The 57,671-nt window shown below is 46.4% G+C and carries 56 protein-coding genes (2 of these 56 cut by a window edge); 22 read left to right on the top strand and 34 right to left on the bottom strand.

The genetic code is table 11. The features are described from left to right. Nucleotides 1-628 carry the 5' portion of a 2-dehydropantoate 2-reductase gene (locus ICN39_RS01210; protein ID WP_216232312.1) on the bottom strand. 392 nt of this gene lie to the left of the window's left edge, so the window shows 628 of its 1,020 coding nt (coding positions 1-628); its start codon is at nt 626-628; the stop codon falls past the left edge of the window. 105 nt (nt 629-733) lie between these two features. Next, nucleotides 734-2,149 carry a sodium:solute symporter family protein gene (locus tag ICN39_RS01205; protein ID WP_216232311.1) on the bottom strand — a complete coding sequence of 472 codons (1,416 nt, stop codon included), beginning with the start codon at nt 2,147-2,149 and terminating at the stop codon, nt 734-736. A gap of 118 nt (nt 2,150-2,267) precedes the next feature. Between ICN39_RS01205 and ICN39_RS01200 the strand changes: the two genes are divergently transcribed. After that, complete coding sequence (locus tag ICN39_RS01200) at nt 2,268-3,242, top strand: squalene/phytoene synthase family protein (RefSeq protein WP_216232310.1); 975 nt, start codon at nt 2,268-2,270, stop codon at nt 3,240-3,242. 6 nt (nt 3,243-3,248) lie between these two features. Here ICN39_RS01200 and ICN39_RS01195 read toward each other — a convergent pair whose 3' ends face one another. Beyond that, nucleotides 3,249-3,761, bottom strand: a complete 513-nt coding sequence (locus tag ICN39_RS01195) for a methylated-DNA--[protein]-cysteine S-methyltransferase (RefSeq protein WP_216232309.1) — start codon at nt 3,759-3,761, stop codon at nt 3,249-3,251. Nucleotides 3,762-3,879: 118 nt separating this feature from the next. Between ICN39_RS01195 and ICN39_RS01190 the strand changes: the two genes are divergently transcribed. The 6 genes from ICN39_RS01190 to zapD are packed head-to-tail and all read left to right on the top strand — an operon-like array spanning nt 3,880 to nt 9,184. After that, nucleotides 3,880-5,172, top strand: coding sequence for an HlyC/CorC family transporter (locus ICN39_RS01190; protein WP_216232308.1), 1,293 nt, complete (start codon nt 3,880-3,882; stop codon nt 5,170-5,172). Next, nucleotides 5,169-6,242: a GspE/PulE family protein gene (locus tag ICN39_RS01185; RefSeq protein ID WP_216232307.1), complete on the top strand. Its 1,074-nt coding sequence runs from the start codon at nt 5,169-5,171 to the stop codon at nt 6,240-6,242. The genes ICN39_RS01190 and ICN39_RS01185 overlap by 4 nt, the downstream gene beginning before the upstream one ends. Then, nucleotides 6,233-7,279, top strand: coding sequence for a type II secretion system F family protein (locus ICN39_RS01180; RefSeq protein ID WP_216232306.1), 1,047 nt, complete (start codon nt 6,233-6,235; stop codon nt 7,277-7,279). Before ICN39_RS01185 ends, ICN39_RS01180 begins: the two co-directional genes overlap by 10 nt. Then, nucleotides 7,279-7,779, top strand: coding sequence for an A24 family peptidase (locus tag ICN39_RS01175; protein WP_216232305.1), 501 nt, complete (start codon nt 7,279-7,281; stop codon nt 7,777-7,779). Before ICN39_RS01180 ends, ICN39_RS01175 begins: the two co-directional genes overlap by 1 nt. Further along, nucleotides 7,734-8,420: a dephospho-CoA kinase gene (coaE, locus tag ICN39_RS01170; protein WP_216232304.1), complete on the top strand. Its 687-nt coding sequence runs from the start codon at nt 7,734-7,736 to the stop codon at nt 8,418-8,420. Before ICN39_RS01175 ends, coaE begins: the two co-directional genes overlap by 46 nt. Nucleotides 8,421-8,431: 11 nt before the next feature. Next, nucleotides 8,432-9,184: a cell division protein ZapD gene (zapD, locus tag ICN39_RS01165; RefSeq protein ID WP_216232303.1), complete on the top strand. Its 753-nt coding sequence runs from the start codon at nt 8,432-8,434 to the stop codon at nt 9,182-9,184. Here the strand turns inward: zapD and ICN39_RS01160 are convergent. The 6 genes from ICN39_RS01160 to secA all read right to left on the bottom strand — a co-directional run bounded on the left by ICN39_RS01160 (nt 9,181) and on the right by secA (nt 17,334). Continuing rightward, the gene (locus ICN39_RS01160) at nt 9,181-9,597 is read right to left on the bottom strand and encodes an NUDIX domain-containing protein (protein ID WP_216232302.1); all 417 of its coding nucleotides are present in this window, start codon (nt 9,595-9,597) and stop codon (nt 9,181-9,183) included. The genes zapD and ICN39_RS01160 overlap by 4 nt on opposite strands. Before the next feature lie 10 nt (nt 9,598-9,607). Next, on the bottom strand, nt 9,608-10,465 hold the full coding sequence (locus tag ICN39_RS01155; RefSeq protein ID WP_216232301.1) for an ATP-binding protein: 858 nt from the start codon (nt 10,463-10,465) through the stop codon (nt 9,608-9,610). Between the two features lie 15 nt (nt 10,466-10,480). Next, nucleotides 10,481-11,716, bottom strand: coding sequence for a bifunctional glutamate N-acetyltransferase/amino-acid acetyltransferase ArgJ (gene argJ / locus ICN39_RS01150; RefSeq protein WP_216232300.1), 1,236 nt, complete (start codon nt 11,714-11,716; stop codon nt 10,481-10,483). Nucleotides 11,717-11,797: 81 nt separating this feature from the next. Beyond that, entirely contained in the window at nt 11,798-13,921 is a 2,124-nt protein-coding gene (locus ICN39_RS01145; protein ID WP_216232299.1) for a molybdopterin cofactor-binding domain-containing protein, read from the bottom strand. Nucleotides 13,922-13,935: 14 nt separating this feature from the next. Beyond that, nucleotides 13,936-14,394 carry a (2Fe-2S)-binding protein gene (locus tag ICN39_RS01140; protein ID WP_216232298.1) on the bottom strand — a complete coding sequence of 153 codons (459 nt, stop codon included), beginning with the start codon at nt 14,392-14,394 and terminating at the stop codon, nt 13,936-13,938. A gap of 174 nt (nt 14,395-14,568) precedes the next feature. Continuing rightward, nucleotides 14,569-17,334, bottom strand: coding sequence for a preprotein translocase subunit SecA (secA, locus tag ICN39_RS01135; protein WP_216232297.1), 2,766 nt, complete (start codon nt 17,332-17,334; stop codon nt 14,569-14,571). Nucleotides 17,335-17,388: 54 nt separating this feature from the next. On the opposite strand from secA, the gene ICN39_RS01130 reads away from it, so the two are divergent. After that, entirely contained in the window at nt 17,389-17,886 is a 498-nt protein-coding gene (locus ICN39_RS01130; protein ID WP_216232296.1) for a hypothetical protein, read from the top strand. Between the two features lie 21 nt (nt 17,887-17,907). Here ICN39_RS01130 and lpxC read toward each other — a convergent pair whose 3' ends face one another. From lpxC to bioB, 19 genes are all read right to left on the bottom strand, one after another. Continuing rightward, nucleotides 17,908-18,822, bottom strand: coding sequence for a UDP-3-O-acyl-N-acetylglucosamine deacetylase (lpxC, locus tag ICN39_RS01125; RefSeq protein ID WP_216232295.1), 915 nt, complete (start codon nt 18,820-18,822; stop codon nt 17,908-17,910). 47 nt (nt 18,823-18,869) lie between these two features. Next, the gene (locus tag ICN39_RS01120; RefSeq protein WP_215321366.1) at nt 18,870-19,370 is read right to left on the bottom strand and encodes a peroxiredoxin; all 501 of its coding nucleotides are present in this window, start codon (nt 19,368-19,370) and stop codon (nt 18,870-18,872) included. A gap of 112 nt (nt 19,371-19,482) precedes the next feature. After that, complete coding sequence (gene ftsZ / locus ICN39_RS01115) at nt 19,483-20,823, bottom strand: cell division protein FtsZ (protein ID WP_216232294.1); 1,341 nt, start codon at nt 20,821-20,823, stop codon at nt 19,483-19,485. A gap of 48 nt (nt 20,824-20,871) precedes the next feature. Continuing rightward, complete coding sequence (gene ftsA / locus ICN39_RS01110) at nt 20,872-22,101, bottom strand: cell division protein FtsA (RefSeq protein ID WP_216232293.1); 1,230 nt, start codon at nt 22,099-22,101, stop codon at nt 20,872-20,874. Nucleotides 22,102-22,110: 9 nt separating this feature from the next. Beyond that, complete coding sequence (locus ICN39_RS01105) at nt 22,111-22,968, bottom strand: cell division protein FtsQ/DivIB (protein ID WP_216232292.1); 858 nt, start codon at nt 22,966-22,968, stop codon at nt 22,111-22,113. After that, a complete protein-coding gene (locus ICN39_RS01100) occupies nt 22,965-23,978 on the bottom strand; it encodes a D-alanine--D-alanine ligase (RefSeq protein ID WP_216232291.1) in 1,014 nt (337 codons plus the stop codon). The genes ICN39_RS01105 and ICN39_RS01100 overlap by 4 nt, the downstream gene beginning before the upstream one ends. Beyond that, nucleotides 23,971-25,407, bottom strand: a complete 1,437-nt coding sequence (gene murC, locus ICN39_RS01095) for a UDP-N-acetylmuramate--L-alanine ligase (protein ID WP_216232290.1) — start codon at nt 25,405-25,407, stop codon at nt 23,971-23,973. Before murC ends, ICN39_RS01100 begins: the two co-directional genes overlap by 8 nt. Further along, complete coding sequence (gene murG, locus ICN39_RS01090) at nt 25,404-26,477, bottom strand: undecaprenyldiphospho-muramoylpentapeptide beta-N-acetylglucosaminyltransferase (protein ID WP_216232289.1); 1,074 nt, start codon at nt 26,475-26,477, stop codon at nt 25,404-25,406. Before murG ends, murC begins: the two co-directional genes overlap by 4 nt. After that, entirely contained in the window at nt 26,474-27,745 is a 1,272-nt protein-coding gene (gene ftsW, locus ICN39_RS01085; protein WP_216232288.1) for a putative lipid II flippase FtsW, read from the bottom strand. Before ftsW ends, murG begins: the two co-directional genes overlap by 4 nt. After that, nucleotides 27,742-29,325, bottom strand: coding sequence for a UDP-N-acetylmuramoyl-L-alanine--D-glutamate ligase (gene murD / locus ICN39_RS01080; RefSeq protein WP_216232408.1), 1,584 nt, complete (start codon nt 29,323-29,325; stop codon nt 27,742-27,744). Before murD ends, ftsW begins: the two co-directional genes overlap by 4 nt. Nucleotides 29,326-29,377: 52 nt before the next feature. Further along, nucleotides 29,378-30,547 carry a phospho-N-acetylmuramoyl-pentapeptide-transferase gene (mraY, locus tag ICN39_RS01075; protein ID WP_216232287.1) on the bottom strand — a complete coding sequence of 390 codons (1,170 nt, stop codon included), beginning with the start codon at nt 30,545-30,547 and terminating at the stop codon, nt 29,378-29,380. Next, the gene (gene murF, locus ICN39_RS01070) at nt 30,538-31,986 is read right to left on the bottom strand and encodes a UDP-N-acetylmuramoyl-tripeptide--D-alanyl-D-alanine ligase (protein ID WP_216232286.1); all 1,449 of its coding nucleotides are present in this window, start codon (nt 31,984-31,986) and stop codon (nt 30,538-30,540) included. Before murF ends, mraY begins: the two co-directional genes overlap by 10 nt. Beyond that, the gene (locus tag ICN39_RS01065) at nt 31,986-33,536 is read right to left on the bottom strand and encodes a UDP-N-acetylmuramoyl-L-alanyl-D-glutamate--2,6-diaminopimelate ligase (RefSeq protein ID WP_216232285.1); all 1,551 of its coding nucleotides are present in this window, start codon (nt 33,534-33,536) and stop codon (nt 31,986-31,988) included. Before ICN39_RS01065 ends, murF begins: the two co-directional genes overlap by 1 nt. Continuing rightward, nucleotides 33,533-35,305 (bottom strand): penicillin-binding protein 2, encoded by a 1,773-nt coding sequence (locus tag ICN39_RS01060; protein WP_216232284.1) that lies wholly within the window; start codon nt 35,303-35,305, stop codon nt 33,533-33,535. The genes ICN39_RS01065 and ICN39_RS01060 overlap by 4 nt, the downstream gene beginning before the upstream one ends. Beyond that, nucleotides 35,302-35,568, bottom strand: coding sequence for a cell division protein FtsL (ftsL, locus tag ICN39_RS01055; RefSeq protein WP_216121536.1), 267 nt, complete (start codon nt 35,566-35,568; stop codon nt 35,302-35,304). Before ftsL ends, ICN39_RS01060 begins: the two co-directional genes overlap by 4 nt. Next, the gene (rsmH, locus tag ICN39_RS01050) at nt 35,565-36,515 is read right to left on the bottom strand and encodes a 16S rRNA (cytosine(1402)-N(4))-methyltransferase RsmH (protein WP_216232283.1); all 951 of its coding nucleotides are present in this window, start codon (nt 36,513-36,515) and stop codon (nt 35,565-35,567) included. Before rsmH ends, ftsL begins: the two co-directional genes overlap by 4 nt. A gap of 12 nt (nt 36,516-36,527) precedes the next feature. Continuing rightward, complete coding sequence (mraZ, locus tag ICN39_RS01045) at nt 36,528-36,956, bottom strand: division/cell wall cluster transcriptional repressor MraZ (RefSeq protein ID WP_216121756.1); 429 nt, start codon at nt 36,954-36,956, stop codon at nt 36,528-36,530. Nucleotides 36,957-37,259: 303 nt separating this feature from the next. Continuing rightward, complete coding sequence (gene coq7, locus ICN39_RS01040; RefSeq protein WP_216232282.1) at nt 37,260-37,889, bottom strand: 2-polyprenyl-3-methyl-6-methoxy-1,4-benzoquinone monooxygenase; 630 nt, start codon at nt 37,887-37,889, stop codon at nt 37,260-37,262. Between the two features lie 12 nt (nt 37,890-37,901). Continuing rightward, complete coding sequence (gene bioB / locus ICN39_RS01035) at nt 37,902-38,951, bottom strand: biotin synthase BioB (protein ID WP_216232281.1); 1,050 nt, start codon at nt 38,949-38,951, stop codon at nt 37,902-37,904. 89 nt (nt 38,952-39,040) lie between these two features. Here bioB and bioA point away from each other — a divergent pair, with 89 nt between their 5' ends. From bioA to ICN39_RS01015, 4 genes are read left to right on the top strand one after another with little or no spacing between them, the layout of a single operon-like run. Further along, nucleotides 39,041-40,387 (top strand): adenosylmethionine--8-amino-7-oxononanoate transaminase, encoded by a 1,347-nt coding sequence (gene bioA / locus ICN39_RS01030; protein ID WP_216232280.1) that lies wholly within the window; start codon nt 39,041-39,043, stop codon nt 40,385-40,387. Further along, nucleotides 40,384-41,622 (top strand): 8-amino-7-oxononanoate synthase, encoded by a 1,239-nt coding sequence (bioF, locus tag ICN39_RS01025; RefSeq protein WP_216232279.1) that lies wholly within the window; start codon nt 40,384-40,386, stop codon nt 41,620-41,622. Before bioA ends, bioF begins: the two co-directional genes overlap by 4 nt. Next, nucleotides 41,615-42,334 carry a dethiobiotin synthase gene (bioD, locus tag ICN39_RS01020; protein WP_216232278.1) on the top strand — a complete coding sequence of 240 codons (720 nt, stop codon included), beginning with the start codon at nt 41,615-41,617 and terminating at the stop codon, nt 42,332-42,334. The genes bioF and bioD overlap by 8 nt, the downstream gene beginning before the upstream one ends. A 56-nt stretch (nt 42,335-42,390) precedes the next feature. Then, nucleotides 42,391-43,587 (top strand): M20 aminoacylase family protein, encoded by a 1,197-nt coding sequence (locus ICN39_RS01015; RefSeq protein ID WP_216232277.1) that lies wholly within the window; start codon nt 42,391-42,393, stop codon nt 43,585-43,587. Nucleotides 43,588-43,618: 31 nt separating this feature from the next. On the opposite strand, the gene ICN39_RS01010 is transcribed toward ICN39_RS01015, so the two are convergent. The 3 genes from ICN39_RS01010 to apaG form a co-directional block, all read right to left on the bottom strand. Further along, on the bottom strand, nt 43,619-44,395 hold the full coding sequence (locus ICN39_RS01010) for an enoyl-CoA hydratase (RefSeq protein WP_216232276.1): 777 nt from the start codon (nt 44,393-44,395) through the stop codon (nt 43,619-43,621). Between the two features lie 26 nt (nt 44,396-44,421). Next, nucleotides 44,422-45,552: a murein transglycosylase A gene (locus ICN39_RS01005; RefSeq protein WP_216232275.1), complete on the bottom strand. Its 1,131-nt coding sequence runs from the start codon at nt 45,550-45,552 to the stop codon at nt 44,422-44,424. Nucleotides 45,553-45,683: 131 nt separating this feature from the next. After that, nucleotides 45,684-46,058 carry a Co2+/Mg2+ efflux protein ApaG gene (gene apaG / locus ICN39_RS01000; protein ID WP_216232274.1) on the bottom strand — a complete coding sequence of 125 codons (375 nt, stop codon included), beginning with the start codon at nt 46,056-46,058 and terminating at the stop codon, nt 45,684-45,686. Nucleotides 46,059-46,107: 49 nt separating this feature from the next. Here apaG and rpe point away from each other — a divergent pair, with 49 nt between their 5' ends. Genes rpe through trpC form a run of 5 tightly spaced genes read left to right on the top strand, consistent with a single transcriptional unit; the run spans nt 46,108 to nt 50,747 of the window. Continuing rightward, the gene (rpe, locus tag ICN39_RS00995; protein ID WP_216232273.1) at nt 46,108-46,833 is read left to right on the top strand and encodes a ribulose-phosphate 3-epimerase; all 726 of its coding nucleotides are present in this window, start codon (nt 46,108-46,110) and stop codon (nt 46,831-46,833) included. Further along, nucleotides 46,833-48,338, top strand: a complete 1,506-nt coding sequence (gene trpE, locus ICN39_RS00990) for an anthranilate synthase component I (RefSeq protein ID WP_216232272.1) — start codon at nt 46,833-46,835, stop codon at nt 48,336-48,338. The genes rpe and trpE overlap by 1 nt, the downstream gene beginning before the upstream one ends. Continuing rightward, on the top strand, nt 48,322-48,888 hold the full coding sequence (locus ICN39_RS00985; RefSeq protein WP_216232271.1) for an aminodeoxychorismate/anthranilate synthase component II: 567 nt from the start codon (nt 48,322-48,324) through the stop codon (nt 48,886-48,888). The genes trpE and ICN39_RS00985 overlap by 17 nt, the downstream gene beginning before the upstream one ends. 19 nt (nt 48,889-48,907) lie before the next feature. Beyond that, nucleotides 48,908-49,933, top strand: a complete 1,026-nt coding sequence (gene trpD, locus ICN39_RS00980; protein WP_216232270.1) for an anthranilate phosphoribosyltransferase — start codon at nt 48,908-48,910, stop codon at nt 49,931-49,933. 10 nt (nt 49,934-49,943) lie between these two features. Then, nucleotides 49,944-50,747 (top strand): indole-3-glycerol phosphate synthase TrpC, encoded by an 804-nt coding sequence (gene trpC / locus ICN39_RS00975; RefSeq protein WP_216232269.1) that lies wholly within the window; start codon nt 49,944-49,946, stop codon nt 50,745-50,747. Here the strand turns inward: trpC and ICN39_RS00970 are convergent. Further along, on the bottom strand, nt 50,728-51,297 hold the full coding sequence (locus ICN39_RS00970; protein ID WP_216232268.1) for a hypothetical protein: 570 nt from the start codon (nt 51,295-51,297) through the stop codon (nt 50,728-50,730). The genes trpC and ICN39_RS00970 overlap by 20 nt on opposite strands. Nucleotides 51,298-51,403: 106 nt before the next feature. On the opposite strand from ICN39_RS00970, the gene ICN39_RS00965 reads away from it, so the two are divergent. Then, nucleotides 51,404-51,754 (top strand): hypothetical protein, encoded by a 351-nt coding sequence (locus ICN39_RS00965; protein ID WP_216232267.1) that lies wholly within the window; start codon nt 51,404-51,406, stop codon nt 51,752-51,754. Between the two features lie 70 nt (nt 51,755-51,824). Here ICN39_RS00965 and ychF read toward each other — a convergent pair whose 3' ends face one another. Further along, entirely contained in the window at nt 51,825-52,919 is a 1,095-nt protein-coding gene (gene ychF / locus ICN39_RS00960) for a redox-regulated ATPase YchF (protein WP_072583416.1), read from the bottom strand. A gap of 40 nt (nt 52,920-52,959) precedes the next feature. On the opposite strand from ychF, the gene ICN39_RS00955 reads away from it, so the two are divergent. From ICN39_RS00955 to ICN39_RS00940, 4 genes are read left to right on the top strand one after another with little or no spacing between them, the layout of a single operon-like run. Continuing rightward, a complete protein-coding gene (locus ICN39_RS00955; protein ID WP_216232266.1) occupies nt 52,960-54,234 on the top strand; it encodes an FAD-dependent monooxygenase in 1,275 nt (424 codons plus the stop codon). Further along, nucleotides 54,227-54,943 carry a DsbC family protein gene (locus ICN39_RS00950; RefSeq protein ID WP_216232265.1) on the top strand — a complete coding sequence of 239 codons (717 nt, stop codon included), beginning with the start codon at nt 54,227-54,229 and terminating at the stop codon, nt 54,941-54,943. Before ICN39_RS00955 ends, ICN39_RS00950 begins: the two co-directional genes overlap by 8 nt. 5 nt (nt 54,944-54,948) lie before the next feature. After that, nucleotides 54,949-56,730: a M61 family metallopeptidase gene (locus ICN39_RS00945; RefSeq protein ID WP_216232264.1), complete on the top strand. Its 1,782-nt coding sequence runs from the start codon at nt 54,949-54,951 to the stop codon at nt 56,728-56,730. Nucleotides 56,731-56,736: 6 nt separating this feature from the next. Further along, on the top strand, nt 56,737-57,486 hold the full coding sequence (locus ICN39_RS00940) for a uracil-DNA glycosylase (protein ID WP_216232263.1): 750 nt from the start codon (nt 56,737-56,739) through the stop codon (nt 57,484-57,486). On the opposite strand, the gene ICN39_RS00935 is transcribed toward ICN39_RS00940, so the two are convergent. After that, nucleotides 57,475-57,671 carry the 3' portion of a hypothetical protein gene (locus ICN39_RS00935; RefSeq protein WP_255532233.1) on the bottom strand. Its footprint extends 100 nt past the window's final position, so 197 of the gene's 297 nt are visible here — the last part of the coding sequence; its start codon lies beyond the right edge, outside the window; it ends in the stop codon at nt 57,475-57,477. The genes ICN39_RS00940 and ICN39_RS00935 overlap by 12 nt on opposite strands.

Raw genomic sequence — 57,671 nt, 5'->3', positions numbered from 1 at the left:
CCCAAAGCTTGAGCCAAATTTCAGAACGGATGTCATCCAAAATGGGGGACTTAAATCCAGCAGCGCCCATCATCTCCGACATCTTCTGAATGCGCTCAGTAGTCTTGCCATCCAATTCACCTAATGGAAAGCGATTACCTTCAACGTGACGAATCACGCCAGGAGCTTGAGTGAAGGTTGCTGGATAGACAACGCAACCAATAATGTTGTCTGGGTTAATGGCGTTCTTAGCGACACCACCAGCATCTACTGTTTCTACTGAGTGATCTTGATACTCACCGCTCAACTTCTGGAAATACCACCAAGGAATTCCATTCTGCATTGGGATCAAAATGGTTTCGGGACCCATGATGGCTGCCAAATCATCGATGATCGGCTCCACTTGATGAGCCTTCACTGCAACAATCACAACGTCAGGAGTCTCAGCATCGCGAATTTTTTCTACTGCTTTAACTTGCGCAACCAAAGGCTCTGGTTGGTCATCCATAATTAAAGCTAGGCCACGCTCTTTAATTGCGGCCAATGTAGCACCACGCGCAACAACCGTTACCTCATTGCCCGCTCGCGCCAACATGACAGCTAAGTAGCCGCCAATAGCGCCACCCCCGCCGATCACACAGATTTTCATAACAACTCCATAAGAATAAAAAATTTTGTATTACTGTCATATTAGATGAGATCATTTTGCGGTGCAATATTTTCTTAGTTGCGTCATTTTTAATCAAAGCGCGCCCTAAACCGCTTTTAATGAGTCTTTTGGTACCAGGCTACCTAAAATCATGCCGGCAATGCTGGCAAATAGACCAGCTAGTTGGGGCGGCATAATGGCATTCGGAGCCAAAATCTCGCAACTAATCCAGATCGTCAAGCCTCCAACTACAGCCAATAATCCCCCTAGGGAGTTTGCTCTAGGCCAATAGACCCCAAACGCCAGCGGCACAAATGCGGCAACCAGTGTCACTTTATAAGCGCTCTCCACCATCTTAAAAATAGAAAGCTCCGAATTCACCGCAAAGAAGGTGACCACTACAGCAAAACACAAAACCGTAATCCGCATGACCTTCAATAAATCCTGATCAGATAAATGCTTGAAAAAACCTCGCACAATATTTTCAGCAAACGTTACTGATGGCGCCAATAAGGTAGCACTGGCACAACTCTTAATGGCCGAAAGGAGAGCGCCAAAAAACATCACCTGAGCAATAAGCGGTGCGTGGTTGAGGATGAGTTTGGGCAAAATCATCTGCGGATCAGTGGAAAGATATTCCTTTACCAAATCCGGGCTAATCAAAGTTGCTGAATAAGCCAAATACATGGGCACAAAAGCAAAAATAAAATAGAGCACACCACCTAGCAAAGCTGCTTGGACGGCAATATTGACATTCTTAGATGAAGTAATCCGCTGAAAGACATCTTGCTGCGGAATAGATCCCAGCATCATGGTGCACAAGGCGGCAACGAAGCCCAAGATTGAGGCTAAATTCATATCAGGCCAGAAGTTGCTAAATTGGCCAGCAGCGGCTGCATGCTCAATCACTACACCAATACCACCAGTCTGTGAGGTCATCTCACCGCCGATGTAGAGCATGCCGATCACGATGATGATCATCTGAATGAAGTCTGTAATGGCCACCGACCACATCCCGCCAAATAGGGTGTATATCAATACGCTAGCAGCGCCAATCATCATGCCACCTGTTTGAGAAATACTTCCTTCGGAGACAACATTAAATACCAGACCCAGGGCTTTAATTTGCGCAGCAACCCAACCCAAATAAGAAACAACAATGCACAGGGTTACCAAAACCTCAACCGTACGGCCATACTTCTCGCGAAAAAAATCACCGATAGTCAGCATGCGGCGGTTATAAAGATGGCGAGCAAAAAAGAGTCCCACCAAGATTAAACACAGAGAGGAGCCAAATGGATCTGCAACTACGCCCCCCAAGCCCTCTTTTAGAAAGGTGGCCGGAATTCCTAAAACAGTTTCAGAACCAAACCAAGTAGCAAATACAGTAGCGGTCACGATTGGCAGAGGAAGGCTATGACCAGCCGCAGCAAAGTCAGCAGTATTTTTGACTCTTAGGGCTGCCCATAAGCCAATGCCCACTGAGATGACCCAGTAAATAATGACAAACCAAATTAGCACGCCTGAATACTCCTTGTGAAATTTGGTGAAATTATATGGCTATGTCACTTTTGATAGTTAGTAAAAAGCACGCATTTGAATCACTCCAAATCGAGCATTGGTCTGACATAATTCAAGAGTGAGAACACCAGAACAAACCCCAATATTGAATCCAACCAACGATCTGACCTACCAAAAGGCCATTCTGGGATCCGTCTCACGTACTTTTGCCCTCACCATCCCACTGCTACCCCCAAGCATCGAGAAGGTGGTAGGCAATACCTATTTGCTGTGTCGCATTATTGACACCATCGAGGATGCCGCAGATTTAAGCGCACAAAGCAAACAATCTCTTTCAGCACTATTTTTGGATGCGGTACTTGAAAAGGCACCTGTTGAGGCATTTGTTACGCCCTGCCTGAATGCATTAAAAAATTACAGCAATCAAGATGAGTTGGATTTAATTTCACATACACCGACTGTTCTGCGAATTTTGCATACCTGCTCTACCCACGATCAAGCAGCAGTCAGTCGTTGTGTTTCCATCATGTCTGAGGGCATGTCTTTTTTCCATGAAAGACAAAACCAAGCGGGCCTTCAAGATCTTGCTGAGTTTGAACACTATTGCTATGTCGTGGCTGGCGTAGTTGGCGAACTACTAACAACCATCTTTAGCAATCATTCCCAGGCCTTTAAAGAAAAAATGGCAGGTCATGATGATTTGGCAATCGCATTTGGTCAGGCGCTGCAAATGACCAATATCCTCAAAGACTCCCCGGAGGATAAGGCCCGCGGCGTCTCCTGGAAGCCGATCAATGTTAGTCATGAAGCGCTTCTCAAACTTGCCTATCAAAAGCTCCAAGATTCACTGAATTACATTCAATTGATTCCGAAACAGGAACAGGGCATGAGACGTTTTTGCTTTTTGGCTTTTGGTTTAGCGGTCATGACTCTGTCGAAGATTGCAGATCGGAAAGAATTCGATAGCAAAGATGAAGTAAAGCTTTCCAGAAGCACCGTCATGAGTTTCTACGGCTTTACAAAATGGGCCGTTAAAAGCGACATGGTGATGAAGACTTTTTTCAGTCTTAGTAGCAGATCACTCGCTAAATAAGTAAACCTATACAGCGCCCTCATGCCGTAAAAGCCAGAGCTTAATTTGGCGATATAAACCTGGGGAGTTTTCTTTCATAAAACCACCAATACCTTGGGCTGATACTACTCGGTGGCAAGGTGCGATTAAGGGGTAGGGATTGGCGCCATACGCAGTACCCACTGCACGCGCCCCACTCTGAATCTTCTTCGCCAATTCACCATAGGTTCTTGTTTGTCCGGCGGGTATATCTTGAATGCTAGCCCACACTTTTCTTTGATGTTCAGTACCCGCAGGTTTTGTGGGTAAGTCAAATTGCCAATGGGAATCCTGGAAGTACGCCTTGCACTGTCGCGCAACCTCTTTGGCTAACTGATTCTGTGGGACGATTAAAGCGGCATTAGCGGGCAAATAATCAATTCTAGAAAGCATCAGACTGCCCTCAACCATTTCCGTAAAAATGCCCAAACACCCAAAAGGGGCCGCAATAACGCAGTAGTTAGCGCTATTTGAGCTCAAAGCGGTTGATGAGGAAGCCATATAAAGCGATTCTCACATAAATAAACAAGAGGGATGACAGTCCTTTATTCCATGGCTATAGCTTGAGAAATGCCACTTTGCTATATTGACTCATCCTTACTTTTTTCAGGCAGACCTCATGGACACCTTTTTTGACGATTGGCCGTTTTATAGCCAAGTTGCTCTAGTCCTATTTTTACTTGCGCTTTCTGGCTTTTTCTCGATGGCAGAAACCAGCATGCTGTCCTCAAATCGTCACCGCCTGCGTGCAATGGCCAATGGCGGCAACGCAGGTGCAGCACTAGCTGAGAGACTCTTAAAGCGCATTGACTCATTGCTATCGGTGCTGCTGATTTCGAATAACCTGATTAACACCGTTCTACCTATTTTGGTAACAGGCATTGCCCTGCACATTTTTGGTGACAGCGGTCTCGTGCTCTCAATCGCCACCCTGGTGGTTGCTTTACTCATCATCGTCTTTAGCGAGATTACTCCCAAGGTCATTGGTGCCGCTTTCCCTGAAAAGATTGCCTCTCATGTTGGCTGGTTTATTTTGCCCCTCACTTTTGTATTGAAACCTTTGCTTTGGTTTATCAATAGCTTTGTTTCTAGTCTTATGAAAGTATCTGGTCTGCAATCCTCTTCTGATAGCAGGGCCATGAGTAAAGAAGAATTACGCAGCCTAGTGTTGGAGTCAAGCCGCTTTGTCTCCAATCATCATCGCAATATCCTTCTCAACCTATTCAATTTAGAAAATATTACCGTTGATGATGTGATGACGCCTAGATCCAAGATTGAGGTTTTGGATCTCTCAAGACCCATTGATGAAGTGGTCCAACAATTAGAGACTTGCTATCACAACAAATTACCAGTTTGCGATGGTGACTCTGAGCGTATTGTCGGAATCCTTTCAGTCAAGAAAGCTTTGTCCCTACTAGGCGATACCGACCTAAAACATAAAGACTTTAAGGCGTTATTGAATGAGCCCTACTTCATCCCTAGTAGCACTCCCGTATTGCAGCAAATGCAATTTTTCCAAGATAACCAACAACGCTTAAGTTTGGTGGTGAATGAGTATGGTGAAGTTCTAGGGCTGGTAACTTTTGAAGATATTGTGGAAGAACTCATTGGTGAGTTCACGACCTCCTTCTCCAACCTCTCAACCGATCCACGCTGGCTCCCGAATGGAACCTATTTGGCTACAGGTGGTGCCTCACTACGAGATCTGAATCGCCTACTTAACCTCAACCTCCCCTTAGATGGCCCACGCACCTTAAACGGGCTCATTCTCGAAAAACTCGAGGCCATCCCCGATCACGATGTGAGCATTCGCATTGCTGGCATCGTGATGGAGATCGTTCAATTTGATGAGCATGGTGTAAAAACAGTGAAGCTTTATCGTCCTGCCAATCGGACTCAAGAGCAAGATTGAGCGTTGCCACTGATGACTCACTAATTATTCGCACTTGGTATGAAATTGCTACACATGCCTTAGATGCTAGAGCGAGTGATATTCATATAGAGGCTGGGATCCAAGCCACGCTCGTTCGCATTCGGGTCGATGGCCTGCTACAAATACAGTCGCATTACCCAATTGAATTTCACGACCGCCTCATCACACGCATCAAAGTTCTGGCACGTTTAGATATTGCAGAAAAACGCCTGCCGCAAGATGGGCGTCTTTGTATTGGTCATAACTTTTCAAAACCCAACATTGATTGCCGGGTCTCCATTTTGCCGACTCTTCATGGAGAAAAAGCAGTCGTTCGTATATTGCCAAGTTGCGTTGAAGAGCTTGATCTGCAAGAAATTGGCCTCCTCTCAGAACAGCTCGAGATATTCCAACAAGCCCTTTCTCAAGCTAATGGGCTGATCTTAGTGACGGGGCCTACCGGGAGCGGTAAGACTCGAACGCTTTACAGCTGCCTGCGTCAGCTCAATCAAAATCATCGCAACCTTTGCTCCATAGAGGACCCCATTGAAATTCGTCTTGCTGGAGTCAATCAAGTGGCCTATCACCCACGGGCAGGTTTGGATTTTCCAACAATCATTCGCGCCCTTCTTCGGCAAGATCCCGATGTCATCATGATCGGAGAAATCCGCGATGCCGCTACAGCTCAGCTTGCCATCCAGGCGGCGCAGACTGGGCATCTCGTTCTCAGCACGCTACATACCCGCAATGCTTGTGGGGCAGTTCCTAGACTCAGTCATCTAGGGGTCGATCAACAAGCTCTTGAGTCCTGCCTATTAAGCGTCAGCTCACAGCGCCTCGTACGTAAAACTTGCTCGCAATGTCTTGGCGACAATAGTCGAACCCAGTGCCCAAAATGCAAGGGAAGTGGTTACCTGGGGCGCATTGGAGTTCATGAGGTATTAAGCAAAACCCATCTATTTAACTCATCCGTCTCATACGTCAGTATGCGAGATGCTGGATTCATCCATATGCAAGCAGGCCTTATTAATCAAGTAGCCCTAGATGCAGAAGTAGGCTCATGGCATTAAGCAAGCAGGATCAACTCCACTTTGCCGAACAACTTCTAACCTTATTAGAGGCAGGCCTACCACTCCTTAATGCGATTGAACTCATTTATTCAACCGCCTCAAAGGTTTGGCTTCCCTGGGTGAATAGCATTTATACGCAACTCAAAAAGGGGGAAAGTTTTTCTCAATGTTTGCGCGCCCAAGAAAATCTATTTTCTATGGAGTTTATTAATCTCATTCGCGTTAGTGAGCGCACTGGCGACTTTAATCTAGCGCTAAGAACAATCTGTCAGCAGCTTGAAGCCCAAATTGAATTGCGTCGAAAAATTCAACAGGCGATGAGTTATCCAGCCATCACCCTAATTAGCTCTTGCCTTTTAGTAATTGTGATGATGATTTGGGTTGTACCCGTCTTTAAGGATGTTTTTTCTCATTTTCAAGCGGAGTTACCAGCCCCGACTAAAGTGTTAATTCAGGTATCGTCATGGTTTGAAAAGTTTTATCTTGAAATCGTGATAGCCCTCATTAGCTTTGCTGCGCTCTTTAGCCTTGCATGGTCTAGGGCCCCTAGAATACAAAAGCATTGCGATCGACTGAGCTTCTGTATACCCATGATTGGGCAGCTCCTCAGATTAGCCACCCTGACCTACTGGTGCCGGACACTAGGCCATCTCCTAAAGTCGGGACTACCCCTTCCAGATGCGCTGAGGGTTACAGCACAATCCTCTAATCACTGGCTCAGCCATGATTTCAGCGCAGACATCTTCAAACACCTAACCCGCGGCTGGTCGCTCGGAGATGCCATAGCAAAAGCAGACCCTAAGCACTTACTATTTGATTTAGAAACATTACAGCTCTTACGAATAGGATCTGAAAGTGGTGCGCTCGCTGAAATGCTGCAAAAGCGCGCATCAATATTAAGCTCTCAATTAAGCAATCGCTTAAATACCTTAAGCCAAAGCTTAGAGCCCTTATTGATCATTTTCGTTGGACTCATTATTGGAAGTCTGGTCATAATCCTATATCTCCCCATCTTTAACCTAGGACAGATTGTTTAATGGGTAATTTTGTTTTTTTCGACTGGATCCGAATCTTCCTGATAGTGGTCTTGGTGTACTTAGCGTACTACGATTTGCGTACCTTTCGCTTGCCTGATGTCATCACCTTACCGCTCATCATGCTGGGTCTATTGTTTAATGGCCTTTCAAAACAAAGCTACATTTCTTTTCAAGACGCGATCATTGGAGCGATCCTAGGCTACACCTGTCTTTGGCTCCTCAATCTTCTTTATCGGATAGTCAAAAAGCAAGATGGCATTGGAATGGGTGATGCCAAGTTATTGGCGGCTTTGGGCGCTTGGCTTGGCTGGTTCGCATTACCCAGTATTTTGCTAATCGCATCCCTGACCGGATTGATTGGCGGCATTATCTGGCTGCAATGGAATAAACAAAATCACCGCTCAGCCTTTCCGTTTGGCCCTTTTCTGGCCATTGCTGGCATCATTGAGTTGTTATGGCCACAAACCCTACAAACCCTTCTTCTGAGCAAGCTAGTCTAGACACCCTAAAAGGGCATACCCTCTTTGTAGGCCTTACTGGTGGCATTGGCTCAGGGAAGACCGCTGTGAGCGATCAGCTCGCTCAAGTGGGTGCAGGCATTGTCGACACCGATCTCATTGCCCATCAGATCACCGCCCCAAATGGAGCAGCAATCCCCTTCATTCAAAAGGAGTTCGGCCCAGAGTTTATTGATTCAAAGGGAGCGCTTGATAGAGGCAAGATGCGCAGTCTAGTATTTTCCGACCCCTTATCCAGACAGTCTTTAGAAGCAATTACTCACCCCCTCATACGGGAAGAAACCATTCGGCAAGCCAAACAACTCATACACAATAAGGCTCCTTACCTTGTTTTTGTCGTGCCTCTGTTAATTGAATCTGGGACCTGGGCAACCCTACTGGATTACCTAGTGGTGGTGGACTGCCCAGAGGAGACTCAAATTGAACGAGTGATGCACCGCAGCAAATTACCCCGAATCGAGGTAGAAAGAATTCTGAAGGCTCAAGCGAGCAGACAAGAACGTCTTGCCAGCGCAGATATGGTCATTGAGAACCAAGGCTCTCTAGAGAACTTAAAAACTGAAGTTTTGAAGTTGCACGAAAAAATCTTACAGATTCAGAAAGATCGCACCAGTTCGTCATAGAATATGGGCTTGTGATCGTCTACGAATATCCCTTTAACGAATTAGTTCGAAGCATGCTTCGACTGGAGTATTTGTTCGCCCGCTTCAACCACTTTGTTCGCTCTGATGACCCAGAGCTGCACCACAATGCCATCTCTGTTTTGTTTGATCTTGGTGACATCGGTGCACGTGGTGATATCAAGTCTTTGCTGCTCAAAGAATTTGAGCGTCAAAAATATGCACTCAATGGATTGAAGTCCTCACAAAAGGTTGATCAAGAGGCGCTGACACAAACTCTCTCAGAAATTGATTCGGTTGCTGGCAGCATTAATCAATCCACGGGTAGACCAAACTCTGCGATTACTGATAGCGAGTGGTTAAATGCGATTCGCACTAGATTAAATATTCCGGGCGGTACTAGTCCAATTGATTTGCCTAGCTATCATGCTTGGAAAAATAGTCCGTCACCTGAACGACGTGAGTTGCTTGAAAAATATATCGGCCCACTCTTGCCATGGCACGAGGCATGCCAGTTATTTTTACGACTTTTACGCCAATCGGGTGAAGCTAAAGATGTCGTTGCGCACAATGGATCCTTTCAGCAAGCTCCTTCCGGCAAGGTCTACCAGTTGATGCGCATTGCTGTAGAAGATGACACATTATTTTCTGAGATAAGTGCAAATAAATATTTACTCTCAGTGCGCTTCTTAAAGTCCGAGCGCGATAAAAAAGCACAGTTGGTGAATGCTGATGTGTCATTCAAACTCACCCTCTGTCAGCTCTAAGTCAAAAGGGCTCTTAGCCTTTCCAGCATGGGCCAGGCGGCCGGCAATAAAGGCTCAACACTAGGCTTTTCCGCAGCCAGAAGCTCCCACGATAGGGCTTGATTCTCACAGCCTTTAGGAACCCCTCTCCAATCGCAAATGATGCTTACATGCAAACGAACATAGGCATGCGGGTAATCATGCTCTAGAACGGTGAGCTCCTCACTGGATTGAATGTCAATGCCAAGCTCTTCTTGAAGTTCGCGCTTAAGGGCCTCGAAAACAGTTTCCCCTTTTTCGATTTTTCCACCGGGAACTTCCCAGTAACCAGCGTAGGGTTTGCCTTCAGGTCTCTGCCCTAAAAGATAGCGGCCCTCAGCATCCAGCAAGATTCCTGCAGCCACTTCAGTAACTGGACGTTTAATTTCACTCATCAAAAAGATCTTAAGCTTTTGAACCAGCCCAATGCTTGGCAAATTGCCAAGCAACGCGACCTGAGCGTGAACCACGCTCCAATGCCCAGACCAAAGCTTCTGAACGCGCCGCTTCAATTTGCGCAGCACTTAAACCAAAATGTTGCAACCAATGTGTCACGATCGCCAAATATTCATCTTGTTTTGGTGGATAAAAAGATAACCAAAGACCAAAGCGCTCTGATAAAGAGATCTTTTCTTCAACTACTTCACCAGGATGAATTTCACCATCATCGTTATGAACGTATGTCTCGTTATCCTTCATATACTCAGGCAATAAATGACGGCGATTAGAGGTGGCATAAATCAAAATATTGTCGACTTGCGCAGAAACAGAGCCGTCTAAGGCTGATTTCATCGCCTTATAGCCAGATTCACCCTCCTCAAAAGAGAGGTCGTCACAGAAAATGATGAAACGCTCTGGGCGATCAGCCAAGAGCTCTGTAATATCAGCCAAATCAGCTAGATGCTCTTTCTCAACCTCAACCAGACGCAATCCTTGGCTGGCAAACTCATGCAAGCTCGCTTTGATCAGTGAAGACTTTCCAGTTCCCCTGGCACCAGTCAACAAAATATTGTTGGCAGGTTTTTTCTGAATAAAGTTTTTGGTGTTATCGCGTATGGCATCACGCTGACGATCGATATTCTGCAAATCCTCAAAAGTAATATCTGCAACGTGCTTTACAGGCTGCAAAAATCCAATGCTGCCAAAGATACTATCGCGCCGACGCCATCTATATGCAGTAGAAGATTTCCACTGCTCATCAGTTAAAGGCTTTGGTAAAAAAGTATCGAGATGGTCTAAAAGACGGTCTAATTTTTCATTCATATTTCGGAGGGTCTTTTATGAGCGGTAATCTGCATTAATAGATACATAGTCATGCGATAAATCGCAAGTCCACATAGTTTGTGTAGCGTTGCCGCGACCTAAGTCAATCTTGACGGTGATTTCTGGAGCTTGCATGACTCTCTGACCATCAGCCTCTTTGTAATCGGGATTGCGGCCGCCATCTTTAGCAACCCAAACATCGCCCAGCCACATTTGTACGCGATTCACATCTAAATCAGTAATGCCTGCGTAGCCAATCGCTGCCAGGATGCGACCTAAATTAGGATCGCTTGCGAAGAATGCGGTTTTTACTAAGGGTGAATGCGCAACCGCCTTGGCGACTAAGCGACACTCTTCCGCAGTCTTTCCGCCAAGCACTTCGATCGTTATAAATTTAGTTGCACCTTCGCCATCGCGCACAATCATTTGCGCCAACTTTCTAGCTAATGCAATTAAGGCATCTCGCAAGATGGCATAACTAGGATCGTTCGCTGATTGAATTTGCGCTGAAGACTGACCCGTCGCCATAATGATGAAAGAGTCATTAGTGGATGTATCACCATCAATAGTGATCGCATTAAATGAAAGGTCCGCTATCTCACGGGTAAGGTCACCCAAAAGACCAGGTGCAAATCCAGCATCAGTAGCAATGAATCCCAACATGGTTGCCATATTGGGGTGAATCATGCCAGCACCTTTACAGATACCAGTGATGGTCACTAACCCTGCAGGCGTTTGTACGGTCGCTGAAGTAGCCTTAGGCTGAGTGTCAGTGGTCATGATGGCTTCAGCCGCATCAAACCAATTGTCCTCACCTAGGTTTGCTACAGCCTTTGGCAAAGCGCTAATAATTTTCTCAATAGGGAGCGGTTCAAGAATGACCCCAGTTGAAAAAGGCAGAATCTGCTCTGGCTGGATCTTCAGATCTTTGGCCAAAGCTGCGCAGGTTTCTAGGGCGTGTTTCATACCAGATTCACCAGTGCCGGCGTTAGCATTGCCAGTATTCACTACCAAGGCTCGAATTTCGCCATTACGACCTTCTTGTGCCAAATGCTCGCGACAAACTTGCACTGGAGCAGCGCAGAAGCGATTTAAAGTAAACACGCCAGCTACCTGAGAACCGGGAGCCAAAGTCATCACCAATAAATCCTTACGATTTGCCTTCTTAATACCAGCTTCGGCGATGCCCATCTCAAAACCTTTAATAGGTTTCAGTTCGGCTTTTAGGGGGAGGGGTAAGTTAACGGTCATAGTCTGATAATTGTAGATGAGGCTCAAAAATAAAGCGCACCTACTGGGCACGCTTTATTTGCTTACTCCCTGCTACAAATGCTATACCTTGATTGGCAACTCCCGAATCCGCTTGCCAGTTGCTGCAGCAATGGCGTTTACCAAAGCAGGGGCCACTAAAGGCACCCCAACCTCACCCAAGCCACCCGGCTTCTCCTGACTTGGCACCAGATGTACCTCAACCACAGGCACTTGATTTTGTCGCAAACTAGGATAGTTATTGAAGTTATTCTGCTGAACCCGGCCATTCTCAATTGTGATTTCATTGCTTAAGGCTGCGCTCAGGCCGTAAATCACACCGCCAGTAAGCTGCGCTCTCGCCTGGTCAGGATGCACCGTAATTCCGCAGTCAGAAACGAAAGTAATTTTCTTAACTTTGGTCTCTTTAGCCGCAGGATCCAATTCAAGGATGCAAGCAGAATAGGTGTCATAACACTCCATCTGCGCAACACCAAAACGCTTACTACCGGGCACGTATCCAGACTTTTTCACTGCTAACTCAAGGACAGCTTTTGCTCGAGGGTGTTTGCTTAAAGCCGCCATCCGATAGGCCACGGGATCTTTACCAGCAGCCTTAGCGGCCTCATCCACAAAACTCTCAATCGCGAATGCATTCAGCGCATTACTGACTGAGCGCCAATAACCCACTCGAAGTCCGGTATCCGTAATCACGTTAGTGATTTCTAGATTAGGTATTTCATAAGTAATATTGTTGGAACCTTCAACCATGAATGGATCAAACCCATCCTTTACAAAACCAGGAAAGGCTCGCGCAGTCACTGACTGAGAAACCATTTTGGCTTTCAAAGAAGCTAACTGACCGTTGGTACCCAAGATTCCATCTACCTTATGAATACTCATAGGGCGATAGAAGTCATGAGTAATGTCATCTTCCTTGGTCCAGAGCATCTTGACTGGCATGCCAGCTGCTTTAGAAATTTCAGCAGCCTGACGAATAAAATCCAACTCTAATTTACGGCCAAATCCACCGCCCAGAAAGGTGGTTTCAATCGTGACATCTTCTGGCTTAACCCCAGCCGCCGCCGCAGCTACTGCTTGACCTCCCTGCTGAAACTGAATTGGCCCAATAATTCTGCACTTGCCATTAGATACATCGGCAGAACAGTTCACAGGCTCCATGGTGGAGTGGGCCAAGTATGGCAAAAAGTATTGGGCACTAAGCGGCTTACCGTTTGCAACGGTAGCACTGGCATCACCCACCGTTTTAATCACAGCACCTTTTTTAGACAAGCCCTCTTCTAGTGACTTACGAACAACAGCATTGCTCAGATTCGCATTAGAGCCTTCGTTCCAGGTAATTTTCAGCAGATCCCTAGCCTTGCGAGCTGTATAAAAATCCTTAGCCAATACTGCAACACCATCAGAAATCTGAACAACTTTAGTTACTCCAGATACTCTCATTGCAGCGGAAGCATCAAAGGATGTAGGAGTACCCCCAATAACCGGGCACTGCGCTAGAGATGCAATTGCCATGCCCGGAATCTTGACGTCAATTCCATAAACTGCTTTGCCGGCAACTTTGCTTGGTGTATCCAAGCGACGCATTGTTTCTTTGCCAATCACCATAAAATTTGCGGGCGACTTTAGGGCTGGCTTTTCTGGAAGGGGTAACTTAGCAGCGTCAGCAGCTAACTCACCATACGTGGCTGACTTACCACTCGCATGCGTTACCTTGCCATTCATTGCCTTACAGTCGGCAGCGGAAACATTCCAACGTTGAGCAGCGGCCTGGATTAAGACGGTGCGAGTTGCGGCTCCAGCTGTCCTTAACTTATCAAAGGCTTCACGTACTGAAGTTGAGCCACCGGTAATTTGACCACCCAACATCGCATTGATATAAACAGGAGCTACTCCAGCAATCTCAACCCGAATCATTGAGAGAGGCAAATTTAACTCCTCAGCCAGCAAAGCAGGTAAAGAGGTATATACATCCTGACCCATCTCTGAGCGAGCACAAATGAGCGTAATTTGATTATTCGGGGTAATTTGTACCCAAGCGTTTGCTAAGACAGGCTTTGCAGCATCCCCTACAGCGGCTTGACTTGTCAACGGCAGATGTATGCCGATAACAAAGGCACCGCCAAGAGCGGCACTTTGCTGAATAAATTGACGACGGCCGTTACTTTTTAAAGATTGATTTTTCATGTGATCTTTACCCTTTATGCCAATTTATCTGCAGCACGTTTGACTGCTTTTTCGATACGGGAATAGGTACCGCAGCGGCAAATATTTCCGCTCATGGCATTTTTAATGTCATCACTGCTGGGCTGTTTTTTCTTTGCCAATAAGTCCGCTGCAGACATCATTTGTCCAGTCTGACAATATCCACACTGAGGCACATCGAACTCGATCCAAGCATCTTGAAGCGCTTTTCCAACTTTTGCAGCCAAGCCCTCAAGGGTAGTAACTGACTTACCACCCGCAGCAGATACAGGAGTAGAGCAAGAACGAATCGCAGCACCCTCTAAGTGAACTGTACAGGCACCACAAAGTCCTGCACCGCAGCCATACTTGGGGCTGGTTACATCTAAATGGTCTCGTAAGACCCAGAGAATCGGCGTTTCAGGATCCCCATCGAAATTAACAGCTTTACCGTTGAGAGTAAAAGACACGGCCATAACGCCCCCTTTAGTTTAATTTGAGATATAAAAGACAAAGCAAGTATTTTTGCACTTACAAATCATGACAGATCTACAGAATCTGAGGGGAATCTTATAACTAGGGATTTCACCAAGAAAAATGGCTCAGATTAATCTGAGCCATTTAAGCGCTATCAACTGAGGTTAGCCTATCTAAGCCAACGCGCCGCAGCAATTCTTATATTTCTTGCCGCTGCCACAGGTGCAAGGATCATTACGACCTACCTTTGGCCCGGTGCGAAGCGGTGCAGGCTGAATATCCACTGCAGCGCCGTGATCACCCGTGGAGCCGGCCACTTCCATATCGGCATCAGCATGTTGATACTGAACATCTGAAAGCTTTGCAAGATCTTCATTCATAGATTCCGAAGCCTGATCTAACTCGCTTGAGCTCCGAATCTGCACAGTCATGATGTTTTTCACAACATCATTCTTAATGACATTGAGCAATTCACCATACAGCTCAAATGCTTCACGACGGTACTCTTGCTTAGGATCTTTCTGCGCATAACCGCGCAAATGAATACCCTGCCGCAAATGATCCAAGGCAGCCAAATGCTCACGCCAGTGACTATCCAAGCTATACAGGAGTACAGAGCGCTCAAAGCCTGCAAAAGATGCACGTCCAGAGAGTTCAACCTTTGCATCGTAAGCCTCTTTAGCGGCTTGCAATACACGCTCAACAATTTCTGTATCGTCCACAGTTTCAGCGCTCTCGACCCAAGTCTTGAGATCAATAGCAAGACCCCACTCACTGGCCAAAACATTCTCGAGTCCAGTCAAGTCCCACTGCTCTTCCATAGACTCTAACGGAACATAAACCGAGCAAACAGAACGCAAAACATCTTCTCGCAAATTGGCGATTAACTCGCCAATATCAGCACTCTCAAGCACTTCATTTCTGAGGCGGTATGTTTCCTTACGCTGATCATTCGCAACGTTGTCATATTCCAGCAACTGCTTACGAATATCAAAGTTACGACCCTCAACCTTGCGCTGAGCAGACTCAATAGAACGAGTCACCATGCCCGCTTCAATTGGCTCACCATCAGGCATCTTGAGACGCTCCATGACAGCTCGCAAACGATCACCCGCAAAGATACGTAGAAGCGGATCATCCAATGACAGGTAGAAACGGGAAGAGCCAGGATCACCCTGACGGCCTGAACGACCTCTTAATTGATTATCAATACGACGGCTCTCGTGACGCTCGGTACCGATGATATGTAAACCACCTGCCGTGAGAACTTGATCATGAATGCTTTGCCACTCTTCCTGCAATTGCTTAATTTTGGCTGCTTTATCAGCATCAGCTAGCGAGCTGTCAGCCTCAATCAAAGAAGACTGCTTGCCGACATTGCCGCCAAGTACGATGTCAGTACCACGACCTGCCATATTAGTAGCAATCGTGATCATTTTTGGCCGGCCGGCTTGAGCAATAATTTCAGCCTCGCGAGCATGCTGTTTTGCATTTAAAACTTGGTGCGGTAATTTGCGTTGATCTAATAGATTCGCAATCAACTCAGAGTTTTCAATCGAAGTGGTGCCCACCAATACTGGCTGGCTGCGCTCATAGCAATCTTCGATATCTTTAATCACCGCGTCATAGCGTTCACGAGATGACTTGTAAATCTGATCCTGCTTATCTTTTCTTTGGCTAATACGATTTGGAGGAATCACCACTGTTTCTAAGTTGTAGATTTCTTTAAATTCATATGCCTCAGTATCGGCAGTACCTGTCATACCGGCTAACTTGCCATACATGCGGAAATAATTTTGGAAAGTAATCGTCGCTAAGGTTTGATTCTCATTCTGAATCTGCACACCTTCTTTAGCTTCGACAGCTTGATGCAATCCATCAGACCAACGACGACCTTGCATCAAACGACCTGTAAATTCATCCACGATGATGACTTCACCATTCTGAACAACGTATTGTTGATCGCGGTGATAGAGAGTGTGTGCGCGCAGAGCGGCGTACACGTGATGCATCAAAGTAATATTTTGTGGTGCATAGAGAGAGTCACCATCATTGAGTGCGCCCAATTGAACCAATACAGACTCGGCCTTGTCATGACCCTGTTCAGTCAAATAAACTTGCTGAGACTTCTCGTCTACCCAGTAGTCGCCAGGCTTCTCAACGCCTGTACCATCCGCCTTCTCTTCGCCAATTTGACGTTCTAAATGAGATGGCAAAGCATTAATCTTGATATAGAGATCCGTGTGATCTTCAGCCTGACCTGAAATGATTAATGGCGTACGAGCCTCATCAATCAGAATGGAGTCGACTTCGTCAACAATCGCATAAGCTAAACCACGTTGTACGCGCTGATCCAAATCTTGAACCATGTTGTCGCGCAAGTAATCGAAGCCAAATTCATTATTGGTGCCGTAAGTAATATCAGCGGCATAAGCTTCTTGCTTAGTGGTGTGATCCATTTGAGATAGATTCACACCTACCTTCATACCCAAGAAGTTATACAACTTGGACATCCATTCGGCATCACGCTGTGCCAAATAATCATTCACCGTGACAACGTGCACACCTTTACCAGTCAAAGCATTTAAGTAGACTGGAAGAGTCGCTGTTAAGGTTTTTCCTTCGCCTGTACCCATCTCGGCAATCTTGCCTTGATGCAAGGCTAAACCACCCAGAATCTGCGCATCAAAGTGGCGCATCTTCATAACGCGCGCACTAGCCTCACGGACTACCGCAAAAGCTTCTGCAGCAATATCATCCAAGGACTCTCCGGAAGCGAGGCGTGACTTGAATTCTGCTGTTTTTGCAGTAAGCGCAGCATCATCCAAAGATTGCAGGCTCGCTTCAAAAGCGCCGACCTTGGCAACGACTTTGCGATACTGTTTTAAGAGGCGGTCGTTACGACTGCCGACCAGGGTTTTAAGAAGACCGATTACCATGGGATATTGAAGAAAATTAAGTCCTTGAGTTTATCACCCGCAACCCCATTTTTTATGAACTTTAGCCCCAAACCATCCCGCAAGCACACAGCTCATGACTGGATGGATTACCTACGTGAATCCGATGGTCTTGGGGGAATTTTGGCTAAAACCGAAGATCTGGCCAAACTCAAGACAATCATTCACTCAGCCCTAACAAAGCTTGATTTAGCGCATTTGAGCCCAAAAATTGAGGCTGGCTGGCGTTTTGGCTCACAAGATGAGCTATTTTTACTGGTCAGCAGCGCCAGCATTGCTAGTCGCTTGCAACAAATATTACCCAGTCTAATCAATGAGTTAGGTAAATCTGGGCTACCTTGTAAGGCAATAAAGGTGCGGGTAAAGCCGGCTCCGCCCGCTTGGGAGGTCAAGCCTCGCCAAGATCAGCGTGAAAAACCAAAAGGGCTAAATGAGGTTGCCAAAAAATCCTGGGAGTCACTATTGGAGAAGCTAGGGCCAGACTCTGGATTACGCTCCTCCATTGAGAAGCTATTGAGAAATAAACCGAAGTAAGTCCAAACTTCTTCGGGCACCTTAGAAAAAGAGGGGCTGACTTTCCTGGGAATAAGCGCCTGGAGCCTTATTTTCAGGAAAGGAGCTGATTTCATAAGAACTTGGATCTTCCAAAAGCTTGCGTAAAAGAGCGTTATTTAGGGCGTGACCTGATTTCTCAGCAACATAAGCTCCCACAATAGGATGTCCAATGAGATACAGATCGCCAATCGCATCTAATATTTTGTGACGCACAAATTCATCTTCATAACGAAGTTCTTCGTTGTTCAAAATTCGGTGCTCATCTAAAACAATTGCGTTATCCAAACTACCACCGCGCGCTAATCCCATTTCGCGCAACGCCTCTACTTCATGCGCAAATCCAAAAGTGCGCGCACGACCAATTTCACTACGGTAAGCTTGTTCTGCAAAATCAACAACAAAACGTTGACCAGTCTTATCTACCGCCGGATGCTTGAAGTCAATCGTGAAATCTAACTTAAATCCAAAGAAAGGCTCTAAGCGAGCAAGCTTGTCGCCTTCGCGAACCTCTACTGGTTTTTTAATCACCAAAAATTGACGTGGCGCATCTTGTTCTGCAATACCTGCAGATTCGATTAAGAATAAGAAAGAAGCAGCGCTACCATCCATGATGGGCACTTCTTCACCATCAAGCTCAATCAACAAATTATCAAGCCCAAGACCAGCACAGGCTGAAAGCAAATGTTCAACGGTGGAAACACGCACACCATCCTTCTGAATAACAGAGGCCAATCTTGTGTCACATACAGCTAAAGCGGTTGCCGGCACAACTGACTGCTCAGGCGTATCTACCCGAACAAACTGAACCCCTGAATTTACTGGTGCAGGCTTGATAGAAATCGTCACCTTACGACCAGAGTGCAAGCCAATCCCCACGGTCTTAACCGGAGTGGCGATGGTGCGTTGCTTCATCATATTTGGATATTTAAATTCAGGGGGTATTAGTTATACAAGAGTTTGAATTACAGCTTTTTCAAAATGGAAGCGGCATCACTTACTTCAAACTTACCAGGAGCTTCGCGGTCTAGTGACTTTACAACACCATCTTCAATAATCATGGCGTAACGATCTGAGCGAACACCAAAACCACGAGCAGTTAAGTCCAACTCCAAACCAAGCTTTTTGGTGAACTCAGCACTGCCGTCGCCCAACATGCGAATCTTTTTGCCAACTTTTTGATCGCGTCCCCATGCACCCATCACAAACGGGTCATTTACTGAAACACACCAAATCTCGTCAACACCTTTAGCTTTAATCGCATCATAGTGCTCAACATAACCAGGCACATGCTTTGCAGAGCAAGTTGGTGTAAACGCGCCAGGCAATGCAAACAACACAATCTTTTTTCCAGCTACTAGCTTTTCAACTTCAAAAGCATTTGGCCCTAAGGAGCAGCCTTCGGTCTCTTCATTCATAAATTCATAAAGAGTAGCGTTCGGTAATTTTTGTCCAACAGCAATCATGACATCTCCAATAAATAATTGTTAGTAAGCATGCCAACGCAAGCGCGGGATTCGTCGTCCGGAGGGGCGCCGCGCTGGCATTTCGCAATTACCTATTGTATTAAGCAGTTAATTAATCTGCTTGTTTACGTAAAAAGGCTGGAATTTCATAGTAATCAGCCCCTTTGTCCAACATGGATTTAGCCTGAGGAGAGCTATCTGCGCCTAATGTAGGCGCAGGAGTCGCTTCACGAGAGCTACGAAAAACCCGTGGCAAGTCGTATTGGCTATAGTCAACGCCAGTACTTGCTGGTTGAGCGGCCATTGCTGGAGTACTACCAGTTCCAGTGAGAGCCAAACCTGCGCTAGTACTTAAAGCAGAATCCACACTTACCTTGCTCATTGCTGCTGATGCGCTAGCAGGAGCAAAGCTATTGAGGTCTGCCATCGTTGGCATTGCATCATGAGTACCAGTAGCTTGTCTCCAAACTACTTCAGGTTGGTTATTTTTACGAGCTTGAGGATTATTCAAACCAGTAGCAACAACAGTTACGCGTAAAGCATCGCCTAAGCTCTCGTCATAAACAGTACCAAAGATTACAGTTGCATCATCAGCGGCATAACCACGAATTGCTGCCATAACTTCGCGAGTCTCAGACAACTTCAATGAACGGCTAGCAGTAATATTTACCAATACGCCGCGTGCTCCTGACAAATCTACGCCTTCTAACAATGGTGATGCCACTGCAGCTTCGGCTGCTAAGCGCGCACGATCCATACCGGAAACAGTTGCAGTTCCCATCATAGCTTTACCTTGCTCACCCATCACTGTTTTCACGTCTTCAAAGTCAACGTTGATCAAACCTTGAACATTGATGATTTCTGCGATACCAGATACTGCGTTATGTAACACATCATCAGCACATGCAAATGCCTTATCAAACTCAGCATCTTCACCCATGACTTCAAAGAGTTTTTCATTGAGCACAACAATCAATGAATCTACATATGACTCAAGTTCTGCGGCACCATTCTCAGCAACCTTCAAGCGCTTCACGCCCTCAAAGTCAAATGGCTTGCTAATGACGCCAACAGTCAAAATACCCATTTCCTTAGCTACTTGCGCAACGATAGGCGCTGCACCAGTTCCTGTGCCACCACCCATACCAGCAGTGATAAACACCATGTGTGCGCCTTGCAATGAATCTGCAATGCGAGCACGCGCCTCTTCTGCTGAAGCTGCGCCGATTTCTGGCTTAGCTCCTGCACCCAATCCGCTAGAACCCAATTGCAAATTCACAGATGCCTCAGAACGCTGTAAAGCGCCTGCATCGGTGTTCATGCAAATGAACTCTACGCCGTTAACACCGCGGCGGATCATATGCTGGACAGCATTGCCACCAGCGCCACCGACTCCAACCACTTTAATGATGGTCTTGCCAGCTGTTTCTTGATCTAACATTTCAAATTCCATATACCCTCCTAGGTAAATACGTACTACATTGACGACGACGAAAAAAACTTAAAAATTTCCTGCGAACCATTCCTTCATACGCGATAGAACACCTTGCAACGCGCCTGATTGAGAAACACGACGGCCGCGCAATAACTGCGCCTGACCTTCCATCAGCAAACCAATGCTGGTGGCATATCTGGGACTGCGTAAAACTTCATGGAGATGTCCACGGTACTCAGGTGTTCCAATACGAGCAGGCCTTAAGAAGACTTGCTCTGCTAACTCCACCATCCCGGGCATTAATGCAGTGCCACCGGTCAAAACAATTCCAGAAGAAACCATGTCTTCGTAACCAGAGTCACGAACTACGCCTCTTACCAATGTAAACAGCTCTTCAACACGAGGCTCAATCACTGCTGCTAGGGCTTGTTTAGACATTGGGCGTGGCTCACGGTCACCGACACCAGGAACATCAAGCATCGCGGTTGGATCAGCCATCTCTTGACGGGCGATACCATGCGCAATTTTTAAATCTTCAGCGTCAATCGTTGGAGTGCGCAATGCCATCGCAATGTCATTCGTAATTTGATCACCCGCAATTGGAATCACTGCCGTGTGACGTATTGAACCCTGACAATAAATTGCAATATCGGTTGTGCCACCGCCAATATCAACCAACACCACTCCAAGCTCTTTCTCATCTTCGGTCAAGACTGCCAAGCTTGAGGCTAAAGGCTGCAAGATAAGGTCGTTAACTTCGAGGCCACAACGGCGCACGCACTTCACAATATTTTGTGCAGCACTTACAGCACCAGTAACAATATGCACCTTTACTTCTAAGCGAAGACCGCTCATACCGATTGGTTCGCGCACATCCTCTTGTCCATCAATAATGAATTCCTGAACTAGGATGTGCAAAATCTGTTGATCCGTCGGAATATTGATGGCTTTTGCTGTCTCGAGCACGCGCTCTACATCTCCTGAGCCAACTTCTTTATCGCGTATCGCAACCATGCCGCTCGAGTTAAAACTCACAATGTGATTACCCGCAATCCCTGTAAAGACTTGCACGATCTGGCGATCAGCCATGACCTCAGCCTCCTCAAGGGCCTTCTGGATGGATTGAACAGTTGCCTCAATATTGACTACAACACCCTTCTTTAATCCTTTGGATGCGGTTTGACCAACACCAACTACATTAAATTGACCATCTGGAGCTAATTCAGCAACCAAGGCAACAACCTTGGACGTTCCAATATCTAAACCAACCAAAATATCGCGATTGTCTTTACTCATTACCATTCCTCATTGCTTCAGCTCACTTTTTTTGCCATCTACTTCATTCTTTTTCAAACTTGCAGAAGCAAGATGAACTGCAAAACCATTTGCATATCGCAAATCGACTGCATCTACTCGATTCGCCCACTTCTCTTGTACTTGTGGCCAATATTTAAATAAACGCGCCACACGTTCTTCCGTTAAATTTTTATCAGAGCTTTCCTCATCACGACCAAACTCTACTTTCATTCCATTTGAGAGCTTGACATGCCATGCATAACGTTCAGTCAGCGCAAGGCTCGTGACTTCTGCACCCCAAGGCTTAAACCAGTTATTGGCTTTTTCATAAAGACTCATTACCTCTTTGCCTGCATCTTCAGGACCAGAGAAGTCGACTAAACGCACATCCTCACTCACCTCAGAAACACGTCCAGCAAAGAGCTCGCCATGGGTATTCATCAGGGTGTGGCTATCAGCGCCGCCCCAAGTCCCAAAAGGCTTCTGCTCTTCAATGCTCACCACTAGACCATTTGGCCAAACACGGCGGACATTGGCATGTCGTACCCAAGGCATGCTTTCAAAGCCTCTCTTCACATCCTCTAAGCGAACGCTAAAGAAATTACCTTGCACGGTTTCTAGAACCTGCTGCTTAACAATAGGCTTATTAATATGTTTCAAGGTTTGGCCGGCAACTGGCTCAATTTGAATCTGCTTCAAAGCAAAGACCGGTCGTTGACTAAGCCAAACTAAGATACCAATCACGAGCATCACTACAAAGCAACGCAGCAGGAAACGACTCAGCTTCTCCATCCGCTCTGAATGATTCCAAAGCGGAGACATCAACATAGAGAAAATTTCACCGAAACGGTCCATAAAGTTACTCATGCAGCAGCGCCCTCTTTTTGCTGCAATGTTTGACTGAGTAGCCAAAGCACTAAGTCTGCATATTCGATACCAGCAGCCTTGGCAGCCATTGGCACCAAAGAGTGAGAAGTCATTCCTGGGGAGGTATTCATTTCCAATAAGTAAGGCTTGCCGGTCTTTTGATCCAGCATCACATCAGCACGTCCCCATGTACGACAACCCAAGGCCTTATATGCAGCCAAGGCTAATTCCTGAACAGCGGCATTAACTTCAGGCGCTAGACCAGTAGGGCATAAGTACTGAGTTTCGTCAGAGAAATACTTATTATGAAAATCGTAATTTGCTTGCGGTGGAATAATTTTGATCACCGGTAATGCTTCAGCTGTTTTACCCTGACCAACTAATGGGCAGGTTAATTCGTCTCCAATAATGCAAGTCTCTGCAATTACTTTTTTATCTAGTCCAGCTGCAAGTTTGTAAGCAGCCGGTAACTCGTCTACTGACTTCACTTTTGTTAAGCCTAAAGAAGATCCCTCATGGGCCGGCTTCACAATCAAGGGCAAACCTAGATGGTTTACAACTGCATTCCAATCGCTATCAGCAGTTAACTCTTCATACTCAGGAGTAGCAAGTCCATTACTAATCCATACTTGCTTGGTGACAATTTTGTCGATTGCTAGAGCAGAGGCCAAAACACCACTACCTGTGTAAGGCAAGCCTAATAACTCCAGCAATCCTTGGATGGTTCCATCTTCACCAAAACGACCATGTAAAGAAATAAATACGCGATCAAAGTTTTCTTTTGCCAATTCAGTAGGGCAACGTAAACCGGTATCAAAAGGGTGGGCATCAACTCCTTTTGACCTCAAAGCTTCTAATACGCCATTACCAGACATGAGAGAGATTTCTCTCTCGCCAGATTTACCACCCAGCAAAACGCCCACACGGCCAAAAGACTTCGGCTCCAAGCTAGCTAAGCTAGACTGAACGCGTTCGCCCCAGGAGCCCAAATTAACACCTGCTTTAGACATGCTTTGCCTCCGACAACGTGTGTGGCAAAGTAGAAATTGATCCTGCACCCATCGTGATTAATACATCTCCATCTTTTAAAACTTGACTCAATTTTTCTGGCATCTCTGCAATGTTTGCAGCATATGCCACTGCGCTCGAATCCAATAAGGCTTTGGAATTCTTATCTTCAGTAATAGCAGCTTTTATCAAGCTCTTACTATCAGCACCTGGAATTTTTGCTTCGCCCGCTGGATACACATCAGTCAGCACTAAGGCATCAAAATTTTTGAGGACTTGAACAAACTCACCGAAGCAATCACGCGTTCTAGTAAATCGGTGCGGCTGGAATGCTAATACCAAGCGACGATCTGGGTAAGCACCTCTCGCTGCAGCTAAGGTTGCAGCCATTTCTACTGGGTGATGGCCGTAATCATCGATCAAGGTAAAGCTACCGCCAGATGCCAAAGGAATCTCTCCATAACGCTGGAAGCGACGACCAACACCACCAAACTCAGACAGGGCCTTCATAATTGCTTCATCACCCACACCCAACTCTGTCGCTATACCAATAGCAGCCAAGGCATTACAGACGTTATGTAAGCCCGGTAAATTCAGGGTGATATTTAGTGGGCCTGGTTTATTGCCATGCCTACGCACCGTACGACGGTCAACCGTGAAGTGCATCTGTGTACCATCCGCACGAACATTACTTGCGCGAATATCTGCATCCTCTGATAAACCGTAGCGAAGTACTGGCTGAGATACAAATGGAATAATGTCGCGCACATTAGCATCATCAATACAAAGTACTGCTACGCCATAAAAAGGCATGCGCTGAATGAACTGAACAAATGCCTGCTTCAATCTAGCCATATCGTGCTGATAGGTATCCATATGATCAGCATCAATATTAGTTACCACTTCCATGGCTGGAAATAATTGTAAGAAGGAGGCATCTGATTCATCCGCCTCAACCACAATAAAATCTCCACGCCCCAAGCGCGCATTCGCGCCTGCGGAATTTAGTTTTCCACCAATCACAAATGTAGGATCTAGGCCGCCTTCAGCCAAGACGGATGCAACCAAACTAGTAGTAGTTGTTTTCCCGTGCGTTCCAGCAATCGCAATACCTTGCTTTAGACGCATCAACTCACCCAACATTACTGCGCGCTGAATCACTGGAACCTTCGCCGCGCGTGCAGCCAATACTTCTGGATTGTTTCCTGCAACTGCAGTGGAAATAACTACTGCCTCTGCCGTACCAATATTTTTAGGGTCATGCCCAATATGAATGACTGCGCCCAGCTCTCTAAGGCGTTTAGTGACTGCACCATCAGCTAAGTCTGACCCTGAAACTTGGTAACCCAAGTTCAAAAGCACTTCAGCGATGCCGCTCATGCCAGCACCGCCGATACCGATAAAGTGAATTTGCTGAACGATATGCTTCATTTACCTACCCCCGCACAATCTGCACATACTTCAGCCACTCGCTGTGTCGCATGTGGCTTTGCTAAAGCATGCGCACGGAATGCCATCTCTTTTAATTCTGTGCGATTGAAGTTTTGAATCATCATTGCTAAATCTTGTGGATTAAGTAATGGCTGCGGCAATAAAACCGCTGCGCTGGCATTTGATAAAAATTGCGCATTCGCAGTTTGATGATCATCAATCGCAAATGGGAAAGGAATAAGACAAGAGGCAACGCCACAAGCTGCTATTTCAGAAACTGTCATGGCGCCTGAACGACAAATCACCAAATCGGCTTGTGCATACGCAGCGGGCATATCATCAATAAAAGGACGAATATCTGCTGTTACACCTAAGTCAGCATATCGCTTCTGCAGGTCAGCCAAATGCCTATCACCCGCCTGATGAACGACTTTGGGACGTGACTCCACTGGAATTAATGCCAGAGCAGCCGGAATATTTTCATTAAGGGCAGCAGCACCCAAGCTACCACCCACCACTAAGACAGATAAAGGCCCCTGGCGCTGGTCATAGCGTGCTACAGGCGCTAGCATCTGATCAAATTCTTCCCGAATCGGATTGCCTACCCACTCTGCATGATCCATTGTCTTAGGGAATCCAGTGAGAGTCCGCATTGCAATTTTGCTTAGTGCCCGATTAGCACTACCAGCAACTGAATTCGCTTCATGCAAAACCAATGGATACTTCAAAAACTTGGTGATTAAACCGCCAGGGAAAGTAATGTAGCCGCCCATTCCTAAAACAACATTCGGTTTTAGGCGACGCATAATCTTCCAGCTTTGGTAGCAAGCACGCATGAGATTCATGGGCAACATCAACTTTGCTTTTAATCCCTTGCCACGCAGGCCGCCGAACTCGACCGCCTCAAATGGAAAGTTGCAAGACTTCACGAGGCGATACTCCATGCCAGCTTTATTACCTAACCAAGAGACGTTCCAACCGCAAATCCGCAAATATTCAGCGACAGCGAGGCCTGGAAAGATATGTCCACCAGTACCACCAGCCATCACCAAAATTGAGGGTTTAGTCAAAGCTTGCCTCCGCGCATGAGGATGCGATTTTCAAAATCAATTCGCAACAACATTGCTACAGCGACAGCATTCATCAAAATTCCAGAACCGCCGTAACTTACCAATGGCAAGGTCAAGCCTTTCGTTGGAAGTAGGCCAAGGTTCACACCCATATTGATGAAGGCCTGCCAACCAATCCAAATTGCAACGCCTTTAGCAGCAAGGCCGGCAAAGCTACGATCCAACTGCAAAGCGGTACGGCCAATTAAGAACGCGCGACGAACGATCCAATAAAACAAGAAGATCATTACGACCACACCAACAAATCCTAATTCTTCGCCAATGACGGCCATGATGAAATCGGTATGCGCCTCTGGTAAGTAATGCAATTTTTCTACACTACCACCAAGTCCCGTACCAAACCATTCGCCACGACCAAATGCCATCAATGAATGGGTTAATTGATAGCCTTTATTGGCGGCGTTATCTACTTGCCATGGATCCATAAAGGCCAACATGCGTCCGCGACGGAATGGCGAGAGTGCAATCATAGTTGCACCACTCATCAAACCAACCAGAATCAAGCCGCCAAATAATTTAGCGTTGATGCCACCCAAAAAGAGAATGCCGAATGCAATTAAGGCAACTACCACGAATGCACCCATGTCTGGCTCAGCCATCAGCAGACCACCTACTAGAGCAACTGCAATACCCATCGGCAGCATACCCTTCACAAAGGAATGGAGATACTCCTGGCGTTGAACGGTATAACTTGCTGCAAAGATCACGGCAGCAAATTTCATCAACTCGGATGGCTGAAAGTTCATCAAACCTAAAGGAATCCAACGCTTCGCACCATTCACACCCTTACCTATTCCAGGAATTAGAACGGCGATCAGCAATAAGACGGTAAATCCGAAAATGACTGGTGAATAACGATCCCATACCTTAGTAGGAATCTTAAAAGCCCAGATGCCAACGCCAATCGCAATCGCCAAAGAAATCACGTGACGAATGAGGAAAAAATTACTGCTGTAGTTTGCATACTTGGGTCCATCGGCCAATGTAATGGAGGCGGAATACACCATTACAAGACCAATTAACATCAGCGACAGAATTGCCCATACCAGCAACTGGTCATAATCCATCATGCGCGAACGCGTTTGCTCTACGCCAGAAACAGCATCACGCAAGCCAGTGCGGAAGTTATCAATTCCACCCCTTGAAAAATTCCAGAAGCGATTCAGGCCAAGTCGATTTTCAGGAAAGAATTTTTCTTTTAAGCTCATGCCTGTACCCCTTCAAAGCGCATGCCTAACTCTTCAACCTCTGCAGCAAATACATGGGCACGCTCAACATAGTCATGGAACTGGTCTAAGCTTGCACAGGCTGGAGACAACAATACCAAGTCTCCGGATACCGCATGACTGGCAGCAGCTTGAACTGCAGAAATTAAATCGCCACAATTTGTGCTTTGAATTCCAGAGCCAAGAGCCTCACCAATTGCAGCGCCATCTTTGCCAATGAGGAAGGCGCCCTTCACAAAACGTAAAGCGGGTTCACGTAACGGGCTGAAATCTTGACCTTTTCCATCGCCACCAGCAATCAACCAAATGCGTTTTCCAGACTCGTTGCTACCTAGGCCATTCAATGCAGCAACAGTCGCGCCTACATTAGTGCCCTTGCTGTCATCTACGTATTCAACGTCTTTAACAATCGCGATACTTTGCACACGATGCGGCTCACCATGGTAATCACGCAAGCCATGTAGGAGTGCGTTCATTGGTAAATTAGCGGCACGTGCTAAGGCGAGGGCCGCTAGCGCATTTAATGCATTATGTCGACCACGTATTCTTAAGGCATCCGCCGGAATTAAACGCTTCAAGCGCAACGGTTCCTCTTCTTCAACTACCGCAGATTTACGACGACGCTTAGGCTTGGGCTCAACGTCTTCATCTACTTCAGCCCATACCAGCCAATCAATTCCACCCGCACGTAAATCGTGCTCAATTCCGAAAGCACCTTGCTCATCTGGGCGATTTGAGCCAAAGGTCACGATAGCTCTCTCTGCTTTTTGCTCTTCAGACAGCAGCCCCATTACAAGAGAATCATCGCGATTCAGAATACAAACTGTATCAACACCAAATATCCGTGACTTTGCTTGTGCATAGGCTTGCATATCGCCATGCCAATCTAAATGGTCTTGAGTAATATTCAATACCGTTGCTGCTGTAGCATTCAAGGTATGGGTGTAAATCAACTGAAAGCTGGATAACTCTAAGACCCAAACATCTGGCATATCCACGATTTGATCGGCAATATCCAAGCAACTCATCAACTTTTCTAAGGCAGCAGGGCTAATATTTCCTGCAACAGCAACCTTCTTGCCAGCACGCTCACAGAGTTGTCCGGTTAATGCGGTGGTAGTTGTTTTACCGTTGGTGCCAGTGACAGCCAATACTGCAGCTGCATAACTCATCTCTTGCGCTTGTGCCATACGACTTAAAGCAGAAATTGCGCGAGCAAAAAATTCAATCTCACTCCACACATCGATTTCAGCCTGCTCTGCCTTAACCAAGAAAGCATAGGTTGGGTCTTGCACCGGAGAAAGTCCCGGACTAATACCAACCACATCAATATTGTTGAGTAAGCTCTCATCTAAAGGGCCGAAACAAATATCTTTGAGGCCTGCAATCCGAAGTTCTTCCAGCCAGGCATTTTGACGTGGAGTAAAAGAGGATTGATCACGCGTATCTGCCAAGCGGACTTCTGCACCATTTCGCAGGCACCACTTCACCATAGCTACGCCAGACTCACCTAATCCCAAAATAAGGAATCGGTTTGGAGCTTGGTAACCTTCATCACTCATGAAGGCAGCATTTGCAAAGGTATTTTCTAAAATCAACATATTTACTTTTGGATCACCGTAACTTCAAGCTAGATAAGCCAATTAAGACTAGGAGGATAGTAATGATCCAGAAACGCACAACCACTTGCGTCTCCTTCCAACCACCCAATTCAAAATGATGATGCAATGGCGCCATCCGGAAAATACGACGACCCTCTCCAAAATGCTTTTTAGTGAGCTTGAACCAAAATACTTGCAGCATTACCGAAACAGTTTCAGCAACAAAAATGCCACCCATCACAAACAACACAATTTCTTGACGCACAATCACGGCGATAGTGCCAAGGGCTCCGCCCAAAGCGAGTGCTCCTACATCACCCATAAATACTTGTGCTGGGTGTGTGTTGTACCAAAGGAAGGCTAAGCCAGCGCCACCCATGGCGCCACAGAAAATCATTAGCTCGCCAGCACCTGGGATGTAGGGGAAAAGGAGGTACTTTGCATAAATTGCATTACCCATCACATAAGCAAAAGCACCCAAAGCAGCGCCCACTAAGATGACCGGCATGATGACAAGGCCGTCCAGGCCATCGGTCAAGTTCACTGCATTACTGCTACCTACAATTACTAGATAGCTCAAAATAATGAAGCCCATCACGCCTAATGGATAGCTCACCTCTTTTATGAAAGGCAATAGCAAATTGGTTTTTGCAGGCAGATCTAAAGCAAATCCGCTTCTTAGCCAGTCATAAAATAATTGCAACACCTTAAGGTTATTCACTTCCGACACGGAGAATGCAAGATAGATGGCAGCAAATAAACCAATTAAGGTTTGCCAGAAGAACTTTTCTCTTGAGGCCATGCCTTTAGGGTCTTTGTAAACAACCTTGCGGTAGTCATCTACCCAGCCCACCAAACCAAATCCAAAGGTCACGATCATCACAATCCAAATAAATCGGTTGCTGAGATCAGCCCACAACATGCAAGAGATAAAGATACCAATCAAAATCAAAACACCGCCCATGGTTGGGGTGCCAGATTTCACTAAATGGGTTTGTGGCCCATCTGTGCGGACTGCCTGACCAATCTTCAGAGCGCTTAATTTACGAATCACCCAAGGTCCAGCAGCCAAACCAATCAATAATGCAGTCACAGTTGCCATCACCGCCCTGAAAGTGATGTAGTTGAAGACTCGGAAGAATCCGAAATCATCTTGCAGCCATTGCGCTAACATTAAGAGCATGTTTTAGCCTCCTCTAACAAGGCCTGCACTACACGCTCCATGCGCATAAACCGTGAACCTTTAACCAAAATATTTAAGTGTTGATTGCCACCGCTAGACTGGGCATGCAAAGCATCTCTCAATTGCATGATGAGAATATCCATATCGGCAAAATGCATCGCACTAGATGCAGTCGCGCTATTACCAACAGTCTCATTAAATCCCTGAAGAGCAAATTGGCACTGTTCCCCCAATACAAATAGCTTTGAAACTCCCTGCTCAGCAGCATAAGCGCCCACCTCTCGATGGAACTCAGGACCCTGATTGCCAACCTCACCCATATCACCCAAAATTAACCAAGATAAATTACCTGATTGCTTTAAAGCATCGATAGCAGCCCTTACAGAATCTGGGTTGGCGTTATAGCTATCGTCAATTAAGGTGTGATTTGAATCAATCACCTTTGCTTGCATGCGCCCATTTACTGGGGAGAATGATTCGAGACCCTGCTTAATCTTTTCAAGACTTATACCTGCTGCGACACCAACAGCACTTGCAGCTAACGCATTGCGAACATTGTGACTACCCAAAGCATTTAACTGAACTTCAATAACCCCTTGTTCGGTTTGTATCTGTACGAGCCCATTACTTAATAGACTTCCAGTTACAGCTGCCGATAGTTTGGTCTGCGCAGATGACAATACAAAATCGATGACCTTGCGGCCTGCAGCAGCCTGACGCCAAACGCTTGAGAATTCTGAGTCTGCTGGAAATACAGCAATGCCATCACTTGGCAAGGCACGAATTGCGTCAGAGTGCTCTTCTGCTACTGCCGCTACCGTAGCCATGAACTCTTGATGCTCGCGCTGGGCATTATTAATTAATGCAATATTCGCTTGCGCGATAGCAGCCAACTGCGCCGTTTCACCGGGATGATTCATCCCAAGCTCAACCACAGCAAGGCGATCTGTTGCGCGCAATTTCAACAGCGTTAATGGCAAACCAATATCGTTATTCAGATTTCCTTTGGTAACCAAAGTATGTTGCTCGCCAACCGCGGCTTTAAAAATTGAAGCGATCATCTCTTTAACGGTGGTTTTACCATTACTACCAGTAACCAATGCCAAAGGAATGGGGTGATTAGCCCGCCATGCTTTTGCTAAATTTCCTAAACCAACACGCGTGTTCGAAACGCAAATAGCAGGTAAGTCCGGCGGACATTTATCTTGGGCACTGATTAGGGCAGCACTAGCACCTGCTTTAGCGACATCGGATAAAAAGTCATGCGCATCAAAGCGCTCACCAACTAAAGCGACAAAGAATTCATTGCGATCGATCTGGCGACTATCAGTGCCCACTCGAGAAATCGATATTTCCTGAGCAGCCTCTGCAGAAGTATTCAATAATTTACTTCCAGGTAACATTGCCTGCGCTTGTGCAAGGGTGGTCATGATAGACATCAGACTCCGCCTCCAGCGGCTAAGCGAATATGTTCTTGATCAGAAAAATCAAATTTCTTGCCATTGATTTCTTGAGTAGTTTCATGACCCTTGCCAGCAACTAAAACAATATCGCAATCAGCTGCATGACGAATTGCGGCCATGATGGCAGAAGCACGATCAGCAATCACTTGAATGTTCTGCGCGTCCCTACTAATACCACTGCGCACCATTTGCATGATGGCCTGTGGGTCTTCAGAGCGAGGGTTATCACTTGTAATCAAAATATGATCGGCATTGCGCTCTGCGACAGCACCCATTAGCGAACGCTTACCAGCATCGCGATCACCGCCACATCCAAATACGCACCAAATTTTTCCGCCGCGCTGCTCAGCAATAGGACGCAATGCTTGTAAGGTTTTTTCTAAGGCATCCGGTGTATGCGCGTAATCCACAACCGCTAACAAGCCCTCTGTCTTTTGAGCTTTACCCAAAGGAATTAACTCCATACGACCAAGCACTGGATTTAATTGACTGACTTTTTGAGCAGCCACTTCACAGCCCATACCCTGTGAAAGCAATATTGTCCATACCGCAAGCGCATTACTTAAATTAAATTCGCCTAACAAAGGAATATGCAATTGAGCACTTCCCACTCCATCACAAATAAAACTTGCGTTGTAGCCCGCCCCACTCAACAAAATATCTTTTGTATAGTTACGGGATAAACGATCACCAAATTTTTCAAAGCCTTGGAATGCGGATTGAGACAATGCATATGCCCAAACCTTTAAGTCGTCTTTTGCCAATAAATTCATGGCAAGCTCACGACCAAAAGCATCGTCTAAGTTAATCACTGCGTGCTCAAGGCTAGCTTGCTGAAATAACTTAGCCTTTGCTTCAGCGTAATCGACCATGTTGCCGTGGTAGTCCAAATGATCCTGCGTCAGATTCGTGAAGACTGCGCAGTGAATTTCTGTACCAGCGATTCTCTCTTGATGCAAAGCGTGTGAAGATACTTCCATCGCCACTTGTTTCGCCCCGGCATTGCGTAATTCCGCTAGCTGAGTTTGTAATTTAGGAGCATCTGGAGTGGTATAGCCAGTTTGAACTAATGCACCAGGGAATCCAGAACCTAAAGTTCCCAAGACTGCAGTCCGATGATTGCTAGTATCTAAAGCTTGAGCTAACCACTGCGTGATACTAGTCTTGCCATTAGTGCCGGTAACACCAATGACTTTTAATTCTTTACTTGGATGGCCATACCATTGTGCGCATAGCTCACCCGCTTTTACAGCAAGGCTTTCAACAGCAAAACATTGCGGATGATCTAAAAATTGCTCATCCATGCCTGCTGGATCGAATACTACTGCGGCCGCTCCACTATCTAATGCAGCATCAATAAATTGACGACCATCGCGCAAGGCATTGCCATGACCTACTGGATAGGCAAAAAAGATATCGCCAGACTGAATCTGGCGACTATCCGCACATACTTTTGCGGAGGAGTTCGCTAGCGTATGTAAGTGGTCAATCAAATGATTGGTGTCTATTTTCAAATCCACCCTCATCGTTTCAAAACCACATGTTGAGCCTGTGCAGCTGCCGGCCGAATTTCTTCTGGAGCCTTGTCCTCCAACACCATTTGCTTAACTTTGTTGTCTGGCAAAACATTCAATGAACGCAACGTCTCCCCAACAATTGTCGAGAACACGGGTGCCGCAACATCACCACCGTAGTGACTTCCGCCAGTAGGCTCATCAATCATTACTGCTACAACAATACGTGGCGCGCTAATGGGGGCAAGTCCAGCAAAGTAAGCACGATACGAATTGCCATATCCCTTGCCAACTAATTTATGGGCAGTACCTGTTTTTCCGCCAACACGATAACCTTCGGCCTGCGCCTTGATTGCAGTGCCACCAGGCTCAGTAACTGCCTCCATCATGTTGCGCATTTCAATGGCGGTTTTTGGTGAAAGCACTTTAACGCCTGGCTTGAACTCAGGGCTACGCTCAATAGTCAGGGGGACTAATTCGCCATCACGCGCGAAGACTGTATATGCACGCGCCACCTGAAAGAGTGACGCAGAAATACCGTAGCCAAATGCAATACGCGCCTGATCGGTAGGCATCCATTTTTTGAAAGGATGCACCGTGCCTGCTACAGCACCAGGGAAACCAATTTTCGGCGCTTGTCCCAAACCAACGGCAGTATAAAAATCCCACATTTCTTCAGCGGAGAGATTATTCATTGCAATCTTTGCAGTACCGATGTTGCTCGACTTTTGAATAATTTGTGCGACTGTTAGATTTCCATAAGGATGGGTATCTGTAATAGGCTTAGGACCTACTAAATATTTCGCACCAATGACCATATTGGTATCCGGCTTAACTACGCCTTTTTCCAAAGCAATTGAAATGGTTAATGGCTTCATTGTTGAGCCAGGCTCAAAGGTGTCGGTCAATACGCGATTACGCAATTGCTCGCCTGTTAAATACCTTCGATCATTTGGGTTGTAGCTTGGGTAATTTGCCAATGCCAGAATCTCGCCCGTTTGGGTATCGAGCACTACAGCGCCACCTGCTTTGGCATGATGCTTTTCAACCGCATCCTTTACAGCGTTATAGGCCAAGAACTGAATCTTACTATCAATAGATAGATTTAAATCTTTTCCATTTTGCGGCAACTGTAAGATCGCAACATCTTCAACAACACGACCTAAGCGGTCAACTACCACACGTCTTTGACCAGGATGACCGGCAAGCTCATTCTCGCGGGAAAGCTCCATGCCTTCCTGACCTTTGTCATTCACATTCGTAAAGCCAACCACGTGCGCCATTGCTTCGCCTTCTGGGTAGAAGCGACGATACTCATTGTTCAAGCCAATACCAGGGATCTCTAACTGTTTAATTTGCTGCGCTACAACCGGGTCTACTTGACGCTTTAGGAAGACCTGCTTGCGTTCTTCTTTGAGCTTCTTGCGTAGCTCGACTTCACTCATTTGTAAAAGGCTTGCCAATTTCTGCACTTTGTCTGCAGCCAAGTCATCTGGAACCGTGTCGTTATAAGCAATCACCGACTTAGCTTCTAAGCTCGTTGCAATCACCTGACCATTACGATCCAAAATTTTTCCGCGACTAGCGGGTAGCTCTAATTCGCGCTGAGTGCCACGCACGCCCTTGGCTTCATAGAATGCATTTCCTGGGCCCTGAATCCAAAACGCACGTAACAACAGCATCATGAACACAAAAAACAAAAGGAATAGCATCAAGCGCGACCGCCACATTGGCAGACGCAATACTAAATTTGGCGTAGTAGAGAATCCAACCGGCCTCATTTAGCCTCCTTCAAGTACAAAGTACGCTCAGGAGAAATAGGCGCCATATGCAATTGGTTACGGGCAACATCACGAATACGTGCAGACTTCGAAAGATTACGCTGCTCATACTCCAAGCGTAGCCAGTCTTGGTTTAACTTACGTTCTTCTATCTGTGCGCGCTCCTGAAGAATGAATAATTTTCGCGCACGCTGCTGAGCTGCAACCAGAGATAGGGCACAAATCAATAGCAATGCGAGCAGAGTCAAGGTAGCGCGATTCATGCAGATGCTCCCATGCGCTTTTCAGCCACACGCATGATTGCTGAGCGGGCGCGAGGATTCTCAGACACTTCTGCATCGCTTGGCTTAATACGACCAATAATTTCAAGCGCACTCTGTGGCAAATCTTTTTCACGCACCGGTAAACCGCGAGGGACTTCTACTTTTGCATGCGCTTGCATGAACTGCTTCACGATGCGATCTTCTAGCGAATGAAAGCTAATTACCGCAAGTCTTGCGCCCGGCTTTAACAATTTCAAAGCCGCCTTTAAACCAAGCTCTAAATCTTCTAACTCTCGATTAATAAAAATACGCAATGCCTGGAAGGTTCTTGTTGCGGGATCTTGACCAGCCTCGCGCGTACGCACTACGCCCGCAACTAGACTTGCCAACTGAGTAGTTGTTTTGGGGGAAAGCCCTTCTTCTCGCTTAGCCACAATGGCTTTTGCGATCTGAAATGCAAAGCGCTCTTCTCCGTAAGTCTTAATCACGTGAGTGATTTCCTCCGGTGGGGCCTGCTCCAACCACTCTGCTGCAGTTAAACCATGGTCGGTATTCATGCGCATATCGAGCGGACCTTCTCGACGAAATGAAAATCCCCGATGCGCTTCGTCCACTTGGGGTGAACTGATCCCCAAATCCAACAAAATTCCATCGACCGATTCCGCTTCCGCGTACTGGTCCATCTGCGCAAAACTGTCGTGCACAATTTTTAATCGTGGGTCGTTGATTTTTTGCGCTACTGCAATCGCGTCCAGATCCTTGTCGAAGGAAATCATGCGCGCGGAGGGATTCAACTCCTTGAGCAAAGCCTGGGTGTGACCGCCGCGCCCGAAGGTTCCATCGATTACCAAAATTTTGTTTGCTGCACTTTGATTTTGAATCAGCGGACCGCCAACCAGCGCTGTCACCGCCTCGGCCAGCAACACTGGGCGATGAGTTATGTTCATGGCACCCTGTCATCAAAAATTAAATTGCTTGAGTGCTTCAGGCATGCCTTGTGCAATCGCAGCCTGTTCTTTTGCAGCGTATGTAGCTGCGTCCCACAACTCCAAGTGACTTCCCATGCCAAGCAAAATCACTTCTTTTTCAATCCCTGCAGCAGCGCGCAACTCTGGACTCACCAGTACGCGACCAGCGCCATCCAAATCTATCTCTGCTGCGTTACCTAAAAAAATACGGCGCCACCAATGGGCATCCATCGGAAGTTGCGCAACTCTTGCTCTGAAGGTTTCCCACTCTGGTCTTGGGAAAAGAAGTAAGCACCCATCGGGGTGTTTTGTAAGCGTGATTCGGCCCTCACCCTGCACCAACAAGGCGTCACGATGCTTAGCCGGCACAGACATGCGGCCTTTTGCATCCAAATTGAGAGCTGACGCACCTTGAAACACCATTTACCCCACTTTTTCACACTTCCTCCCACTTTAGAGGATCACACTAAGAGGGTCAAGTGTTTTTAGGAGTTTTTTTAGGAATTTCTCTAGTGTTTACAAACACTTAGCGTCATGTGTTGAGAAAATGGTGATAATAAAATAGCTACTTGAAACAATGGCTTGGAAAATATACTTAAGAATAGATCTTAGCTATTTGGTTAGATAATACCTAAATATACTGTATTTAAAAACAGTAATGCCCAACAAAATATATCAAAATTAATCAGGGGTGAATTTCAAGAATTACACCTTACTTCCGTTTTAAATTTTGTAAGCAGTAGTAGTCATTACCTTAGACATCGCCTGCATTATTTTTTGAATGGGTTCTGGCAAATTTACACCGCCAGCACTTTTTGCAGCTTGTCCGTGAGCAATTTCATCAACTCGCATTTGATCCACAATTGCGCGTGAGCGTTGATCTTCTTTTGGTAATTTTTCTAGATGACTTTCCAAGTGGTTCTCGACTTGTTTTTCTGTTTCGGCAACAAAACCTAAACTCCACTTATCACCCGCTAAGCCTGCTGCCAAGCCGATTACAAAGGATCCTGCATACCAAAGTGGGTTGAGATAACTAGTATGTGACCCGAGCTCTTGAAGACGAGTTTCACACCATGCTAGATGATCCATTTCTTCTTGCCCGGAGTGCTCTAACATCTCCTGAATTTCAGGATTTCGAGCAACCAATTTTTGCGATTGATAGAGCGCTTGCGCACAAACTTCACCCACATGATTTACTCGCATGAGTCCTGCTGCATGTTTTCGTTCAACAGCATCCAAACTAGAATTTCCCCCAAAATCAGATCCTGGGGTAGGTCTATGTGCATGAGCGCCTCCGACCACCGACCGAAGGGCAGTATCAAACTCTAGAATGAAACGATCTATTGGAGACATGCGTGTAGGAAGTTAAACTAAAACCTCTGCTTTGCAGCTTTGTTTGGTCTTTAAACCCAGCTCTGCCAAAAGCTCACGGTCTTGTTCTGCCTCGGGATTACCGGTAGTGAGTAATTGCTCGCCATAGAAAATCGAGTTAGCACCAGCCATGAAACACATGGCCTGAACCGCCCTACCAAGCTCCTGACGACCAGCAGATAAACGAACGCGAGCTTTAGGCATCGTGATCCTAGCAACCGCAATCGTTCTCACAAACTCCAGTGGGTCCAAAGGCTTTTGCTCAGCCAATGGCGTACCGGCAACTGGCACCAAATGATTGATAGGAACCGATTCTGGATAGGGGCTTAAATTGGCTAGGCGGGCCAAAAATGCAGCGCGCTGCTGTCTAGACTCACCCATACCTACGATACCGCCACAACAAACAGACATACCAGCGGCCCGAACATTGGATATCGTGTCTAAACGGTCTTGGTAACCTCGAGTTGAAATCACAGAGCGATAAAAATCCTCGCTGGTGTCTAAGTTGTGGTTATAAAAGTCTAGGCCCGCCTCTTGCAGTGCTTGAGCTTGATCAGCCTCCAGCATGCCTAGGGTGGCACAGGTTTCCAGACCCAAGGCTTTAACGCCCTTGATCATGGCAGTCACTTTTTCAATATCGCGGTCTTTGGGTTCGCGCCAAGCGGCCCCCATACAAAAACGGTTAGAACCGGCGGCTTTAGCGGCTTTAGCGGCCTCTAAAACCTCTTCTAAGCCCATTAACTTCTCAGCCTTAACATCGGTGTCGTAACGAGCGGCTTGTGGGCAGTAACCACAATCTTCAGGACAACCGCCCGTCTTAATGGATAGCAGCGTGGCTAATTCCACATCACCCTCTGGGAAATAAGCCTTATGAGTCTCTTGAGCCTTCAGCATCAATTCATTTAAAGGGAGTGCAAATAAGGCTTCAATTTGAGCCACTGACCACTCGCCAGATGCCTCTGCACCTGCGTTTACGCCCTGATGCAAATCCGCCTTGGATTTGAATTGGGTTAAGGGTTTTTCAACGGTTTGAGTGTCCTGCATGGGTAAATTCCAGAAAATGAGGGGATTCAAGACATAAACATAACAGATACAAGCCTGAATTTGGAAAAACTAGTGGTCAAATATCAAACATGAAGGTTATTTCTGATTTAAACCAAGCCCCCCTCGTTGATCGCAGCCTTGCAGCCGTTTGGCACCCATGCACTCAGATGAAACAGCATGAGTCCTTTCCTCTGGTTGCCATTACAAACGGTAAGGGTGCTTGGCTCTATGACGAAAACGGAAAAGCATTGCTCGACTCCATTAGTTCTTGGTGGACCAATTTATTTGGTCACTCCAACCCGCGCATCAATCAAGCCATTACCGCGCAACTCGAAAAAATTGAGCATGTAATGCTCGCCGGTTTTACACATCCTCCTGTAGTGGAGTTATCTGAAAAACTAGCGGCACTCACCAATCACAATTTAGGCCATGTCTTTTACGCCTCCGATGGTGCTTCTGCAGTAGAAATAGCGCTCAAGATGAGTCACCACTACTGGCAACTCAACGGCAAACCACAAAAGAAAAAATTTGTGTGCTTAGAAAATGGTTATCACGGAGAAACGCTTGGCGCCTTGGCAGTAACTGATGTTGCTATTTTTCGGGAAGCCTATGGATCACTATTGCAAGATGTATTCACCATTGCATCACCCGATGCACGCAAAGCAAAAGCTGGTGAGAGCGCTGAAGATGTAGCAAGACATGCAGCAAAAAAACTTGAAGAATTATTTGCAATAGAACATGACAATATTGCCGCCATCATTGTCGAGCCTTTAGTGCAGTGCGCAGGGCAAATGGCCATGCACTCTCCGGAGTATCTGCGTTTAGTAAGGGATTTATGTAATCGCTATGAAGTACATCTGATTGCAGATGAGATTGCGGTGGGCTGTGGGCGGAGCGGTAAGTTCTTTGCCTGCGAACATGCTGGCGTATGGCCAGACTTCTTGACTCTGTCTAAAGGTATTAGCGGTGGCTATCTTCCGCTATCACTCTGCCTTACTACAGACCAGATATATCAAGCCTTTTATGGCGATCAAACTCAGCAAGGATTTTTGCATTCTCATTCCTATACCGGCAATCCACTAGCTTGTGCTGCTGCACTGGCTTGTCTAGAGATTTTCGAAACTGACAAAGTCTTAGAAAAAAATATTGAGCGCTCAAAGGATTTGGCAAGTGCGTTTGCATGGGCAAAAATAGATACCCGAATTGAGCATTGGCGCCAACAAGGAATGATCTTGGCATTTGATATCAAGCATGAGTTTCTAAAAAATCCTAAGATGTTTGCGCGAAACATGTTTTCAAACTGTTTAGGTGAAGGCGTGTTGATCAGACCAATCGGCAACACTATCTACGTCATGCCGCCGTATATTTTGTCTCCATCAGAAACTGCGCAACTGGGTAATGCTGTGCAAGTTGCCCTTGAGAAAACTCTGGCATGACAAACTCATATCAGGCCTTAAAGTTAGCACAAGAGCAGATTGCAGATCTTGAGTCGCAATTGCTCAAACGCAAACTCAGAGCAACTACATCGCCATGTGATACCAAAGCCATAGTCGATGGACGGGAGCTGAAAGCATTCTGTAGCAATGACTATTTAGGACTAGCGAACCATCCTGAATTAATTCAAGCGCTTGCGGAAGGCGGTAAAAAGTATGGGGTAGGTAGTGGCGCCTCCCATCTCATTAGCGGTCACAGCATGGCCCATGAGCTACTTGAAAACCAATTGGCCTCTTTTCAAAAGCAGCACATTCCGAATGCGCGCGCCCTATTTTTTAGTACCGGCTATCTCGCCAACCTTACCGCCATCACTAGCCTAGCAAGACTGGGGCCACAAAAATCGACCAGCATTTATTCCGCAAAGCTCAATCATGCCTCTTTAATTGATGGGATTCGTTTAGCGGCTGCGCAGACTCAAGCAAATGTCGCCCTGTTTGATCACACACAACTTGATTCATTAGAAGAATTACTGAAAACAGATCAACATCCACTGAAGATCATTGTTACTGATGGTGTCTTTAGTATGGATGGTGACCTTGCTCCAGTTGAGGAATTATTAAAACTTGCTGAGCAATACGATGCACTGTTACTCGTAGATGATGCTCACGGTTTCGGAGTGTTAGGTAAACAAGGTCATGGCATTTTGGAGCAGGAAAATATCTGCTCTGATCGCATTATTTATATTGGCACACTTGGAAAGGCTGCGGGCGTAAGCGGCGCTTTTGTTTGTGCACAAGCCACTTTTATTGAGTGGCTCATTCAAAAGGGTCGCCCTTTTATTTACAGCACCGCAACGCCACCTGCGATAGCACATACACTTTCAAAAAGTTTGCAGATCATCGATGGGGATGAGGGCAGCAATCGCCGCATTCATCTCAACAAACTAATTGGTATATGGCAAGTTGAAATGCAATTTACTCAATGGGAAAAAGTGTCCTCTTGTACTGCCATTCAGCCTGTCATATTGGGCAGCAATGCCAACGCCCTGCTCGCTGCTAAGTTACTTGATGATGCTGGCTATTGGATTCCAGCCATTCGCCCCCCTACCGTACCCAATGGTAGCGCAAGATTACGCATTACATTCTCTGCAAACCATAGCGAATCAGATTTGCGTCAGCTCATTGGTGCTTTGAAAGCCATTGAGCAAGCAGTCATTCAAAAGGGTTCTCATGAGTAAGTCCACGGGCCTTTTTGTCACTGGCACAGACACCGAGGTTGGAAAAACGTTGGTGAGCGGTGCTCTCATTCTGAAATTGCGCGAACAGGGAATCAATGCGATTGGTTTTAAACCGGTTGTTGCTGGAACTTATCAAGATGCACAAGGCCACACTCTGAATGAAGATTTAGAGACGCTGCGCATCGCCTCAAAGCTCAGCTCCAAGGAGTTAAGTTTGTGTCCTTATGTATTAGATCGGCCTGCTGCCCCACATTTAGTAGCGGCACATCAAGGTCTAAAACTTGAAATGAGTGTGATCTTGCAGGGTTTTCAGAACATTCAAAATCAAGCAGATTGCGTTGTAGTTGAAGGTGCTGGCGGCTTAATCGTCCCTCTCAATGATCAGGAAGATTTAGCGATGTTCGCTCAAGAAATTAAATTACCCATCATCCTGGTGGTCGGCATGAAATTAGGCTGCATCAATCACGCCCTCCTGACCTATGAGGCAATCAAATCTCGCCATTTAAATACTGCAGGATGGGTAGCGAACACCCTATCCACCGAAATGCCATTGATTGATGAAAATATTCAGACTTTGCAAGCCAAAATAGATGCCCCATTTTTAGGCCTCATTCCAGCACTTCCACAAGGGCTCCAAAAAGCCGATAACAGCCCATATTCAATTGAAGCGCTGAATTTTGCTGCAAAGCACATTCAATTGCCCAACAATTAACTGGCAGTAATTTCGCACAAAAGACATCTCCAAAGACTTTCGGATAAGATGAAGGCATGCATTTAGCCCAAGAAATTATTGACTCCGCAGAAGCCATTCAAGAAATTCGACGCAATATTCATGCGCACCCTGAATTGCGTTTCGAAGAAAATCGCACTGCCGATCTAGTTGCGGAAGCGCTTTCTAGCTGGGGAATTACCGTCTACCGCGGCATGGGGAAAACGGGTGTCGTGGGTCGCTTAGATGGCGACTTGGGTCTGGGCAAGATGATTGGTCTGCGCGCCGATATGGATGCCCTTCCACTGCAAGAACACAACAGCTTTGCTCATGCATCAACAAACCCCGGAAAGATGCATGCTTGTGGACATGATGGTCACACTGCAATGCTGCTTGGCGCCGCACAATATTTATCCAATCACCGCGACTTTAAAGGCACAGTGATTTTTATTTTCCAGCCCGCTGAAGAAGGGGGTGCTGGTGCTAATGAAATGATTAAGGATGGACTTTTCAAAGAGTTTCCATGTGATGCAGTATTTGGCCTGCATAACTGGCCTGGCCTGGCGGAAGGTCACTTTGGTGTTACCTCTGGCCCAATGATGGCCTCAAGCAATACTTTCGAAATTACCATTACCGGTAAAGGCGGTCATGCCGCTCTACCCCACAATAGCGCGGATCCAGTATTTACTGGCGCCCAAGTAGTGCTTGCATTACAAAGCATCATTACACGTAATAAACGTCCTGTGGACGCCGCAGTTTTATCCATCACGCAATTTCATGCGGGTGAAACGAGCAATGTCATTCCGGATAATGCTTTCATCGGCGGCACGGTCCGCACATTTACCTTAGATGTCCTGGATCTCATAGAGCAACGTCTACGAGAAATTGCCCATAGCGTTTCTAGCGCCTTTGATTGCCAAGCTGAAATTACGTTTTCTAGAAATTACCCACCCCTGATTAATCATGCCAATGAAGTGAAATTCGCTACTGAGGTGATGGGTGAGTTGGTTGGAGAGCAAAATGTGAATGCTTCGATCGACCCTACGATGGGCGCGGAAGACTTTGCATTTATGTTGCTGGAGAAGCCTGGTTGCTACGTATTCTTAGGCAATGGCGATGGCGATCATCGCTCGGTAGGTCATGGCATGGGACCATGCCATTTGCACAATCCTTCTTACGATTTTAATGATTCATTGATTCCAGTAGGCGTGAGCTATTGGGTCAAACTAGCTCAGCGCTTTCTAGAAAAAAACTAACTTCTTTAAAACTTTCTCTTCGGCTATTAAATTAAGAATTGGTAAATTTAGCTGGACGCTTTTCCATGAACGCAGCCATACCCTCTTTTTGGTCATTCGTTCCAAAGCAAGCATGAAAGAGGCGGCGTTCAAAATGAATACCTTCGGACAAAGTAGTTTCATAAGCGGTGTTGATACTTTCCTTCACCATCATTGCAGTCAATAAAGGCATGTCTGCGATTCCTTTAGCGATTACCTTTACCTCTTTTAATAAGTCCGCTTGCGGGAAGATGCGTGCGACTAAACCAGAGCGCTCAGCTTCAGCAGCATCCATCATGCGACCCGTCAAAGCCAGATCCATCGCCTTGGCTTTTGATACCGCACGCGGTAAACGTTGCGTACCTCCAGCCCCAGGAATGATTCCTAACTTCACTTCGGGCTGTGCAAACTTAGCGTTATCTGCAGCCATGATGGTGTCACACATCATAGCTAACTCACAGCCACCGCCCAAGGCGTAACCAGAGACAGCAGCAATTACTGGCTTGCGTACTTTTTTAATCTCTTCCCAATTACGGGTAATAAAGTCGCCGCGATAAACATCTGTCAGGCCATACTTAGCCATTGAGGCTATATCCGCTCCAGCGGCAAATGCCTTTTCACTTCCAGTAACGATCATGCAACCAATATTGTCATCCGCATCAAATGCCAATAATGCAGCGCCAAGCTCTTCCATCAGTTGATCATTCAAGGCATTCAACACCTCAGGGCGATTCAAAGTAATGGTGGCAACCTTGCCATCTACCTCAGTCAAAATTGTTTTGTAGCTCATGAATTTCTTTCAGTGAAAATATTAAATTAACGTGGCAGCAACAACCACATCCTGCCATTTTGTTTCATGCGACCCGCCATCTCTCCAGCAGAATCTCCCGATCCCCAATAGTAGTCGGCTCTGACGCCACCCACAATTGCCTTGCCCGTATCCTGCGCCATCACCAGCTTTTGCAAAGGCTGACTGCTCAATGGTTTAGTGGCAGCTAAAAAGACAGGCGCACCCAGTGGCAAGGCTTGTAAATCTACTGCAATACTGCGCTCAGCCGTAAGCGGAACACCGAGAGCGCCGTTAGGGCCTAAATCAGCAGAGACGTTACCTGGCAACTCTTTAAAAAAAACAAAACGGGGATTGGCATTAAGCATTTCATTCACTTGGCCAGGATTACGTTTGGCCCATTGTGAAATACCTTGCATCGTTGCTTCGCTGCGTGTGATTTCTTTACGATCAAGCAACCACTGAGCAAATGATTTAAAAGGTTGATCATTGGTGCCCGCAAAACCCAGACGCAAAATACGTCCGTCCTCAAGGCGGATTTTTCCAGAGCCTTGAATTTGCATGAACGCCGCCGCCACAGGATCTTGCACCCAAGCAATTTCAGAACCCTGCAAGACGCCAGAGCTCATCAGCTCTGCACGGCTTGGGCCTGGGTTGGGTTTGGACTTGCGCCAAGCATTAGGGTAGCCATAGAGCGGCACGTTATAGGTACTCGTACGGGTTTGCGAACCATTCATCACTGGCTCGTAATAGCCCGTGATTAAGCCAGTATCACTCCCTGAGCTATTGCGAATTTCATAAGCCTGAAAATTACTTTCAAAATATTTACGAATAGCTTGCGTATCACGACTAGATACATTCCCCGCCTGGGCGCAGACTGAACGCCAGTTCACATCACTATTTTTCTTGCGCAAAGCATCGCAACTTTTTAACCAAGCAGGCCAAGCCTGAGACAAGTCGTCTTCCTGCCATCCAGGCAAGGCTTGCCAAGATACAGCGCTAAAGCTTGCAATCGAAGAGTTGTAGCTTGATGGTGCAGCACCAGACCCGCTTGAGCGATAGCCCGTTCCCCGAGTGGGGGGCGTAGAACATCCAACAATCAAGCTGGCTATCAAGATAGCGAATACACTTAACGGAACTAATTTAAATTTAGAAATCATGATTGCCAATCTACTCGATGAATACCCAATGCTACTGTTTGTTTTTGAAGGCGCTGTTGCCTTGGGACTTTTCTTATTTATTGTCCTTTGGACGGGCAAGGGGAAAAAATAGCGTTCTCCACCACCCTAATTTAATGCAGGGTACGGGGCATCACTAGGGCAAATTCTGGGATAGGGGCCTGAAAGAACTGGGCATCCTCAGTCACACAGAAATACTCCCCGCGCATGGTTCCCGCAGGAGTGGGCAAAGTTGCCCAGCTGGTGTACTCAAAATGCTCTCCGGTGCGCAGTAGCGGTTGCTGCCCAACAACACCCAGCCCTCGGACCTCCTGGACATCGTTATCCCCGTCTGTAATGAACCAATGGCGGGCAATCACCTGAATACTGGCCGCCCCCGTGTTGCGGATGGTTACCGTATAAGCGAAGGCAAATTGGCGGTTATCGGGGTCAGATTGCTCAGGAAGGTACTGGGCTTTGACCGTAATGCTCATTTCGTGGGGATTCATGGACGAATTCTGCTCCATCCTAAGACCAACTGCAAGCTAGAATCTAGGGATGGAAAGCCAAAAATCACCCTCAAATAGTCAATTTGTTATTGCCCCATCCATTTTGTCGGCTGACTTCGCTTGCCTTGGCAAGGAAGTTCAAGACGTTTTAGTAGCGGGCGCCGACTGGATTCACTTTGACGTGATGGATAACCACTATGTGCCCAACCTCACTATTGGCCCCTTAGTTTGCGAGGCTATTCGGCCCTATGCAAATAAAGATGGCAAACCTGCGGTGATCGATGTGCATTTAATGATCGAGCCGGTAGATCGTATCGTCCCCGACTTTGCCAAAGCGGGTGCCAATTTAATTAGCTTCCATCCTGAAGCAAGTCCACATGTCAATCGCACACTGAATTTGATTCGTGATCAGGGTTGTCAAGCAGGCCTTGTATTCAATCCAGCAACACCACTGACTCATCTCGATCACACTTTGGAATTGTTGGATCTTGTTTTGCTGATGTCAGTCAACCCAGGCTTTGGTGGCCAATCATTTATTCCGAGCACTCTGAACAAGATTGCTCAAGTACGCGCACGCCTCGATCGTTACCAGGCTGAGACTGGTCGACATATTCGCCTTGAAGTGGATGGCGGAATTAAAGTCGACAACATTGCAGAAGTGGCTCGAGCAGGTGCTGATACTTTTGTTGCAGGCTCAGCAATTTACGCACAAGAAAATTATGCTCAAGTCATTCAAGCGATGCGCACTGAATTAGGAAAGTCAGGAAAAGCGTAATGCAGCGCGAAGAATTTAACGCCCTAGCAATGCAGGGTTTCAATCGCATTCCTCTGATCAAAGAGGTTTTGGCGGATCTAGAGACTCCACTGTCTCTTTACGTTAAGCTGACTCAAGCGTTCGGTAAAACCAACACATACTTATTGGAGTCTGTTTTGGGTGGCGAGCGTTTCGGCCGCTTCTCCTTTATTGGCCTGCCTGCCAAGACTATCGTGAGAACTGTCGGCACCCCTTCAGCACCAGTCAACGAAGTAGTGACTGATGGAAAAGTGGTTGAAACGAATACCGATAATCCACTCGACTTTGTGGATGCTTACTTCAAGCGTTTTAAGGTAGCTTTACAAGCTGATATGCCCCGCTTTTGCGGTGGCCTTGCCGGCTACTTTGGTTATGACACTGTTCGCTATATCGAGTCACGTTTAGCCAAGCATCAACTACCGGATGAATTAGGCGTTCCTGATATTCAACTAATGCTGACTGAAGAGTTAGCAGTGATTGATAACGTTGCTGGCAAAATTTATTTGATTGTCTATGCGGATCCGAGCATTGCTGATGGTTTTGTAAAAGCGCAAGATCGCCTAAAAGAATTACTCGCTTGTCTTAGTAAGCCAGTAAATATGCCGGCATCTTTGCCAAGCACCAAAACCGATCTCATCCGCAAATTCAAAGCAGCTGATTTTGAAAAAGCAGTACTTAAGACCAAAGAATATATTTTGGCTGGCGATTGTATGCAGGTAGTCATTGGTCAGCGTATTAGTAAACCATTTACAGACTCACCATTAGCCCTCTACAGAGCGTTGCGCTCGCTTAATCCATCGCCATACATGTACTTCTATGACTTTGGCGATTTGCAAATTGTTGGCTCATCCCCTGAGATTTTGGTGCGCCAAGAAAAACGGGCTGCCGAGAAGATTGTGACTATCAGGCCACTAGCTGGCACCCGCCCTCGTGGAGCCAATCCTGAGGAAGACGAGCGTTTAGCCAAAGAACTCTTGGCAGACCCCAAAGAAATTGCTGAGCATGTAATGTTGATTGATCTAGCCCGCAATGACGTGGGTCGCATTGCCAAAACTGGCTCAGTCAAGGTAACCGACTCCATGTCCATTGAGAAGTATTCGCACGTTCAGCACATCGTGAGTTCTGTGGAAGGTGATCTTTTGGACAATATGAGCAATATGGATGTATTGCGAGCCACTTTCCCGGCAGGCACCTTATCAGGCGCACCAAAAATTCGGGCGATGGAAATCATTGATGAAATGGAAATTGTGAAGCGCGGCGTATATGGTGGCGCAGTAGGCTACCTCTCTTTCTCAGGCGATATGGATGTGGCCATTGCCATTCGTACCGGCGTGATCCGTGACGGCATGCTGCACTCTCAGGCTGGAGCTGGCGTTGTTGCTGACTCTGATCCGACTGCCGAATGGAAAGAAACGGAAGCAAAGGCACGCGCGGTATTGACTGCAGCAGATTTAGTACAAGGAGGACTTGATGCTCCTAATGATTGATAACTACGATTCATTTACTTACAACCTCGTTCAGTACTTTGCAGAGCTTGGTGAGGAGGTAAAAGTCTTTCGCAATGATGAAATTGCTGTGGAAGATATTGCCAAACTGAATCCTGCGCGTATTTGCATCTCACCTGGGCCATGCAGCCCTTCTGAGGCAGGTATTTCAGTCGAAACCATCAAGCGCTATGCGGGACAAATTCCGATCCTAGGCGTGTGCTTAGGGCACCAAGCTATTGGTGAAGCATTTGGCGGGAAAGTCATTCGCGCCCAAAAAGTCATGCATGGCAAGACCGATAGCATTCATCACACTGGTGTGGGTGTATTTAAGAATTTGCCTGATCCATTTAAGGTGACTCGCTACCACTCTCTAGCTATTGAGAAAAGCTCTTTGCCAGCAATGCTAGAAGTAACTGCCACTTCTTCTGACGGTGAGATCATGGGCGTACGCCATAAAGAACTCGCAGTTGAGGGCGTGCAATTCCACCCAGAATCTATTCTTTCCGAGCATGGCCACGCCCTACTCAAGAATTTTTTACAAAACAAATAATCAGTCTAATAACAGCGCTATGTCAATAACTCCGCAAGAAGCCCTTCAACGCTGCATTGAACATCGTGAACTGTTTCATGATGAAATGACAGCAATGATGCGGCTCATCATGAGCGGTGAAATGGCGCCAGAGTTGGTGGCTGGATTATTGGTTGCCCTGCGCACCAAAAAAGAAACTGTTGGTGAGATTGCTGCTGCTGCACAAGTGATGCGGGAGTTTGCCACCTCAGTCAAGGTGGATGACCGCAGTCATTTGGTAGATGTAGTGGGTACAGGCGGTGATGGCGCTCATACATTCAATATTTCTACTGCAGCGATGTTTGTAGCTGCGGGGGCAGGGGCAAAGATCGCTAAGCATGGCAATCGCAGCGTAAGCAGTAAGTCAGGCAGCGCAGATGTATTAGAGGCGCTTGGCGTGAATCTGGCTTTATCTGCTGAGCAGGTCGCCGCGTGTATCTCATCAGTAGGCGCGGGATTCATGTTCGCCCCGAACCATCATCCAGCAATGAAAAACGTAGTACCTATTCGCAAACAACTCGGTGTCCGGACTATTTTCAACATTCTTGGCCCGCTCACCAACCCTGCTGATGCCAAACGCATTTTGATGGGTGTATTTCATGCTGACCTAGTCGGTATTCAGGCGCGCGTATTGCAAGCCTTGGGTATGGAGCATGCGCTTGTCGTTTATGGACGGGATGGACTGGATGAAATTTCCTTAGAGGGTCCAACCTTAGTCGGCGAACTCAAAGATGGCTTGGTACGTGAATATGAGATTCATCCAAAAGATTTTGGATTAAATACCGCTCCTACCAACAGTTTTAAAGTGGCTAATGCTGAAGAATCCAAGCAGATTGTCTTGGATGTACTTGATGGCAAGCTAGGGCCTGCAAGTGATATCGTCTGCCTCAATGCTGGAGCTACACTCTATGTAGCTGGAGTAGCAAAAGATATTGCAAGCGGTGTTGCCCTGGCTAGGGTAGCCATTACCTCTGGAGCGGCACGTCAAAAGCTAGATGCTTTTGTTGCAGCAACCCAATCTAAATAATTGATTATTCATGAGCGATATCCTCGATAAAATTGTTGCGACCAAAAAAATTGAAGTGGCTAACTGTCTGCAGAAAATGTCGCTTGCCAATCAACGTGAGCAAGCTGAAGCCAATAATCAAAATGCCTCTCTCAAGCCTAGAGGCTTTATTCAGGCTATTGAGAACAAGATTTCTGCTGGTAAGGCAGGAGTCATCACTGAAATCAAAAAGGCAAGCCCAAGCAAAGGTATCTTGCGCGAGAGCTTCGTACCAGCAAGTATTGCCCAGTCCTACGAACAGCATGGCGCCGCATGTTTGTCAGTGTTAACCGATATAGATTACTTTCAAGGCTGCAATGCCTATCTGCAAGAAGCTCGATCCGCATGCAATATCCCAGTATTACGCAAAGACTTCACCATAGACCCTTATCAAGTTTATGAAGCTCGTGCAATTGGCGCTGATGCAATCTTGCTCATCGTGGCTTGCCTAGAATTAAATCAAATGAAAGAGCTTGAGGCCTGTGCCCATGAATTAGGTCTAGATGTTTTAGTCGAAGTTCATAACGCACCAGAATTAGAGCAAGCGCTAGAGCTCAAGACACCATTACTTGGCATTAACAATCGCAACCTCAAAACCTTTGAGGTCACACTGCAAACCACCCTCTCTCTAATGTCTATGGTTCCAGACAATAAAACCTTAGTAACAGAGTCTGGCATCTTGAGTCGCGCTGATGTAGAGCTCATGCGCAACAATCAAATCAACGCATTCCTGGTTGGGGAAGCATTTATGCGCGCCGCTGATCCAGGCGCAGCCCTTAGCCAGCTGTTTCCCTAATCTTTCGCAATAGATCTAAGCAGTATTTGATCAAAGAAATGAGTAGGAATGAGCCAAGAACATCACCAATAAACATCACCAGGAAGTGATTCACGCTACCCGTATCTTCCAGGGTCATCGTAGCAAACCACCGCTGATGCAAGCCTGCTGAAAGCAGGGAATAAATCAAAATACATGCAATGAGTTTGGGGAAGTTGAGATTACTTAAGTCTGACTCAAGGCGAAGATTGCTAAAAACAAAAAATCTAGCCAGGTAAGGTGCAAACCCTGAAATTAATCCAACCCCAATACATACAGTCAAGTCGTGCGGGAAATCACCGTAATAGCTAATTAAAAATGAGGCTATAGCAATTCCAATGGCGCCAGGCAAACCAAAAATCAATGTCAAAAATAAGCGCAGGCCAGCAGGAAGATAAATCCAACTTACCCCTAAGCCAAAAGTAATACCGTTGGTAAGCCAGCCATTGCAATAAAAAAGAAGTGTGTACGCTATCGCACTAATGGCACAGCCAAAAATCCATTCCGAAGAGATTGCGAATAATTTAGACATTGTTTTTAGTATGGATTAATTTTTATTGATGCGCATCAATTGCCAAAATCAGACCAAGGGAATACACTAACACTAGCCTTAGAGCCAATACAAATAAATACTAAATATGTCATCTACTAAACCGTCATCCTATATTAAGTTCCTCAACTTAATTGATGCTCTCGATCGCATCAATCCAGGGAAAAAACTTGATTGCATCGAAGAGAGTTTGCTCGATAAAATTGTTTCCTGCGCCCATGCAAAGCAGGCAATTTTGGTTGGTGATCTGATCTCCATTTCCGATCTTGGCTCACAAGCGACGCTACATGGTCGCCTCAAAAATCTCAGCGCCTTGGGTTACATCAAAATGGCTGCAAATGCTGATGGTCGCAAAAAAGAAGTATTGCCTACCAAGATTGCTCTAAAGCGCTATGAAGAAATTTCTAAATGTTTAGAAAAGGCAGCAAAAGCTTCATAACCATTTATAGCCCCACCGTATAAGCAAAAAGCCCTGAAAAGGGCTTTTTTATTGGGTAAAACAGCTTGCTTTAGACGTTAAACAAGAAGTTCAATACATCTCCATCTTTAACAACGTATTCCTTGCCTTCAGCGCGCATCTTGCCGGCTTCCTTGGCGCCAGACTCCCCCTTGAATTGCACAAAATCTTCGTAGGAGATTGTCTGAGCACGAATAAAGCCACGCTCAAAGTCTGTATGAATCACGCCAGCAGCTTGAGGCGCTGTATCACCAACATGAATAGTCCAAGCGCGAACCTCTTTAACACCGGCGGTGAAATACGTTTGCAAACCGAGTAATGAGTACCCTGCACGAATCACGCGATCCAAACCTGGCTCTTCCATACCTAGATCAGCCAAGAATTCAATCTTGTCTGCTTCTTCTAAGTCGGCGATCTCTGCTTCAATCGCAGCGCATACCGCAACGACCGGTGCATTTTCTTTTGCAGCATGTTGCTTCACAGCCTCGAGGTGCGGATTGTTTGAGAAGCCATCTTCTTTAACGTTCGCAACATACATCGCAGGCTTGGCGGTGATTAAACACAACGGTTTAATCAATAATTTTTCGTCGTCACTAAGATTCAAGCTGCGCACTGGCAAAGCAGAATCTAGATGAGTCTGAACTTTAGTCAGAACAGCAACCAAGGCAGCAGCCTCTTTATCATTGCCAGACTTAGCGGCCTTACTTGAGCGATTCAGGGTTTTCTCAACCGTCGCCAAGTCCGATAAAGCCAATTCGGTATCAATTACACCAATATCTGCAATGGGATCAATTTTTCCAGCAACGTGAATAACGTTAGGATCCTCAAAACACCGGACGACATGGGTAATGGCGTCTGTTTCACGAATATTCGCTAAAAACTGATTACCAAGGCCCTCACCTTTTGAGGCGCCAGCCACCAAACCAGCAATATCGACAAATTCGACTGCTGCAGGCAGGATGCGCTCAGGCTTCACGATCTCAGCCAAGGCGGCTAGACGGGGGTCAGGAACCTCAACAACGCCCACATTAGGCTCAATCGTGCAGAAAGGATAGTTTTCCGCTGCGATTCCAGCCTTGGTAAGCGCATTAAAGAGGGTAGATTTGCCGACGTTAGGCAGGCCGACGATGCCACATTTCAAAGACATAGCGTTATTGTAAAGGGGCTGGTTTCGATATCATCGAGTTATGTCAGAAGTTCACCCAAATAACGTGCCCAAGCCTTCAGTCCACTCCGCCCAAATCCGCACAGTAGATGTTGTTGTGGTCGGCGGAGGCATTACTGGTAAGGCTTGCGCCCTAGGTCTAGCCCAGCTTGGCTTACAAACCATTGAAATTGCCCCTGATTTAGGGCAAAACGTCCCAAGTCCGCAAGGCGCTCAATGGGGCCAAAGAATCTACGCCTTCTCCCCCAGCACCCAAAAATTACTGGCTCATTTGCATATTTGGGATGCAATTGATCGCAGCCGCCTGCAAGCAGTCCGAGATATGCGGATTTACGGTGATCGAGGCGAAAAGAATGACCATCTCCATCTTTCTGCATTTGAGGCAGGCACTCCACAACTTGCCTGGATTGGAGAAGCCAATTTAATTGAGCACACCATCGATCAAGCTTCGCGTTTTCAGAATAAGCTAGAGCGCATCAATGATGTTGTAGAAAAAATTCAGGTAGATGCTGATGGAAGCACCCTACATTTAAAAAATGGTGGGAGCATTCGCGCACAACTCGTGATTGCGGCTGATGGCGCCAACTCACCGATTCGCAATGAATTGGGTATTAGCGCGAGTGAAGAAAGTTATTCACAAAGTGCAGTGGTTGCCAATTGGCTCTGTGACTACCCCCATCTAGAGACTGCCTTTCAGTGGTTTTTGCCAGGTGGCGATATTGTGGCTATGCTGCCCCTGCCAGGAAAACAAGTGTCAATGGTTTGGTCTACCTCCCCAGAACATGCAGCTGATTTATTAAAACTAGATCAAGCGCAATGGTTGGATCAATTCTCCTCCATTGCTAATGGCGCAATTGGAAAGCAACTAGGTGAGCTGACTCTGAACTCAGTGCCAGCAACCTTCCCTTTAAGAAAGATTCGAGCCAAACGATTTATCGGGCCAGACTCCTCTCCGAAGGTTGTGCTCATTGGCGATGCCGCCCATGTGATGCACCCACTCGCTGGGCAAGGCCTGAATCTAGGGCTGCGAGATGTTGCAGTACTACTGAATATTTTGGGCAAGCGTGAATCGTTCCGCGCACCTAGTGACTTGGTATTGCTTCGACGTTATGAACGACAACGTCAAGGCGACACTAGCGCACTCTTATGGGTTACCGATAAACTCAAGAAATTATTTTCTGCAAGCAGTAGCACTGAACGCCAGCTCCGTAACTGGGGTTTGGGTCTAGTGAACAAAAGCCACTTTATAAAACAGCGCTTAATTGAACGCGCTTTAGGAGAAATTGATTTTGAATAAATTGTTATCTGCGATTGCATTTATTGGCGCAGCCTTGCTTTGCACCAGTCCACTTCATGCGCAACAGGAACAGCAATTAAAGGCTGAGATCCAAAAGAAGTTAGGCGCCAATGCCAAAGTGAAAAGTGTTTCGCCGGCACCGGTTTCTGGTCTTTATGAAGTATTGGTTGGCAATGATATTTTTTATACCGATGCCTCTGGAAAATATCTGATTCAAGGCGAAATCATTGAGCTCGCATCAGGCAAAAATATTACTGAACAAAGACAGGCAGACCTCAACCGCATTAAGTGGAGTGATTTAACACCTGCCAACGCAATCAAAAATGTTCGCGGCAATGGCAGTCGCCAACTGGCAGTCTTCTCCGACCCTAACTGTGGCTATTGCAAGCGCCTAGAAAAATCTTTACAGCAGCTCGATAACGTCACTATCTACACGTATTTAATTCCAATCTTGTCGCCAGATTCTGCGCAAAAGTCGAAACAAATTTGGTGCTCTTCTGATCCCTATAAGGCATATATAGATTGGATGGTGAATGGCATTGCACCTAGCGGCAAGGGGGAGTGCAGCACACCACTAGATAAGAATATGGCTTTTGCAAAGACCTATGGAATTACCGGTACTCCGACTTTATTCTTTACTGACGGCAGCCGTTTCCCTGGCGCAGTACAAATTACTGATATCGAAAAGAAATTTAGTTCTCTGAAATAAATAACATGAACCATGCCGACTTACCCGCAATTCAATACACGGTCTGGCCGGCAGACCTGCAAGGCCATCACTTTCGCGTCAAACTGCACATTGCCAATCCCAATCCCGATGGCCAGGTACTACAAATGCCAGCCTGGATTCCGGGCAGTTATTTAATTCGTGATTTCAGTAAACATCTGGAATCGATTGAAGCGTTTTCAGTAGAGGGTACTAAGAGAAAAATAACTCTCGAACGTATTGATAACGACCATTGGCGCTTACCGCCATGCATTGGTCCGATAGAGGTACTCAGCACTATTTATGCCTTTGATTCTTCAGTACGTGCAGCGTATTTGGATACCGAACGCGCATTCTTTAACGCTACCAGCCTATGTCTAGCCGTAAAAGGGCAAGAGCATTTACCTTGCTCACTCGCCATTACCGCACCAGAGCTTGCCTTTGCTGATCACTGGACGGTTCAAACTACCTTGAGAGCAGCCAAGACAGATGAGCGTGGATTTGGTTTTTATCTGGCACAAAATTATGATGATCTATTGGATCACCCCGTAGCTATGGGCGAGTTCCAACTCGTACACTGGAAATCGAATGGTGTAGCTCATCGCATGGCAATACAAGGCTGCAATCATATTGTTGATGCCAAACGTCTTGCGCAAGATTTACAAGCAATCTGCACCAGCACTATTGATCTGTTTGAACCAAAATCCAAAAGCGCCCCTTTTAATGAATACCTTTTCTTAGTCAATACAGTATTAAATGGCTATGGCGGCCTTGAACATCGCAATAGCACCGCTCTCCTCTGCAGGCGCGATCAAATCCCCCAAGAAAATATTCTCTTTGAAGAATCTGCGTATAGAGAATTCTTAGGCTTGTGTAGTCATGAGTATTTTCATGCATGGCTGGTTAAGCGCATTCAGCCAAAAGCCTTTCAGCCGTATGATTTGGCCAAGCGTAATCACACTCGCTTACTGTGGGTGTTTGAAGGCTTCACCAGTTACTACGATGATCTCCAACTACTGCGTAGTAAACGAATTGATCTCAAAACCTATTTAAAACTCGTTGCAGATAACTGGAATGGGATCTTGCGCGGTCCTGGGCGCCATAAGCAAAGCCTGACTGATAGCTCTTTTGATGCCTGGACCAAGTATTACCAAGCGGATGAGAACACCCCAAATTCGGTTGTCAGCTATTACGGTAAGGGCGCCTTAGTAGCGCTTGGTCTTGATTTACAGATTCGCGCATTCACTAAAAATAAACAATCTCTGGATGACCTTATGCGCCTACTCTGGAATAAGCATGGTGTCACCTTTGATGGCATTCCAGAAGATGGGCTAGATGATTTGATTTTTGAATTACTAGGCAAAGGCTTTAGTAAAACCTGGCATGAGATGAAGGCCCGTTATATTTTAGGCACAGAAGATGTTCCGCTGCAAAAATGGATTGTTTCAAATCTCGTTTCTGTAAAAACAAAATCTCAATCTAAGCTCGAAAAACTCAAGCTACAGTTTGGGGTGCGCCATATAGATGCCACTGGTTGGCTTAAAGTAACCCATGTGCTTGATGGCGGAATTGCCCAGGCAGCAGGCCTAGCAGCCGGTGATTTACTGGCCAGCATTGATGGGCAGCGCGTCACCGGCACCCGCTGGGATAAAGTCTTAGGCAGTCTTTCTGAAAACTCCCATACCCGCATTACTTTCTATCGCGATGATCTAGAGCATGAGCGCATGGTTTCAATGCAATCTGCCCAGCTACCCGTGCAATATGAACTGATGCCTAAAAAAGATGTCTGATCAAAATTGAAAGCACTATTTTCAAAAGACGATATCCCGAATGACTGGCAAGATTTACTGGGAAATTATTTCGAGTCAGAGGAATGGTATTCGCTAGAGAAAAATTTGCAGATCGCTCTTAATACTGAAGTTGTTAGGCCTGAGCCTCAGAACTTTTTTAAAGCTCTCAAACTTTGTCCTGTTGACTCGGTAAAGGTGGTGATCTTGGGTCAAGACCCGTATCACTCACCAGGGCTAGCACAAGGACTGGCCTTTTCTATTCCCGCCGAGATTGCAGTCAATTCACGAGAATTTCCTAGCTCACTACGCAATATCAGCAAGGCACTCGCATTAGAAGGTTTTGGGTCTTTGCCAAATGGAGATCTACACAGCTGGGCCAAACAAGGAGTGCTTCTTCTCAATACAGCTTTGAGCGTCAAATTAGGTGAGGCTGGTAGTCATACGGGTCTGGGATGGAAAAGCTTAATTGACCATTTGATCAGCGCTTTATCTCAAACCAGACCGCATTTAGTCTGGATACTATGGGGTGGTCATGCCCAATCCAAGCTGCCATTGATTGAAGGTGGCCAGGAACCGTTGATTTTGCAATCCTCCCATCCATCCGGTCTTGGCGTTTACAAGACGGATAAGCCTTTTTTGGAGCCTGGGGGCAAGGCCAGTTGCAACCACTTCACCAAAGCCAATCAATGGCTGATTGAACAAAAGAGCTCGCCCATTCAGTGGGTGGAGAACAATCAGACCGACTTATTTAGCTAAAGCAGTAAAAATACACCCCACCGCACAGGCGGCAAAAATAGCGCTAGCCCACTCTAGAATTTGGCCAGATTGGAAAAGACCCAAGTATTGCCCCGCATAAGAGCTAGCAGCCGCCGTAATAGACCCCAGTAAAAAGGCGATGAGAATCCTGCCAGACTTAACCCCATAAGAGACTCCAGGGTAAA

It is taken from the genome of Polynucleobacter sp. AP-Reno-20A-A9 (assembly GCF_018882085.1).
In the GTDB taxonomy this organism is placed as follows: domain Bacteria; phylum Pseudomonadota; class Gammaproteobacteria; order Burkholderiales; family Burkholderiaceae; genus Polynucleobacter.
This window is presented reverse-complemented; position numbering and strand designations above follow the sequence as displayed.

Bases quoted from the DNA above. Each gene is read 5' to 3' on its own strand.
- murD (WP_216232408.1), bottom strand. From the start codon at position 29,325: ATGAGTGATGAAGGTTACCAAGCTCCAAACCGATTCCTTATTTTGGGA.
- bioA (WP_216232280.1), top strand. From the start codon at position 39,041: ATGAAGGTTATTTCTGATTTAAACCAAGCCCCCCTCGTTGATCGCAGC.
- ICN39_RS01005 (WP_216232275.1), bottom strand. From the start codon at position 45,552: ATGATTTCTAAATTTAAATTAGTTCCGTTAAGTGTATTCGCTATCTTG.
- ICN39_RS01190 (WP_216232308.1), top strand. From the start codon at position 3,880: ATGGACACCTTTTTTGACGATTGGCCGTTTTATAGCCAAGTTGCTCTA.
- ICN39_RS00965 (WP_216232267.1), top strand. From the start codon at position 51,404: ATGTCATCTACTAAACCGTCATCCTATATTAAGTTCCTCAACTTAATT.
- bioF (WP_216232279.1), top strand. From the start codon at position 40,384: ATGACAAACTCATATCAGGCCTTAAAGTTAGCACAAGAGCAGATTGCA.
- ICN39_RS01130 (WP_216232296.1), top strand. From the start codon at position 17,389: ATGAACTTTAGCCCCAAACCATCCCGCAAGCACACAGCTCATGACTGG.
- ICN39_RS01160 (WP_216232302.1), bottom strand. From the start codon at position 9,597: ATGAGTGAAATTAAACGTCCAGTTACTGAAGTGGCTGCAGGAATCTTG.
- ICN39_RS01015 (WP_216232277.1), top strand. From the start codon at position 42,391: ATGCATTTAGCCCAAGAAATTATTGACTCCGCAGAAGCCATTCAAGAA.
- ICN39_RS00945 (WP_216232264.1), top strand. From the start codon at position 54,949: ATGAACCATGCCGACTTACCCGCAATTCAATACACGGTCTGGCCGGCA.
- ftsL (WP_216121536.1), bottom strand. From the start codon at position 35,568: ATGAATCGCGCTACCTTGACTCTGCTCGCATTGCTATTGATTTGTGCC.
- argJ (WP_216232300.1), bottom strand. From the start codon at position 11,716: ATGACCGTTAACTTACCCCTCCCCCTAAAAGCCGAACTGAAACCTATT.
- ICN39_RS01175 (WP_216232305.1), top strand. From the start codon at position 7,279: ATGGGTAATTTTGTTTTTTTCGACTGGATCCGAATCTTCCTGATAGTG.
- ICN39_RS01105 (WP_216232292.1), bottom strand. From the start codon at position 22,968: ATGAGTAACTTTATGGACCGTTTCGGTGAAATTTTCTCTATGTTGATG.
- ftsW (WP_216232288.1), bottom strand. From the start codon at position 27,745: ATGAGCTTAAAAGAAAAATTCTTTCCTGAAAATCGACTTGGCCTGAAT.
- secA (WP_216232297.1), bottom strand. From the start codon at position 17,334: ATGGTAATCGGTCTTCTTAAAACCCTGGTCGGCAGTCGTAACGACCGC.
- ICN39_RS01140 (WP_216232298.1), bottom strand. From the start codon at position 14,394: ATGGCCGTGTCTTTTACTCTCAACGGTAAAGCTGTTAATTTCGATGGG.
- coq7 (WP_216232282.1), bottom strand. From the start codon at position 37,889: ATGTCTCCAATAGATCGTTTCATTCTAGAGTTTGATACTGCCCTTCGG.
- apaG (WP_216232274.1), bottom strand. From the start codon at position 46,058: ATGAATCCCCACGAAATGAGCATTACGGTCAAAGCCCAGTACCTTCCT.
- ICN39_RS01010 (WP_216232276.1), bottom strand. From the start codon at position 44,395: ATGAGCTACAAAACAATTTTGACTGAGGTAGATGGCAAGGTTGCCACC.
- rsmH (WP_216232283.1), bottom strand. From the start codon at position 36,515: ATGAACATAACTCATCGCCCAGTGTTGCTGGCCGAGGCGGTGACAGCG.
- trpD (WP_216232270.1), top strand. From the start codon at position 48,908: ATGTCAATAACTCCGCAAGAAGCCCTTCAACGCTGCATTGAACATCGT.
- ICN39_RS01065 (WP_216232285.1), bottom strand. From the start codon at position 33,536: ATGAGGGTGGATTTGAAAATAGACACCAATCATTTGATTGACCACTTA.
- ICN39_RS01155 (WP_216232301.1), bottom strand. From the start codon at position 10,465: ATGAATGAAAAATTAGACCGTCTTTTAGACCATCTCGATACTTTTTTA.
- ftsA (WP_216232293.1), bottom strand. From the start codon at position 22,101: ATGAGTAAAGACAATCGCGATATTTTGGTTGGTTTAGATATTGGAACG.
- ICN39_RS00970 (WP_216232268.1), bottom strand. From the start codon at position 51,297: ATGTCTAAATTATTCGCAATCTCTTCGGAATGGATTTTTGGCTGTGCC.
- ICN39_RS01100 (WP_216232291.1), bottom strand. From the start codon at position 23,978: ATGTCTAAAGCAGGTGTTAATTTGGGCTCCTGGGGCGAACGCGTTCAG.
- ICN39_RS01195 (WP_216232309.1), bottom strand. From the start codon at position 3,761: ATGGCTTCCTCATCAACCGCTTTGAGCTCAAATAGCGCTAACTACTGC.
- trpE (WP_216232272.1), top strand. From the start codon at position 46,833: ATGCAGCGCGAAGAATTTAACGCCCTAGCAATGCAGGGTTTCAATCGC.
- ICN39_RS00985 (WP_216232271.1), top strand. From the start codon at position 48,322: ATGCTCCTAATGATTGATAACTACGATTCATTTACTTACAACCTCGTT.
- murC (WP_216232290.1), bottom strand. From the start codon at position 25,407: ATGAAGCATATCGTTCAGCAAATTCACTTTATCGGTATCGGCGGTGCT.
- rpe (WP_216232273.1), top strand. From the start codon at position 46,108: ATGGAAAGCCAAAAATCACCCTCAAATAGTCAATTTGTTATTGCCCCA.
- ftsZ (WP_216232294.1), bottom strand. From the start codon at position 20,823: ATGGAATTTGAAATGTTAGATCAAGAAACAGCTGGCAAGACCATCATT.
- bioD (WP_216232278.1), top strand. From the start codon at position 41,615: ATGAGTAAGTCCACGGGCCTTTTTGTCACTGGCACAGACACCGAGGTT.
- lpxC (WP_216232295.1), bottom strand. From the start codon at position 18,822: ATGATGAAGCAACGCACCATCGCCACTCCGGTTAAGACCGTGGGGATT.
- ICN39_RS01180 (WP_216232306.1), top strand. From the start codon at position 6,233: ATGGCATTAAGCAAGCAGGATCAACTCCACTTTGCCGAACAACTTCTA.
- bioB (WP_216232281.1), bottom strand. From the start codon at position 38,951: ATGCAGGACACTCAAACCGTTGAAAAACCCTTAACCCAATTCAAATCC.
- ICN39_RS00955 (WP_216232266.1), top strand. From the start codon at position 52,960: ATGTCAGAAGTTCACCCAAATAACGTGCCCAAGCCTTCAGTCCACTCC.
- ICN39_RS01060 (WP_216232284.1), bottom strand. From the start codon at position 35,305: ATGAGGCCGGTTGGATTCTCTACTACGCCAAATTTAGTATTGCGTCTG.
- trpC (WP_216232269.1), top strand. From the start codon at position 49,944: ATGAGCGATATCCTCGATAAAATTGTTGCGACCAAAAAAATTGAAGTG.
- ICN39_RS01145 (WP_216232299.1), bottom strand. From the start codon at position 13,921: ATGAAAAATCAATCTTTAAAAAGTAACGGCCGTCGTCAATTTATTCAG.
- ICN39_RS01120 (WP_215321366.1), bottom strand. From the start codon at position 19,370: ATGATTGCTGTTGGACAAAAATTACCGAACGCTACTCTTTATGAATTT.
- ychF (WP_072583416.1), bottom strand. From the start codon at position 52,919: ATGTCTTTGAAATGTGGCATCGTCGGCCTGCCTAACGTCGGCAAATCT.
- murF (WP_216232286.1), bottom strand. From the start codon at position 31,986: ATGTCTATCATGACCACCCTTGCACAAGCGCAGGCAATGTTACCTGGA.
- coaE (WP_216232304.1), top strand. From the start codon at position 7,734: ATGGCCACAAACCCTACAAACCCTTCTTCTGAGCAAGCTAGTCTAGAC.
- mraY (WP_216232287.1), bottom strand. From the start codon at position 30,547: ATGCTCTTAATGTTAGCGCAATGGCTGCAAGATGATTTCGGATTCTTC.